This window comes from Paenibacillus sp. RU5M, from assembly GCF_900221055.1.
Lineage (GTDB): Bacteria > Bacillota > Bacilli > Paenibacillales > Paenibacillaceae > Paenibacillus > Paenibacillus marchantiae.
Genome location: NZ_OBQM01000013.1, coordinates 115343 through 166301, shown reverse-complemented (window position 1 = coordinate 166301; position 50959 = coordinate 115343). Strand labels below are relative to the sequence as shown.

At 45.3% G+C, this 50959-nt stretch carries 45 protein-coding genes, 1 rRNA gene and 1 pseudogene (1 of these 47 only partly in view); 17 read left to right on the top strand and 30 right to left on the bottom strand.

Features of this window, described 5'->3' with window-relative positions; genetic code table 11:
* Positions 1–82, bottom strand: a 16S ribosomal RNA gene (locus tag CRO25_RS28270); the annotation flags it as partial.
* Between the two features lie 1145 nt (positions 83–1227).
* Between CRO25_RS28270 and CRO25_RS28265 the strand changes: the two genes are divergently transcribed.
* Positions 1228–2919: a methyl-accepting chemotaxis protein gene (locus CRO25_RS28265; protein ID WP_256863770.1), complete on the top strand. Its 1692-nt coding sequence runs from the start codon at positions 1228–1230 to the stop codon at positions 2917–2919.
* 176 nt (positions 2920–3095) lie between these two features.
* On the opposite strand, the gene CRO25_RS28260 is transcribed toward CRO25_RS28265, so the two are convergent.
* On the bottom strand, positions 3096–3263 hold the full coding sequence (locus CRO25_RS28260; RefSeq protein ID WP_064642109.1) for a DUF3934 family protein: 168 nt from the start codon (positions 3261–3263) through the stop codon (positions 3096–3098).
* A gap of 311 nt (positions 3264–3574) precedes the next feature.
* Between CRO25_RS28260 and licT the strand changes: the two genes are divergently transcribed.
* From licT to CRO25_RS28245, 3 genes are all read left to right on the top strand, one after another.
* Positions 3575–4435 (top strand): BglG family transcription antiterminator LicT, encoded by an 861-nt coding sequence (gene licT, locus CRO25_RS28255; protein WP_063568380.1) that lies wholly within the window; start codon positions 3575–3577, stop codon positions 4433–4435.
* 184 nt (positions 4436–4619) lie between these two features.
* The gene (locus tag CRO25_RS28250; RefSeq protein WP_079697249.1) at positions 4620–6518 is read left to right on the top strand and encodes a beta-glucoside-specific PTS transporter subunit IIABC; all 1899 of its coding nucleotides are present in this window, start codon (positions 4620–4622) and stop codon (positions 6516–6518) included.
* Positions 6519–6571: 53 nt separating this feature from the next.
* Positions 6572–7981, top strand: coding sequence for a glycoside hydrolase family 1 protein (locus CRO25_RS28245; RefSeq protein WP_079697248.1), 1410 nt, complete (start codon positions 6572–6574; stop codon positions 7979–7981).
* A 97-nt stretch (positions 7982–8078) separates the two neighbouring features.
* On the opposite strand, the gene CRO25_RS28240 is transcribed toward CRO25_RS28245, so the two are convergent.
* The 5 genes from CRO25_RS28240 to CRO25_RS28220 all read right to left on the bottom strand — a co-directional run bounded on the left by CRO25_RS28240 (position 8079) and on the right by CRO25_RS28220 (position 13043).
* Entirely contained in the window at positions 8079–9299 is a 1221-nt protein-coding gene (locus CRO25_RS28240) for an MFS transporter (protein ID WP_079697247.1), read from the bottom strand.
* A gap of 33 nt (positions 9300–9332) precedes the next feature.
* Positions 9333–9932: a TetR/AcrR family transcriptional regulator gene (locus CRO25_RS28235; protein ID WP_063567182.1), complete on the bottom strand. Its 600-nt coding sequence runs from the start codon at positions 9930–9932 to the stop codon at positions 9333–9335.
* Between the two features lie 121 nt (positions 9933–10053).
* Positions 10054–11205, bottom strand: coding sequence for a S1C family serine protease (locus CRO25_RS28230; protein WP_063567172.1), 1152 nt, complete (start codon positions 11203–11205; stop codon positions 10054–10056).
* Positions 11206–11219: 14 nt separating this feature from the next.
* Positions 11220–12464: an FxLYD domain-containing protein gene (locus tag CRO25_RS28225; protein WP_079697246.1), complete on the bottom strand. Its 1245-nt coding sequence runs from the start codon at positions 12462–12464 to the stop codon at positions 11220–11222.
* Positions 12465–12623: 159 nt separating this feature from the next.
* Entirely contained in the window at positions 12624–13043 is a 420-nt protein-coding gene (locus CRO25_RS28220) for a VOC family protein (RefSeq protein ID WP_063567181.1), read from the bottom strand.
* A gap of 274 nt (positions 13044–13317) precedes the next feature.
* Here CRO25_RS28220 and CRO25_RS28215 point away from each other — a divergent pair, with 274 nt between their 5' ends.
* Positions 13318–14073: a class I SAM-dependent methyltransferase gene (locus tag CRO25_RS28215; RefSeq protein ID WP_079697245.1), complete on the top strand. Its 756-nt coding sequence runs from the start codon at positions 13318–13320 to the stop codon at positions 14071–14073.
* Positions 14074–14178: 105 nt separating this feature from the next.
* Here the strand turns inward: CRO25_RS28215 and CRO25_RS28210 are convergent, their stop codons facing one another.
* Positions 14179–16269 (bottom strand): penicillin-binding transpeptidase domain-containing protein, encoded by a 2091-nt coding sequence (locus CRO25_RS28210; protein WP_079697244.1) that lies wholly within the window; start codon positions 16267–16269, stop codon positions 14179–14181.
* A 147-nt stretch (positions 16270–16416) separates the two neighbouring features.
* Here CRO25_RS28210 and CRO25_RS28205 point away from each other — a divergent pair, with 147 nt between their 5' ends.
* The 5 genes from CRO25_RS28205 (at position 16417) to CRO25_RS28185 (ending at position 23424) form a co-directional block, all read left to right on the top strand.
* Positions 16417–16821, top strand: a complete 405-nt coding sequence (locus tag CRO25_RS28205; RefSeq protein WP_063567168.1) for a CBS domain-containing protein — start codon at positions 16417–16419, stop codon at positions 16819–16821.
* 388 nt (positions 16822–17209) lie between these two features.
* On the top strand, positions 17210–19489 hold the full coding sequence (locus tag CRO25_RS28200; RefSeq protein WP_090955289.1) for a glycosyltransferase: 2280 nt from the start codon (positions 17210–17212) through the stop codon (positions 19487–19489).
* 17 nt (positions 19490–19506) lie between these two features.
* Positions 19507–20658, top strand: a complete 1152-nt coding sequence (locus CRO25_RS28195) for a hypothetical protein (protein WP_079697243.1) — start codon at positions 19507–19509, stop codon at positions 20656–20658.
* Positions 20659–20776: 118 nt separating this feature from the next.
* Positions 20777–22198 (top strand): MBOAT family protein, encoded by a 1422-nt coding sequence (locus CRO25_RS28190; RefSeq protein WP_079697242.1) that lies wholly within the window; start codon positions 20777–20779, stop codon positions 22196–22198.
* Between the two features lie 14 nt (positions 22199–22212).
* Entirely contained in the window at positions 22213–23424 is a 1212-nt protein-coding gene (locus tag CRO25_RS28185; protein WP_079697241.1) for a hypothetical protein, read from the top strand.
* A 103-nt stretch (positions 23425–23527) separates the two neighbouring features.
* Here CRO25_RS28185 and CRO25_RS28180 read toward each other — a convergent pair whose 3' ends face one another.
* The 3 genes from CRO25_RS28180 to CRO25_RS28170 all read right to left on the bottom strand — a co-directional run bounded on the left by CRO25_RS28180 (position 23528) and on the right by CRO25_RS28170 (position 25676).
* Positions 23528–23974 carry a hypothetical protein gene (locus CRO25_RS28180; protein ID WP_079697240.1) on the bottom strand — a complete coding sequence of 149 codons (447 nt, stop codon included), beginning with the start codon at positions 23972–23974 and terminating at the stop codon, positions 23528–23530.
* Entirely contained in the window at positions 23971–24420 is a 450-nt protein-coding gene (locus CRO25_RS28175; RefSeq protein ID WP_063567163.1) for an SMI1/KNR4 family protein, read from the bottom strand. Before CRO25_RS28175 ends, CRO25_RS28180 begins: the two co-directional genes overlap by 4 nt.
* 107 nt (positions 24421–24527) lie before the next feature.
* Positions 24528–25676 carry an effector binding domain-containing protein gene (locus CRO25_RS28170; RefSeq protein WP_079697239.1) on the bottom strand — a complete coding sequence of 383 codons (1149 nt, stop codon included), beginning with the start codon at positions 25674–25676 and terminating at the stop codon, positions 24528–24530.
* 195 nt (positions 25677–25871) lie between these two features.
* On the opposite strand from CRO25_RS28170, the gene CRO25_RS28165 reads away from it, so the two are divergent.
* The gene (locus CRO25_RS28165) at positions 25872–26435 is read left to right on the top strand and encodes a hypothetical protein (RefSeq protein ID WP_143806609.1); all 564 of its coding nucleotides are present in this window, start codon (positions 25872–25874) and stop codon (positions 26433–26435) included.
* A 127-nt stretch (positions 26436–26562) separates the two neighbouring features.
* Entirely contained in the window at positions 26563–26775 is a 213-nt protein-coding gene (locus CRO25_RS28160; protein ID WP_063567161.1) for a DUF6366 family protein, read from the top strand.
* Between the two features lie 105 nt (positions 26776–26880).
* Here CRO25_RS28160 and CRO25_RS28155 read toward each other — a convergent pair whose 3' ends face one another.
* From CRO25_RS28155 to CRO25_RS28090, 14 genes are all read right to left on the bottom strand, one after another.
* Complete coding sequence (locus tag CRO25_RS28155; protein WP_079697238.1) at positions 26881–27384, bottom strand: MgtC/SapB family protein; 504 nt, start codon at positions 27382–27384, stop codon at positions 26881–26883.
* 33 nt (positions 27385–27417) lie between these two features.
* A complete protein-coding gene (locus CRO25_RS28150) occupies positions 27418–28449 on the bottom strand; it encodes a LacI family DNA-binding transcriptional regulator (RefSeq protein WP_079697237.1) in 1032 nt (343 codons plus the stop codon).
* Between the two features lie 87 nt (positions 28450–28536).
* Positions 28537–29583, bottom strand: coding sequence for an ABC transporter ATP-binding protein (locus CRO25_RS28145; protein WP_063567159.1), 1047 nt, complete (start codon positions 29581–29583; stop codon positions 28537–28539).
* Positions 29583–30623, bottom strand: a complete 1041-nt coding sequence (locus CRO25_RS28140; protein WP_063567158.1) for an ABC transporter ATP-binding protein — start codon at positions 30621–30623, stop codon at positions 29583–29585. The genes CRO25_RS28145 and CRO25_RS28140 overlap by 1 nt, the downstream gene beginning before the upstream one ends.
* 32 nt (positions 30624–30655) lie before the next feature.
* Positions 30656–31804: an ABC transporter permease gene (locus CRO25_RS28135; protein ID WP_256863769.1), complete on the bottom strand. Its 1149-nt coding sequence runs from the start codon at positions 31802–31804 to the stop codon at positions 30656–30658.
* The gene (locus CRO25_RS28130) at positions 31804–32802 is read right to left on the bottom strand and encodes an ABC transporter permease (RefSeq protein WP_063567156.1); all 999 of its coding nucleotides are present in this window, start codon (positions 32800–32802) and stop codon (positions 31804–31806) included. The genes CRO25_RS28135 and CRO25_RS28130 overlap by 1 nt, the downstream gene beginning before the upstream one ends.
* Before the next feature lie 96 nt (positions 32803–32898).
* On the bottom strand, positions 32899–34845 hold the full coding sequence (locus CRO25_RS28125) for an ABC transporter substrate-binding protein (protein WP_244552241.1): 1947 nt from the start codon (positions 34843–34845) through the stop codon (positions 32899–32901).
* 416 nt (positions 34846–35261) lie between these two features.
* The gene (locus CRO25_RS28120) at positions 35262–37376 is read right to left on the bottom strand and encodes a DUF5054 domain-containing protein (RefSeq protein ID WP_072735656.1); all 2115 of its coding nucleotides are present in this window, start codon (positions 37374–37376) and stop codon (positions 35262–35264) included.
* A 107-nt stretch (positions 37377–37483) separates the two neighbouring features.
* Positions 37484–38971, bottom strand: a complete 1488-nt coding sequence (locus tag CRO25_RS28115) for a Vps62-related protein (protein WP_079697235.1) — start codon at positions 38969–38971, stop codon at positions 37484–37486.
* Positions 38972–39360: 389 nt separating this feature from the next.
* Positions 39361–40500 (bottom strand): GntR family transcriptional regulator, encoded by a 1140-nt coding sequence (locus tag CRO25_RS28110; RefSeq protein WP_079697234.1) that lies wholly within the window; start codon positions 40498–40500, stop codon positions 39361–39363.
* A gap of 130 nt (positions 40501–40630) precedes the next feature.
* Positions 40631–41164, bottom strand: a complete 534-nt coding sequence (locus CRO25_RS28105) for an HAD family hydrolase (protein ID WP_072735659.1) — start codon at positions 41162–41164, stop codon at positions 40631–40633.
* Positions 41165–41374: 210 nt separating this feature from the next.
* Positions 41375–42379 (bottom strand): phosphotransferase enzyme family protein, encoded by a 1005-nt coding sequence (locus CRO25_RS28100; RefSeq protein WP_072735660.1) that lies wholly within the window; start codon positions 42377–42379, stop codon positions 41375–41377.
* A gap of 388 nt (positions 42380–42767) precedes the next feature.
* Positions 42768–43355, bottom strand: coding sequence for a hypothetical protein (locus CRO25_RS28095; RefSeq protein ID WP_072735661.1), 588 nt, complete (start codon positions 43353–43355; stop codon positions 42768–42770).
* A gap of 5 nt (positions 43356–43360) precedes the next feature.
* Positions 43361–44944, bottom strand: a complete 1584-nt coding sequence (locus CRO25_RS28090; protein ID WP_079697233.1) for a glycosyltransferase family 39 protein — start codon at positions 44942–44944, stop codon at positions 43361–43363.
* Positions 44945–45127: 183 nt separating this feature from the next.
* On the opposite strand from CRO25_RS28090, the gene CRO25_RS28085 reads away from it, so the two are divergent.
* Together CRO25_RS28085 and CRO25_RS28080 are read left to right on the top strand one after the other, a co-directional pair.
* Positions 45128–45703 (top strand): dihydrofolate reductase family protein, encoded by a 576-nt coding sequence (locus CRO25_RS28085; protein WP_079697232.1) that lies wholly within the window; start codon positions 45128–45130, stop codon positions 45701–45703.
* 147 nt (positions 45704–45850) lie between these two features.
* Positions 45851–46348 carry a GNAT family N-acetyltransferase gene (locus tag CRO25_RS28080; protein ID WP_079697231.1) on the top strand — a complete coding sequence of 166 codons (498 nt, stop codon included), beginning with the start codon at positions 45851–45853 and terminating at the stop codon, positions 46346–46348.
* A gap of 203 nt (positions 46349–46551) precedes the next feature.
* Here the strand turns inward: CRO25_RS28080 and CRO25_RS28075 are convergent, their stop codons facing one another.
* Entirely contained in the window at positions 46552–48198 is a 1647-nt protein-coding gene (locus CRO25_RS28075; protein WP_179132282.1) for an RNA polymerase sigma factor, read from the bottom strand.
* A 46-nt stretch (positions 48199–48244) separates the two neighbouring features.
* Between CRO25_RS28075 and CRO25_RS33115 the strand changes: the two genes are divergently transcribed.
* Positions 48245–48658 carry a hypothetical protein gene (locus CRO25_RS33115; RefSeq protein ID WP_143806608.1) on the top strand — a complete coding sequence of 138 codons (414 nt, stop codon included), beginning with the start codon at positions 48245–48247 and terminating at the stop codon, positions 48656–48658.
* A 207-nt stretch (positions 48659–48865) separates the two neighbouring features.
* On the opposite strand, the pseudogene CRO25_RS28070 reads toward CRO25_RS33115, so the two are convergent.
* Together CRO25_RS28070 and CRO25_RS28065 are read right to left on the bottom strand one after the other, a co-directional pair.
* A pseudogene (locus CRO25_RS28070) lies at positions 48866–49085 on the bottom strand (helix-turn-helix domain-containing protein).
* A 78-nt stretch (positions 49086–49163) separates the two neighbouring features.
* The gene (locus CRO25_RS28065; protein WP_064642162.1) at positions 49164–49379 is read right to left on the bottom strand and encodes a helix-turn-helix transcriptional regulator; all 216 of its coding nucleotides are present in this window, start codon (positions 49377–49379) and stop codon (positions 49164–49166) included.
* Between the two features lie 119 nt (positions 49380–49498).
* Between CRO25_RS28065 and CRO25_RS28060 the strand changes: the two genes are divergently transcribed.
* Together CRO25_RS28060 and CRO25_RS34340 are read left to right on the top strand one after the other, a co-directional pair.
* Positions 49499–49786 (top strand): hypothetical protein, encoded by a 288-nt coding sequence (locus tag CRO25_RS28060; protein WP_079697229.1) that lies wholly within the window; start codon positions 49499–49501, stop codon positions 49784–49786.
* Positions 49787–49882: 96 nt separating this feature from the next.
* Entirely contained in the window at positions 49883–49963 is an 81-nt protein-coding gene (locus CRO25_RS34340) for a putative holin-like toxin (protein ID WP_350338901.1), read from the top strand.
* Between the two features lie 236 nt (positions 49964–50199).
* On the opposite strand, the gene CRO25_RS28055 is transcribed toward CRO25_RS34340, so the two are convergent.
* Positions 50200–50586 (bottom strand): iron chaperone, encoded by a 387-nt coding sequence (locus CRO25_RS28055; protein WP_079697228.1) that lies wholly within the window; start codon positions 50584–50586, stop codon positions 50200–50202.
* A gap of 43 nt (positions 50587–50629) precedes the next feature.
* A protein-coding gene (locus tag CRO25_RS28050) for a M48 family metallopeptidase (protein ID WP_079697227.1) crosses the window boundary here: on the bottom strand, positions 50630–50959 show its 3' portion. 333 nt of this gene lie beyond the right edge of the window; 330 of the gene's 663 nt are visible here — the last part of the coding sequence; its start codon lies off the right edge, out of view — the gene reads right to left on this strand; it ends in the stop codon at positions 50630–50632.

Genomic DNA, 50959 nt, shown 5'->3' with positions numbered 1-50959 from the left:
CTTCTCTTCAAGTCCGCTCGACTTGCATGTATTAGGCATGCCGCCAGCGTTCGTCCTGAGCCAGGATCAAACTCTCCAATAAAGATGAATTTCAGTAGCGTGGTTAAACGCTATGAAAATCATCTCAAGTATTTGAAAAGAGCGATAAGCTCATTTTGAAACTGACGAGATTAAAAATCTCATTTATTTTGCTTTGAAATCATACAGTCTGAAGACGTGTACCGATTTCTCAGCGTCGATCTTGCAAGCAAGATCGTTACTCACTCGTTGTTCAGTTTTCAAAGATCAAACTTGTTTTCGTTGCCGTCGTTGTTCTCTTCAGCAACTCTTATATATTATCACGTCCGAACCAACTTTGCAAGCTCTTTTTTTAAGTTTCTTTCGAAGCTTATTTCATTCGCTTGCCGCACTGTGTTTCTCGTGTTTTCTTGGCCGGATTAATAATATATCATGTTCTAATACTAATTACAACCCATATTATAAATTAATTTTATCTCAATATATTTAGTTGATCTACTTTCCTATTATAAATGTCTCCAGCGGTTGTTAAGTTAACGGAATCTACGGAACCGCTCTATGCGTTCTATGGGATAGCCTATAGCCTATACTGGCTGTAATTCCAACGTTAATACTCTAATGAACAGTTTGTCTTGTAGGGCCATGAAAACTTTTCTTCATTAATGTCACTACTTATTAAGTTATCTTCATCTATATACTGTTGTCTTTCATTACAGTAATAGGATATCGTTCATTGATCTTTTCGTATTCGCCAAGTCTCGTTTAGAGTCATTTTTGCGTATTAATGTATTTCATATATGCGCATATCTTTATTTCAACATAAATCCCTCTCCCCTTTATGTATATACATGTTAAGCACAATTCACTTTTTAAAATGAAGGGACCTTATTCCTTTTGGCATTTAATTTCCCCAATCTTCAAAGAAATTACCGTTATAGATTTGCGCATTTTTTAATAATGAACACAATAATGAAAGAAATGAGGAAAATTCTGAAAACCTTGGTACTAAAGCATCATTTTCATTCAAAAACTAACATTAGTCTAACCCTATTACGATATATCACATGGATACGAAGCACCATACGTAGAGCGAACACGCATCCAGATGGTCACAATTAGAAAAAGGAGTGAACTATGTTGTTAAATAAGATAAGGTGGAGTACTCTTCCCTTCTTTGCTAAAAATCTCGTTATTTCATTCGGCAGCATTATGTTGATTGGGGTTATCCTCATTACTGCGGGATATCAACTGCAAAAGAATATTCTGAGTCAACAATTGTACGAGCAGGCTGAAGTTACAACACAGAAATGGTTTGATGATCTGGATACAGACAAAGTAATTGAAGCAGTAAAAGAGAAAAGTTATTCTGGACCTGTTCAGAAAGAATTAAGAGAATACCTGGATTCCATCCACGAGCTATATCCCAATATTGCACAAGCCTATATCTTCGGCACTGAACTGAAGGAAGGAAATCAGACGTCCATCATCGCGATTCCTACTAATTTGTTGGGGCCTTTTGAAGAAAGCAATATGGCAGCAGGTTCAATGTATCCATTACCACAGAAAAATGTTATAGCTCTTGAAGGTATGAAAAACGACGAGGAGCCCGCATTAAGCAGTTTTTATACGGACGAATACGGTACTTGGACTACGATTATGTACCCTATCAAAAATGCCGAAGGAAAAATGTACGCCGCACTTTACTTCGACGTTGATGCAAACGCAGTTCCAAAAGGACTTCATAAGCTGATTACATACAGTAGTATTTTCCTTATCGGTTTCCTGGTCCTGTTTATGGTACTGCAGTTTATTCTATTAAAGAAAACACTTCAGCCAATCCGTGACCTTATGAAGGGTATTGAGACTGCAAGCGCAGGCAATCTGGATGTAACCATCCAAACCGGACGGGATGATCTGGGAATTATCAATGAAAAATTCAATACGATGATTCAGCGATTCAATGACACGATGTTCAATGTCCAAACGACATCTTATCATCTCTCTGACTCATCCAAGAAATTATTAGATATTTCCGAGAAAAATAACGATAATATCCAGATGATCAGCAGCAATATTCGGGACATCTCTCACGGCCTTCGCTCCCAGGATCAGGCGAGCGTGGAAAGTGCCCGAGCAATGACAGAAATGTCTACCGTTGTGCAGACGATTGCCAGCAGTTCTGCAGATGTAGCGGATGAGGCATTAAGCATGGAACAACGTTCCAATACAGGTCATGAGATTATGCAACAAGTGGTTGAGCAGATGAGACTCATCTCTGGTGCGGTGAAGCACACGTCGGAATCGATACAGTCTTTGGAAAGCCGCTCCAACGAAATTAGCAGCATCGTAAATATGATTACACAGATTGCAGATCAGACTAATTTGCTCGCCCTCAATGCTTCCATTGAGGCGGCTCGTGTCGGTGAGGAAGGAAAAGGGTTCGCGGTTGTCGCAGGGGAAGTCCGCAAACTCGCTGAACAGTCCCAGGATTCTGCCAAACAGATCCGTACCTTAATTGACGGCATTCAGCGCGATATCCTTCAATCTGCCGAAGCCATGCAGCTTGGCTCCCAAGAAGTGGAGAAGGGATCTCAAGTCACTATGGAGACGGGGCAATTTTTTGAAGATATTTTGACAGCTACGAACAAAGTCGCTAACCAAATTCAGGATATCTCCAGTTCTACCGAAGAAATATCCGCCAGCACACAGGAAATGTCCGCTACTGCGGATGAGTTGTCTGCGAGCGTCAGCAAAGCAGCACATAGTAGCAAACAGATTGAGCAATCCATTGCCGAACAGGAATCATCCATGGCCTCCATTGTTGCTGCCTCTGATGAACTTTCGGCTGTATCGGGCCAATTGCAAGAACTGATCTCCTTCTTCAAAGTAAGAGCTAAATAGAGCTGAATACCAAGTAAACAATAAGAACGTTAATTACAAAAAACCAAGATGCTTGAGGATAATTCCTGCGTCTTGGTTTTTTCTATTCGTTTAATATGATGCGCTTGCGACGAAATAAAAAAGAGACCATCCCTGTATTTAGGTCAGATCCCTTCTCTACTCTATCTCGTGCCCATTTACACGGACTTGTCACTTGGCGTTTCGGCATCGGTTTTATTCTTTGTGCCTTTACTTTTATAAGGCTTCGGGGCACTTTTCGCCCGGTTAGCGGCGGCTTGCCAACGGTTCCAGCCTTTTTTGCCAGTACCACGGCCGGTACCGCCTTTTCCTTTTGCTTTGCTCATGTTATCACTCCAATAATCCTGTATATGCTTAAAAATGACCGTCCTCGGTAACTTATTATGCAACCCAGCCCATCTTCTTCACTTCCAGCTTTCTTATTATAACAAAAATTGACGTCTTTACGTTCATTTCCATAAATCATTGTATTGTTATTCTGTTATGAAAGCGGTATAGTGGACATAATTGAAAGAGGAAGCTGTGTCTTCTTCGGGATTGTTACTGGTAAGCAGGCGATACCCAAACAAAAGGCTGTCTAATAAGCCTTTGTTTGGGTTTTTTGTTATTATTACGAGCTATTGAGGTGAACACATACATGATCATCCGACAGATTTTCAACAACAACGTCATTCGTGCAGAGAATCAGGTAGGCCAAGAGTTTGTTGTCATCGGCAACGGTCTAGGTTTCAAGAAGAAAAATGGACAGCCCGTGGATGAGGATAAAATCGAGAAAACCTTTGTGCTGAAATCGGATAAAATACCGCAAAAATTGATTGACCTGATCGGTGAAACATCGGTTGAATATTTAAAATTAGCTGACGAAATTGTAGGCTACGCCAAAAAGGAAATGGGTGATATTTTTAGTGATAATATCTATATATCGTTAATTGATCATATTCAATTCGCCATTACAAGGTACCGCAAATCCGTCGGACTGAAGAATTCCCTTTTGTGGCAAATCAAGAAGTTTTACAAAAAGGAATTTGGGATTGGCATGAATGCAGTAGATCTGATTCAGGAACAATTCGGCATCCAAATGGATGAACATGAGGCCAGCTTTATTGCCATGCATTTTGTCAACGCTCGCCAAGATGGTCAGGGTATGAAACAAACGGTTGAAATTACCGAGGTTATTGATGATATTTTCAACATTGTTACCAATCATTACCACATCGCCCTGGATGAAAATTCATTTAATTATTCCCGGTTTATTACCCATCTGCAATACTTTGTGCAGAGAATGCTGAGTAATGAACAGGAGCAATTTGCATCGGGTGATAACTTCCTGTATGAGCAGGTTAAAGACAAATATGCCAAGGCTTTTCAGTGTACACAACTGATTAATCAATACCTTGAAGAGAAGTTTGAAAGCGCCATGTCCATTGATGAAAAAGTGTATTTGACGATCCATATTCACCGTGTCACTTCCCGTAACGAAATGCTGGACGCTGAATAAAAAAAGCTTGCAAACGATTTCGGCGTCATTTATAGTAGGTCTCACAACTTAACGACAAGGATTGTTACTGGTAAAGCAGGCGATACCTAAATGATTGGCAACGGGTCATCTTTCCGATGATCATAGCCATTCGTTTAGGTATTTTTTTGTTTTCAGGCAATCTTAACAACAAAGGAGAATGAACATGGATCATAAAAAAATGGGGGATGACATCGTTCGTCTCGTCGGCGGAGAAGCCAATATCAATGGTCTTGTCCACTGTGCAACCCGGCTGAGATTCGATCTGAAGGATTCGAAAAAGGCTGAACGCGAAACGCTCGAGAAACACGATGGTATCATTACCGTTGTCGAAAGCGGCGGACAGTTCCAGGTCGTCATTGGCAGCAATGTGGCTCATGTATATGCAGAGATCATGAAGAACAGAGATTTTGGAGGGGATTCTTCCTCATCTGCTGAGTCCACAGGAGAAAAAACATCGGTTTTATCCAAAGTTTTTGAAATTATATCCGGAAGTTTCTCACCTTTAATCCCGGCCATGGCAGGATCAGGTATGTTAAAAGCTTTGTTGACTGTCCTGACCATGCTTGGATGGATGTCTGATACAAGTGACACGTACCTGATTCTATCTGCTGCCGGGAACGCAGTCTTTTATTTCTTGCCTATCTTCCTCGGTATCACACTTGGTATGAAACTGAAAGCCAATCCTTATGTAGCCGGTGTAATTGGTGCCGCTCTGATGGAGCCGAACTTTACCGGACTGATGGATAAAGGCTCGGATGTATCGTTCCTCGGCATACCCGTTGTCATGATGAATTATTCAGCCAGCGTGTTCCCGATCTTCATATCGATCAGCATCTACGCTGTACTCGACAAACTACTGAAGAAAATCATTTTGAAAGATCTGCAATTGTTCCTGGTACCGATGATTGCTCTGATGATTATGGTTCCTTTGTCCGCAATGGCCTTCGGACCATTCGGCACCACGGTAGGTGACTGGATCTCCTCCGGCGTAACTTGGCTTATTGGTGTCAGCGGCATTTTGTCAGGAGTTGTACTGGGTGGATTCATGACCTTCATGGTTGTCTTCGGACTCCACTGGGGTTTCACACCAATCACGATTCAGAATATCGGGGTTGGCGGCGATCCGATTGAAGCCATGGCAGCTGCAGCTGTGTTTGCACAAATCGGTGTAGCATTTGGTATTTTCCTGAAAGCCAAAAAGAACAAAACCCTGCGAACCCTTGCAGGTTCCACCAGCCTTACCGGTTTACTTGCAGGTGTCACTGAACCGATCGTATACGGTCTGATCTTGCGTTATAAACGAGTGATTCCTATCGTTGTCATTGCAGGTGCGATCGGCGGTGCCATTAATGGTCACTTTGGCGTTAAAATGACTGCTTATGTGTTCCACAATATATTTGCCATTCCTGTCTATACACCAACGGTTGTCTACGTGATTGCGATTGCCTTCTCCTTTGCTGTAGCAGCGATATTGACCGTGATGTTCGGATATGAAAGCAAAACCAAAGACACAGCTTCCGAAAAAAATGAATCTGTCTCCAATACATCGACTGAAAGTACACCGGAAGAACTTCCTGTCGTACCTGAGACAAAAACAACTGAAATCAAAAAGGAACAAATTTATAGTCCTCTTACAGGTAAAGCTGTAGCCTTGAGCACCATTAACGACCCTGCTTTCTCAACAGGTGCCATGGGCAAAGGATTGGCGATTGTTCCTGAGATTGGTGAAGTCGTCGCTCCCGTGGATGGCGTTGTAACTTCACTCTTCCCAACTGGACATGCCATTGGATTAACGACCAACGCAGGTACCGAGATTTTGATTCACATTGGTATTAACACGGTGGCGCTGAAGGGAAAACATTTCAATCCTGTCGTTCAGGAAGGCGATATCGTTAGACAAGGCGATCTGTTGATCCAATTTGAAATCGATAAAATTAAAGAGGCCGGATACGAAACCGTGACTCCTGTCATTGTTACTCTCACGCAGCAGGAAGTGGATGTATTCGAAACGACTCAAGAGCATGTACAGAAAAACGATGTCCTGCTGACTTTGGTTGTCTAACTCTTGTCTAACTCAACTTATATCATATGTATTCAATTTAGGAGGAACTAACAATGAAGCATACTCAACTTAAACCATTTCCTAAAGATTTCTTCTGGGGAGGATCAACCTCCGCCTATCAAATTGAGGGAGCCTGGGATGAAGATGGCAAAGGCCCTTCTGTCATCGACATGGGCAATCATGTGGAAGGCGTAACCGACTTCAAGGTAACCAGTGATCACTATCATATGTACAAAGAAGATGTGGCCCTGATGGCCGAAATGGGCTTCAAAGCCTACCGTTTCTCCATCGCCTGGACTCGCATCTATCCGCAAGGAGCAGGTGAAGTAAATCCAAAGGGACTGGCATTTTATGATTCCTTGATTGATGAGTTGATTAAATACGGTATTGAGCCCATTGTGACCATGTATCACTTTGATCTTCCTTATGCGCTTGAAGAAAAAGGGGGCTGGTCCAACCGTGCAACGATAGATGCCTTTGAACAATATGCCAAAACACTTTATGAAAACTACGGTGACCGGGTCAAATATTGGCTGACCATCAATGAACAAAATATGCTAATCCTTCACCCCGGCTCTCTGGGTACCCTGGATACAACACTTGTTGATCCACAAAAAACTCTGTATCAGCAAAATCACCACATGCTGGTCGCTCAAGCCAAAGCCATGGTTCTGTGTCATGAGATGCTGCCTGAAGCCAAAATCGGCCCAGCTCCCAATATCGGTGTTATCTATCCCGCGAGCTCCAAACCGGAAGATACGCTCGCTGCTGATAACTATGCTGCCATTCGCAACTGGCTCTATCTCGATATGGCTGTATATGGACGCTACAATCATATTGCCTGGAGTTATCTCGAAGAAAAAGGATATACCCCTGTCATTGAAGATGGAGACATGGATATCCTGGCTCAAGGAAACCCTGATTTTATCGCTTTTAACTACTATACATCACAGACCGTTGGTGAAAGCCTGAATGATGGCAATGACTTCTCCCATACAGGAGACCAGCATGAAATCGTCGGGGAGCCAGGAGCTTACAGAGGATCTGTAAATCCAAATCTGCAAAAGACTGAATTTGGTTGGGAAATTGATCCTGTTGGTTTCCGCTCAACGCTGCGCCAGATCTATTCCCGTTATCATCTGCCATTGATCGTTACCGAGAATGGTCTGGGTGCATTTGATAAACTGGAGGAAGGCGACGTGGTCAACGACCCTTACCGCATCGAGTTTTTCAATAAACATATCGAACAGATTCAACTGGCTATTACAGACGGTGTAGATGTATTCGGCTTCTGCCCTTGGTCTGCGATTGATCTGGTCAGCACACATCAGGGATCAAGCAAACGTTATGGATTCATCTACGTGGATCGGGAAGAATTCGATATCAAGGAATTAAGACGTATCCGCAAACAGAGCTTCCACTGGTATCAAAAACTGATTGAAACCAATGGAGAAGTCCGTTAATACTGTAAAATAAAAAGCCAGTCGTTTACACATCGTTCATGTGTAGCCGACTGGCTTTTTGTGTTGGTTCACTCACGCATTCAGATTCAAATCAGAATTACATTTCTGCTTTGGCGTTGCCTGTGGAGTTAACTCCTCTTAATACCCGCAGAGATAACAGGAAACAGATTGCCAGAACAACAGCTGCTGAAACGTAAGGATAGTTGATATTCACATCAAACAGTGCTCCCGCTACAATTGGACCTGCGATATTCCCCAAACTTGTGTAGGCTGAGTTCAATCCGGCCACAAAGCCTTGCTGTTCTTCCGCCAGTTTGGACATCTGCGTACTGATTGCCGGACGCAATATATCCATACCAAGGAAGACGATAAACGTTACGACAAGAATCATCCAGTAGGTGTTCACAAACAAGGTCAACAGTACAAATACGGCTACAAAAAGCAAGCAGACCGAAATGACTTTTTTCTCACCAAACCGGTTTAACAGCCAGCCAATCATGGAGACCTGCACCACAGCTCCCGCAATGGAACCAAACGTAATAATGAATGCAATATCCTTGGTGGTGAAGCCAAATTTGTGATCCACAAACAGTGAAAATACCGTCTCATAGTTAGCCAGACCAAACGCCATGACAAATACGATAATCAAACTGAAAAAGTAAGGCTCCCGGTACGAATGCAGCAACTGGGAAACCATGCCCGGGCTTTTGACCTTCGATGCACCCGCAACAGGTTTGGTTTGCTCTCCGGTAATTCTGGTCGATTCCGGCAAAATAATCAATGTAATGATGGATGCCAGCAAACCTGCAATACCTGCGGCATAGAAAGGAATCCGAATGCCAAAGTCCGCGATATATCCGCCGATCCCCGGACCAATAATAAATCCTGTAGTAATTGCCGCATTGATTAATCCCATGCCTCTACCGCGTTCTTCATCTGTCGTAATATCTGCGGTATACGCCATAACTGCCGGGAAGATCATTGCTGCACCGATTCCGCCAAGCATCCGGGCCGCGAAGAGCAGCGATGGTGCATTCACAGCACCAAACATAAACTCCGATACAGCAAAGATTAACATGCCGCCAACAATAATTTTTTTACGTCCCAAGATGTCAGACCAACGGCCCGCAACTGGAGAAAACAGAAACTGCGTGAAGGAGAATGCTGCTACCAGCAAACCAACCGTGAACCCGGTGATATGCAGTAGATCCATGTACGCAGGCATAATAGGTACAACAAGACCTATACCTGTAAAAACGAGAAAAATATTAAACATTAACAGCAGCAATGCGCCCCTGTTCCGTGTAAGTAATGCCATGATTCCATCCTCCGTAGTTGTCAAAATGTTGCCTTAAGCTTTATCTTTTGCTATTCCATATAAGAATACGCTAGCCGCCTGGCGGTATAAGGCAAGAGCCTGTTCTGGCTCCATTCCGCGCGACAGCTGACTAAGTCCAATAATGGTGCTTTCCAGAATGAGCGCAAGATTGTCTGCGTTGTCTGCCTTGAACTCTCCGCTCTCTATCCCCTGTTCCACCAATTGTTTGTTAAATTGAATATGCCGCTCAAACATCAAAGATATTCGTTCTTCAATATCATTTTCTTTCTTTTCCCCGGTAAAAAACTCATCTGCCGCCTTGGTTAGCGGGTGATTCATATCGTCGAGGATTAATTGTTCTGCCAAGCCGTAGATCTTCTCCGTAGAAGTATGATACAGATGCTCCTTGGCCGCCCAATTCTCTTCCCATTCCCGATCCCACTCATCAATCAGATACAGAAAGAGGCCTTCCTTACTTTTAAAATGGTAATAGATATTGCCTTTGCTGCTGCCTGTCGCAGCCACAATATCTTCAATGGAAGTTGCTTTATACCCTTTTTGCACAAAAAGAGCTCTTGAGGCATCCGCAAGTTTCTTCTTGGTCTGCTCGGTTTGAATTTGCTTTTTATTCATACTCATCCATTTCACTCCGCCTCTTGCATACTGAACGTTCGTTCTGTATTTTAACAGAACCATCACACTTAAGCAATCAAAAAGGAGAATCGGCTTGGTGCCCATTCTCCCTACATAACTTTTATTTCACTTTTTTTCCTTGACCATGAAGTATTTTCAGTTGTCCATTTTCATAACCGACTTGATACGTAACTTTATATTTCGTGGTGACCAATTCACTGTCTTTTCGTTCATCCGCTGTAATAACCGCAGTGACCTCTATTTCATCATTTGACTTGTCTGAGGACGAAACTTCGGCAATGGTAACATAACTGGTGTTGATGTAACCTTCACGGAACTTGGCATAACTTATACCGCTCTGCCACTCACTGCCAAGCAAGGCATATGCGGTAACATAGTCATTCAGATTCAGGTTCATATAAAATTCGGTCACCAGACCCTCCGCTTCCAAAGAAGCTGAGTCTGCTCCCGATCCCTGACTGCCACTCGTCTGAACCGCCGTTTTAGACGATGATGGTTTCTCAGACCAGGCCTGGACCTGCTTCAATACACTGGTGATCGGAATGCTGAACCCAATTCCACCTTCCTGCTCCACAACGGCTGAATTAATGCCCAATACTTCACCGGTTTCTGCACTGATCAGTGGGCCACCGCTGTTGCCGTGTGTAATAGGCGCCGAGATTTGATACAGATTACTATAGATATACGGGGCAATTTCGAAGCTGCGGCCAACTCCGCTGATAATGCCTGTAGTTACGGTGTTCTCCAGACCCAGCGGACTACCCAGAGCGAGAATCTCATCACCCGTCTCCGCTTTGGATTTGGCGATAGGTAACGGTTTAACTTTTTTCAGATCAGGCACCCTGACGACAGCAACATCCGTCTCTTCTCCAATCCCGATAACGGTTCCCTTATACTCCTCATGATTCAGGGTTCGAATCGTTACTTCTTTCGACCCCTCCACCACGTGAGCATTAGTTACCACATCCCCCTGATCATTGTAGAGAAAACCGGAACCCAGTCCGCTGCTGCTCTCAATTGTAACCACTTTCTTCTGACTCTCTTCAATAATCTGTTTACGTGTTTTCTTCACGGCTGTCTGGGAGGACGGTTTAGACGCTGTGGTTGCCGTTTCCTTCGTAGTGACAACAGCCAGTCTTGGTCCATCCTGCAGTTGATCTGCTGAATACTGATGAATCCAGAACACCCCTCCTGCTCCCGCTCCAATAATAATTGCACTGGATATAATCGTACTCCATGTTCGTTTGGCCATTCCAACCTGTCCTCCTATTCCAGATACCACGTTGCGTTCACTACAGAAACTTCAGCTTCCTCGTACACACCGTAATAATACGTTTCAAAAAATCCCTGATCCCCTACATCAAGCCAGCTTGGATACACATCCGCATAGGTTTGACCGAGATATGCCCCGTCTGAGCTGTAGATGTCCAGCATAACCGTCACGGAAGAGATAGGACGAGTGGCATTATTCACGATTGAGCCGCTTATATACAGATCGCCATACATATCAAGCGTCGCTTCTACGTCTACAATACTCACCGCTGCTGTGCGGTTTTTCAGGTCTTCTTCTGCCGCTTGTTGCTCAGCAAGTTGAATTCGTTCGGCTTCTGCTTTTTCAAAAGCCTTCTTCTCACTCAGCACCCGTTCGCGATATGCTGTCAATTTGTCATCCTCGGGCGCGTAGGACAGTCCCAAATCAACGGTTTGCAATGCAGCCGTAAAATCCTTTTTCTTCACTTGCTGTTCAGCTTGCTTATAGCTAAGGCCAGCCAGCTTGTCGATGATTTGTTTCTGAACCGCCTCTGCTTCCTTGCCTTTCAATTTCGATACCGTGTCCAATTTCTCAGCAAGTGCCTGTACGGTTGTCAAACTATCGATTTCTTTCTTTACCTTCAGGACAGCCAGTGTCACCTTGTTGTTGTTTAGAGTCGTACGTACCTTGGCAAATACCGGTTCTTCTCGCTCTTTCAACACTTTTGCTACAGCCTGAAGTGTCTTGTCACCTGCAGCAAGTTTTCCCGTTTTCAAACTTGTCGCAGCTTCGTTCAGCTGATTCATTAGATTGAAGGCTTTGGCTGTAATTTGGCGATCCTGCACAAGTCCATCAACATTTGGCCGTTTTGCAAGAGCCGAGTCCAGAAGTTGAAGCGCCTCTTGATATTTTCCGTCCAAGCCCGCCTGCTCCGCCTGTTGATGCAGTGTTTTTACCTCCGCATTGATGCCCATCTCCTGCTTGTAATAATAAGTCAACAAGGCCCCCATCACCGCTGCCAGAAGCAGTGGAATAATCCAGCTAAATGCTCGGCCTTGTGCCGTGTTGCTCTGCTTCAGTGCAGACTGATGCTGTCTGGATAACTGATCTAATGCTTTGCCCGTTCCACTTTCCAGACCAACTGCTGTTTCTGCCCAAATCTGTTCATCTGTAGAGCTTGAATCTTTTAATTTCGTTCTACACTTTCTACATGTGCTGTCCCCTGGATTGCTTTTGGTCCCACATACGTGACAATACACCCTGATCCCTCCATCAAAAAGAACGTATGTATACTATGCTATTTATACATGAATCGACACTTATCATATAGTAAAAAGGTAAATTACACCATATGTTATTGGGATATATGAACGCAAAAAGTGCCTCCCTGTTAATAGGAAGGCACTGACAAATGTATTCTATTCTTGCGTAGGAAAGCTACTTAGATCCATATAGGAAACTTCCCATAGATGATCATCCGGGTCCTGAAAACTCCACCCATACATAAACCCATGATCTTGAGGATCATTATACGGCTTGCCGCCAGCATCCAGGGCAGCTTGTACAATCAGATCGACTTGTTCACGACTCTCCACCGACAAGGCTACGATGACTTCCGCCGTGTCCGCCGCGTTGGATATTTTTTTGGAAATAAAAGATTGAAAACGATCCTCCACCAGCAGCATCGCATAGATGTTGTCTCCAATGATCATGCAAGTCGCAGACTCGTCTGTAAAATTCACATTGAACTCAAACCCTACTTTGGTAAAAAAATCAACGGACCTCTTCAAATCCTTAACGGGCAAATTAACAAAAATCTGCTTAGCGCGAACAGCCACCATCGATCACCTCAATCTAATAGAATGGATTTCACTTCAAATTAACATCTCGCGTATACGCTGTCAATTCATTATAATAACGATATTCCAAACTGTGAGGTGACACGGATGTTATTCCGAATCGTTCGAAGTAATTAGTCGTCGGGCTGGGTCAAAACGCGTACCAGCTAACATGGGGTACGTCTGCCCTTTTGAGCCTGTTCGGCATCTAATCGTAACGATTTGGTACAACATCTGTCTAGAATCAAGAACTCACATTGGAGGAATCATATAAATGAAGAAAAAGATGGACTATACTACTTTTTACGAACGTATTGGGCAATTGAATGGCTGGGACTTCAGCTCCCTGAAAGTGACTTCAGAAGGCATCGAATGGAATTTCTACGAGGAAGTTATACGCTGCACCGAACCGTCTGATCTATTGCTTGATATTGGTACAGGTGGTGGAGAAGCTGTTCTTTCTATCTCGAATGCCGCACTGTTATTGGTTGGAATCGACCTTTCCCGGGGAATGATTGAGACTGCCCAGCGTAATCTTAAGGCATCTGGTTCCAGGTCGAATGTCCGTTTTGTGCATATGAATGCAGAGCAACTGACATTTCCAGATCAATTCTTTAATGTGGTTTCCTCCAGACACTGCGACTTCTGCGCTACAGAAGTATTCAGGGTATTGGCTGATGGCGGTGTATTCCTTACCCAACAAGTCAGTGAACATGATAAATGTAATATCTGCAAGGCTTTTGACCGTGGACAATCGCTGGGCGTTCAGCCTGGCACATTAATGGAACGATACAAACGTGAACTTCGCGAAGCGGGTTTTCGTGACATTGAGGCACACGAATATAATGCAACAGAATATTACGCCACGCCTGATGATCTGCTTTTCCTACTGACCCATGCACCGATCATTTCCGGTTTTGGAGAGAAGGAATCCGACTTAGAGCATTTCCAACAGTTTGTTGAGCAAAATCGCTGCGATAAAGGGATTCGAACGAACTCGGCACGTTTTATGCTGACAGCTCGGAAATAAATCTTATAACATAAAGGCAAAATAAAGCCCATCCACCATTTTAGTAACATGAATGGTGGATGGGCTCTTCAAATACTAAAGATACATCGTAAATCGCAAATCAATTTACTGCGTTACTCCCTTTTTCTCCAGGAAAGGCTTTAATTTATCCAAAACATAATGACTGCCGCCTCGTCCGTTCACTTGTTCAATGACTGCGGCTATAAGGAAGGATGGTGATTCGGTATCAAACACCACAACAAAACCGTTCTCCTGTCCTTTTTCCCCCTTCTTGGCCTTAAGCTCGGCAGTCCCTGTCTTAGCCGCCAGTCCTTCAGGGAGTGAGTTCAAGGAATGAGCCGTTCCTCCCGATCGGGTCACGACCTCGCCCAAGGCATCCTTAACCGTATTTGCGACTTCAGGTGTAATCACAACTTCCGGTTCGGCGGTTTCCTTTTCCTCTATCAGTACAGGCTTCACCATTTTTCCTTCATTAATAAAAGGGGTGAAGGAGGATGCCAGATGGATCGGCGACATCAACATTTCTCCCTGTCCATAGGATGTGTCAGCGAGCAGCACCTCGGATGACAAATCGAGATGTGCCTCGTTTGCATACTGACTTGGTTTCAAATACAGTTCATCCAGTCCAAAGTTGTCTCCAAAACCGAACTTCTGAATGCCATCTATGAACTTGGCGCTGCCCATCTCAACAGCTTCCTTCGCAAAATAAATATTGTCTGAGTAGACCAGCGCATCAACCATGTTCACCGGGGATACACTTTTCACACGTTTCACATAGTAACCGCCCCAGCTCTCATCCTTGCGCCATTGCAGACCAGAGATATCATGCGATTTGTCCGCTGTGGTAACCTTCTCCATCAAACCTGCCGCTGCCGTAATGGCTTTGAAGGTTGAACCTGGTGCATAACGGTTCGTAAACCGATTGATAAAAGGAAGCTTTTCATCTGCTGAATAGGCATCCCACTCTGCCTGTGTCAGTCCCGTAACCATCTTGTTCGGATTATAGGCAGGCGCACTTGCCAGTGCCAGCAGATTACCATCCGTTGGGTTCATCAGCACCATTGCTCCGGCGTCACCACCACTCGATAATGTCTTATACAACTTGCGCTGTTGCTCAGAGCTTATCGTCAGTTGAATATTCTCTCCATCCACTGCATCCTTGCGAATAAGCTCAGAGCGAGTGTTTCCAGATTCATCAGTGATCTCGATCAGGCCACCTCGTTCGCCGCGAAGCTGTTTCTCCAGGGATTGCTCCAGTCCGGCTTTGCCAATCCAATCTTCCGCACGATAGTATCCTTCCGTATCTTTCTCCAAATCTTCCTTGGTGGCCTTGCGTACATAACCGATTAAATGAGCAGCAGCCTCACCAAGAGGATAATATCGTATTTCCTTGGATTGAACTTGCACACCAGCCAGTGCTGTAGGCACCCGGGAGTCCTCTGTTGAAGCAATCGGGACAAAATATTCCGGCTTCACCCATTTCTGTGCAAGTGCGGTGTTAATCATAGCTTCTGTTACTTTGTAATGCTCCGCGATCCGGGCGATCATCGGCTCCGGATTTTCTCCCAGCTTCTCAGGTATGATGCCCCATTCATATATATTTCCCTTTGTTGCGAGGGGCAGCCCTTCACGATCAACAATGTCTCCTCGTTCCGGGAAAAGGGTTTTCACCCGAACTTTGCTTCCCTTGACCATGTCAGTCAGAATCATGGATGGCTTCCAGTTGATCCGCCAGACTTTGCCACCCTCCTCAAGCTCTTCACGCACCAGTTTCAGTGTATGCGTCTCGTCCACTTCCCCGAGGAAGGTCGTTAACTGCAGACTGTAGTCCACTTCGTAGGTATCCGGATTTTGGTTTTGGTTTTTATTTTCATTACCAGTGCCGTCCGATGCCTCTTCGATTACTTTCGGTTTCAATTCTGCTTTAATCGCAGAAACCTCCATACCCGAATAGATTGCATTGTATTTTTCCACAAATTGTTCACGGTTCATGCCGGACTCTGTCAATGAAGCAGGCGTCATCAGGGTATACAGTTGATCAAATTCTTTCTTTTGCAGATGCTCTATGTACTGATTAACGGTTACCTCAGGCTTTACTTCCTCTGTTTTGCTATTCTGCATGTATAAGTACATTCCGATTCCACCGGCAAATAAGATGGGAAGCAGTCCATAAATAATTTTACGTTTCGATTTCATGATCACATCACCTCTAATATACACTATAGATTTCCAGCCTCAATTAAACAATGGAACAAATCTGACGAATTTATCATTAAAAATAGCCGAAAGCTCACATAATATGTTTAAATAAGGAGAGTGAGATTACAGTAAAGGAGCCCGATGATGGAAATCAGCTATTTTTTACTCCCCAAAGCCGACGTGGCCTATATCAAGTCTTCCGCTTCGATGAAAGATGCGATCGAGCAGCTTGAATTGCAGCATTATACCGCCATTCCCGTGATTGACCAGGATGGAAAATATGTTGCCACCCTGTCCGAAGGCGATTTGTTATGGAAAATGCGGAGCACTCCCGGACTGACATTTGAGACGATGGATCAGGTCCAAGTGCATGAGATCGACAACCGTGTATATAATGAATGTGTCTTTATTAAGGCAGAAATGGAGGATATGCTGACGCTGGCAGCAGATCAAAACTTTGTGCCTGTGGTGGATGTGGACCGTGTGTTCCTCGGTATTATCCGTCGCAAGGATATTATTGAGTATTATACGCGCAACATCTCCGACTAAATTTGAAATGAATATATGCCTTTTGCTGATCACATTGGCAGAAGACTGAAGCAGAGATGACGAGTCCTTGGGGCAATATCACTAAGTTACTTAACTTAATGACATTGCACATTGAGCTCGTCATTTTTGTGTTTTCAGATAACATCCAAGCCCCACTTTCATCTTTGCGAAAAAAATAAATAAACATATTGCGCAAATTTCGACAAATAACTACAATAATTATTGTGATACGACAAAATTAACCATCAAAAATTGAACCAATGGCTCTATATTTAACGAGGTCCTATCTCTTTTTTCAGAATTTGTTCAGAATCGTTTAGTACAATGATCACATTCTTTTTATTCCGATAGGCGGCACTACTCAGAAAAATCAGGAAGAGGTATTCACTTGAACTACTTAAGTACACGCAACAAGATACTTGTCACAGCTACTGTGATTATGTCTTGTATTTACGTCATTTGGCGTACATTTTTCACCATTCCTTTTGGACATGGCCCTCTCGCCGTAACCGCAGGTCTTGCCCTCCTCATTGTCGAACTTATAGGTATGTTCGAACTGGCCGTCCATTTTTACAATATGACCCGGCTCGAATATCCCGAACTTCCCGTTGTTGACGAAGCCTTATATCCGGATGTGGATGTATTTATCGCAACTTATAATGAACCCACATCGCTTCTGTTCAAGACGATTAATGGCTGTCTGAACATGGATTATCCTGATCGCTCCAAAGTACATATCCATCTGTGTGATGACTCCAACCGCCCCGAGATGCGGGAACTGGCTGCTCATCTGGGCATTAACTACCTTACGCGAACAGAGCATGTACATGCCAAGGCGGGTAACCTGAACAATGCCATGAAGCATACGTCTTCCCCACTAATCGTCACCTTTGATGCAGACATGATTCCAAAACATGATTTTCTGACGTCGTGCGTTCCCTATTTTCTGACCGGAGAAAAAATTGGTTTTGTGCAAACACCACAGAGTTTCTATAATCCCGATCAGTTCCAGTACAATCTGTACTCCGAGAACCGGATACCGAATGAACAGGACTATTTCTATCGGGACGTACAAGTGGGACGCAACAAATCCAATTCCGTCATCTATGGCGGAACAAATACTGTACTCTCCAGACAGGCACTGGAAGACGTCGGCGGATTCTATACCGGTTCCATTACAGAGGATTTTGCCACTGGTATTGAAATGCAGAGCAAAGGGTATCGCTGCTTTGCTACCAATAAAGTACTGGCCTCCGGACTTGCTCCCGGTGATCTGAAAAGTCTGATCAAACAGCGTCAGCGCTGGGCGCGCGGTTGTATCCAGACAGGTAAAAAAATGAACCTTCTCTTCAAAAAAGGACTTAGTTTTGCGCAAAAACTGAACTACATTTCTTCCATTACCTACTGGTACTCCGGGTTAAAACGACTGCTGTACATCATGTCACCCATACTGTTTGCCGTGTTCGGCGTTCTGGTTGTGAAATGTACCATTCTGGAGATTCTCGTGTTCTGGTTGCCGATGTATCTGTTGACCAACACCTGTCTGCGAATGTTATCCGGCAATATTCGAACCACCAAATGGACCAATGTATATGAGACCATTCTGTTCCCTTCCCTTCTGCCCGCCGTCATTCTGGAAACTCTGGGCATCACGATGAACAAATTCGTCGTTACCCGCAAAGACGGTGCGCAAAATGATGATCGGAACTATCAGATTAAACAGATGATTCCTCATCTGATTCTGGCGGTACTATCCATTATCGGAATCGTGAATTGTATCCACTGGACATTTAGCCAGGGAACAATTGGTTTCCTCGTTGTACTGTATTGGTTATTGATTAATTTCTACAACATCATGATGTCGATCTTCTTTCTGGCTGGACGCAAAGTGTTCCGCAATCACGAGCGCTCAATGGCTGCTGTGGATTGCACGCTCACAACGGAAGGGGAGATCATCTCCTGCATCACTCACGATCTCTCGGAAGGCGGCATTTCCGTCATGCTGGATACACCGAAGTACATTCCAAGTGATCTGGAGATTGGCATTAAACTGGTAAATGACCGGTATTCAAGCGAGTTTACAGGCAAGGTGGCACATGTCGCTTCGATCGGAAACCGTTGGAAATATGCTTTTACCGTTAAGGATATCACGGAACAAGAGCAGCGCCAGCTGCTGCACATCATCTATGATCGCGAACCTACACTGCCTCAGAAGCTGGACAAGGATATCAGTACATTTGAAGATATTCGTCTGAATTTTGTACGTCGGGGTCAGAGTGAGTTCATGTCCAACCGGAAGCTGGCACGAATTGCGCTAAATCGCGAATTGCCAACGGCAGATCATGGAACCGTGACATTGATGGATTTCAACTATGAATTCGTCTTGGTGGAGATGGAGCCTCATGATTTGGTCAATGAGATCCAACTTCCGCTTAGCGAAGACATCTCACTGGAATGCGTGTGGGTGCAGTCCCTGCGTAACAAACGAGGCAATTTGTACCGCGTGACCAATATTCGAGATATTGCTCGCAACCATCAGATGCCAACCTTGGAAGCTCTGCTGAAACAGTGGAATAAGGAACATATCCAGTTGGATAAAACAGGCCCTGCATCCCAGGGCAAGAACAACATCTCTCCAGACGAACTGAACGAGATGGCTTATCTATAGAGGGGAGGCAAGAAAGCATGATCAAGAAGTGGAAACAACTTACACTTGTCGCTAGTCTTGTTGTGTTATGGAACATGTATCCCATCCAGGCTGTTCAGGCAGAGCAGCTTAAGGTGAGTAGGAGTACACTCCATGAATGGAGCAATGGAGCCAAGGTAGACGCCAGCGTTGATAACCAAGGCAGTATTCAGATTAAGACCTCCACGCAGGGGCTCAAAAAAGGATACTATTCGGCCTACGTTTATGAGCTGCAGAATCGAGACTGGTCAGGCTATGGGGCTTTGACCTTCTCCATCCGCAATGAATCGGACCGAAGGTTGCCTCTTAATATCGTACTGACCCGAGGGGATAAAACCTCCCTTACTGTGTCTGATGATCGAAACGTCATCGTAGTCGAGAAATCAACCGGACACGCTGAACTGGTTCGTCCGTTATCTGGCCTGATTGCATTGGAACCGGGATTTGTCGGACAAATCCGCATCCCCTTTTCCAGCCTAATGGTCCAGGACAAGGCCAGCACGGCAGGTCAGGTGAACTTGGGTAAAGTCATTGGCTGGGGCATTACAACCACAACTCCCGAAAACGCCAAGCTGAGCTTCCGCATCGGCAACATCAAGCCATTGTCCAAGAAGCAAGCTGTTGTGGAGAATGGGCTCACCACCTTGCAAATAACTGGTGACGAACGTGTGGTGAAGCCCGTAGCTGGTGAATCCATTGTCCAATACGGTGTTCAATCTTCCTCAGAAGAAACGCCCGATGTAAAATTCCAGCTCAACACCCCCGTTCAGGGAGCATCCATTACACCGGATGGACTGCTGACGCTGCATACCGATGTCGATGCTGAGCAGGCCACCATACGTGCACTTGTAAATGGCAAATGGAATCTGACAAAGACCGTCATGCTGGATCGCTCTTCAGCGATGAATGTTCAGGAGAAAGACGGGACGCCACGTTCTATTCCTGACCCATCTGAAGTTACCAAGGTGCTCAGCCCTGCCGACCCACTGATGAAAACATCGGTGGGATGGTTTATTCGTCTCTTGTTAACAGCTGCCGGAATCCATGGACTCGTCCTCTACTGGATGTGGAGAAGACAACGGAATGCCCAGGGTGCCAGAAAGCGACGTTCCCGCAATGATCGACAAGCACGGCGACCTTTTCGCATGTAAACGAACCTTGCAGACCAACTCGCATCCTAAGATGCGGGTGTCTGTCTATTTTTAATTGAGCATGTTGCATCAATTGATACAACGTGCTCCCTTATATGATCCTCAAGGAGGAAAGGCAGTGCTCTTTTCCAGTGTAATCTTTCTATTTTATTTCCTGCCGCTTGTTCTGGGGCTGTATTACATACTGAGATTCTCGGTTACGGCCAAAAACATGCTGCTGCTGGTTGCCAGCCTGTTCTTCTATGCATGGGGTGAACCGTGGTTTGTCCTCATCATGCTGGCCTCCATCTGTTTCAACTATATCTTCGCCCTGCTTGTGGACAAGTTCAGGGAACGAAGGAATGCCGCGTACACCATCATTACGTTGATGCTTATCGTCAATCTAGGTATGCTGTTCGTCTTTAAATACATGGCTTTTGCACTGCGTATTGTGAATGAGAATACAAGTTTTGGCCTAAACATTCCGAATATTGCTCTACCGCTAGGGATCTCGTTCTTCACCTTCCACGGAATTTCCTACGTCATCGACGTGTATCGCGGACATGGTGCCGTACAAAAGAATCTCTTTTACGTGGCGCTGTATATCTCCTTCTTCCCTCAGCTCGTTGCCGGACCGATTCTGCGCTATAACACGATTGCAGATCAGATGGTTAACCGAAAGGAAAGTTGGGACAAGTTCGCACTGGGCTGCTGCCGTTTCATTGTGGGTCTGGGTAAAAAGGTGCTGTTATCCAACAGCATGGCGATTGTCGCGGATCACATCTTTAGCATGGGGGGCACCTCGGATATTCCGGCAAGTCTGGCATGGCTGGGAGCCATCGCCTATACGTTGCAGATTTATTTTGATTTCTCAGGATACTCCGATATGGCCATTGGTCTCGCCCTCATGTTCGGATTCAAGTTCGAAGAGAACTTCAGATATCCGTATATCTCCCGGTCCATCACTGAATTCTGGCGCCGCTGGCATATCTCGCTGGGCACCTGGTTCAAGGAATATGTCTATTTCCCACTCGGGGGATCACGTGTCACTAACAAGGATAAAATGATTCGCAATCTGCTCATCGTCTGGGGATTGACTGGCGTGTGGCACGGTGCGGAGTGGACATTTGTAGTCTGGGGATTGATTAACTTCGCATTCATTGCATTGGAGAAAATCTCTAACTTTGATAAAGGTACCCGCTTCAACCCGCTGCGGCATCTCTATGCCATGTTTATTGTGGTCATCGGGTGGGTGATCTTCCGTTCACCGGATCTGCTGCAAGCTGGCAACTATCTGGGCAACATGTTCGGACTGTACGGCAATGGATTCTGGAGTGATACAACCTGGATGTTCCTGAAAGAGTACGCACTCTTCTTCATCCTCGGTATTCTGTTCTGCATGCCGATTGCCCCGCGAATGAACAAACTGATGGTCGACGGCGCCCGTTTCAGCAAACCATTGGAACTGGTGTACCCGGTCACGATCATCGTTTTATTCCTGGTCTGTGTATCGTATCTGGTCAAAGGTACATACAATCCGTTTATTTATTTCAATTTCTGAGAGAAGGCACAACCATGCACAACTTTTTTGCCAAAAAGAGAATCACGGCTTTCCTCTTCATTCTCGTGCTCGTGACATTCTCTGTTCTGAACATTATTCAATCCTTCGGGCCGATCCAAAAGACGCTGGCTTCAGCGGACTTCCATTTTTCTGAAGCCAAAGAACTGATTCACGAACTGGATAACGACATTAATGAACATGTCTTCGATAAGTTCGGCTTCGTGGAAGCGTACGGATATATGCAGTCACTCATGTGGAAGAACGAGGAGAACAACTTCGAGGTCGTAAAAGATATGGAGGGCAAGCTGCACTATACCTACTTCGCTACAGGGCCGACGGATACAAAAGATCTGTCGGATCGGGTTGCTGCGCTGGGAGCACATTTGGACCCCAAAACAAAGCTGACCTATGTGATGACACCAGACAAATACGTACGTGGGTATACGCAGTTCCCGGAAGGCATTCCTTACAATTATAACAACGAAACCGCCGATGGCTTTCTGGCCAATCTCAAGCAGGATGGCATTGATACGGTGGATCTGCGCGAAGGGCTGTTGGAAAGTGGCATTCCGGCAAAGGATCTCTTTTTCACCACGGATCACCACTGGAAAATTAAAACCGCGTTCTGGGGCTTCGGCCAGCTCGTGAATCACCTGGACGGCATGTACGACAAGCCGCTGGATCCGGATCATTATTTCACGGACTTAAATAACTATAATGTGGTTCCGTATCAGGACATTTTCATTGGATCACAGGGTCGAAAAGCCGGGAAATACTTTGCTGGTGACGATGACTTTGACCTGATTTATCCGAAGTTCAAAACGGACTATTCCTTTTACTTCAAAACCGGCGAGACGGAAGCCACATTGAACGGCCGCTTTGAGGATGCTCTGCTTACGACCTATCCGCTGAATGTACAAGGAGCTACCTATGATCTAACCGCTGACAAGTACTTTACGTACCTGTACGGAAATCAGGGAATCGTTCATGTGGTGAACAAAGACAAACCGAACGGACTCAAGGTACTGTTCATCAAGGACTCTCTCGCAGTGCCGATGATCTCCTTCCTGTCGACTGTCGTGTCTGAGATTTATCTGATTGATCCACGGTATTATACGGGAGACATCATGGATTTCGCTAGCAAAACCGACCTGGATCACGTCTTTGTGTCCATATCGCCGCAGGATCTCGTAGATGAATTTTTCCCTTACGGATCGAAAGATTAACTTGGTGAAGGATCATTCATCTATATAAATTCGAAAGAAAGGGTACCCCACAGCCAATGATCTGGCAGACAGGGTACCCTTTTCTTTTTGTAATCCAATAGAATCAGTTTCGTTCACGCTTCGCCTTTTGTTCCTTATAATATTGCAAAACGTCACGCGGGCTGCCTTGAAACGCTCTTTCCTTGCCATATGCATACGCCAGATCCAAATTTGCAAAAGCCTCATCATGCTGCTCTAGCCTCATGCAGACTACACCCAGCTCAATCCACGGCCCGGTATTAATATCCGAACCTCGGGTTTGCAGTGCTAATTCAGCCCACGGCTTCGCCAGTGCGTACTGCTCCAAGTCCATATGTGCATTCACGTGACAGGAAGCGATCCAGCTTGCTATTTCCCAGTCGGTCTTCGGCTCGGGCAACATCCCCCAAGCCTGGTCATAATAGATCAGGGCTTGCTCATGCTGCTGGGTTTCATCCAGAACATTGCCTGCTTCTACCGTTTCAATAATTTGTCTCTCCAGTTCGGGATGTTCCGGTGTCAGATCCTTCACTCCGTAACCTCCTCCTCCAGTTCGAAATACCATTCCAGAAAGCTATTGAAGCTCGCCCACTGCGGTGTACTTTCACCGCTCAGGAAACGTTCGATCGACTCACCAAGCTCCACCAGAGCCACATCTCCCGTTTGACGGTTATAAAAGAACCCACCCTCTCCCTCAAAGCTGTCCAGTGGGATGTAGGCTTCTGGCAATCCCAATGTGAGTTGAGCCACCGTCATGTCCTCCACATAAACGGTGTTTTCCATAACCCAGCAGATCTGATAGATTTCCTGATGTCTGCTGTAAAAGGTCGGACCATCATCAGCATGCAAATAAAAATGTGCAAACTCAGATTCAAGATCAATACCCAGTTTACGTAAAGCTTCTTCATACTCTGCTGGCACATCTTCATGCCACCAGCCCTGATTTTGACAATAATCAATCACTTTATTGGATAACATATTAAGCCTCCTAATGAATCGAACATGCTGCAGCCATGATGAGTAAACCCTCTGGTACTAGTATATTTATCTATATAACGATATAACCAGGCCTGTTATTCGTTAAATCACGACAAAGGTTTAACAGGTATCCATACTTGAGGAGGAAGACCCTGACCTCGGTATACCTCAAGTTCCGGAATTCCCGCGTGCTTGTAAGGGGTCGCTCCATACCATTCGCTCATAATATACTTCCACAACCGCTGTATCGCTTCTGGCGCCAATTCATCGGCTTCGAACACCATCCAGTGGGACGCGGGAATCTCTATTGAAAACAAACCCTCAGGCACTTCCCCGGAGTGTGAGGTTGCGATCCAATATTCCATTTGATCGCTGTGTAATTCCCTCTGATCTATACAAATGCCGACCAAACCGGAGACGGCCCCGTTATTAAACTCGTTTAAACGATCTTCTATTCCGTCCGCCAAAGCTTCCTGCCACATCTTTGGAATCTCTCTCAAATTCTCGCCATCCACACAAGAGAACGTTCTTTTAATGCCTACGAAAGTTAGGGACTGCTGTTCAATCAAGTTATCTTTCACATTCATGGAATGGGCTCCTTTCAGATCAAGTGCAGAACGATATGGAGTGTGGTTACCCATCACCCATTCATGAAATAATTGGTGAGCGCTGATGGCATCCGGAGCCATGAAGAGATACGTTCCTTCCACCTCTCGGCGGCTCAGCTTGGAATCAAAAAGCTCCCGATCCTCTTCTTCATTCAAAACAATTCGGTACGTCCCATCTTCCTCTCGGAAACCGATCGCGTGCACATTCGTATTTTGTTTATAATATCCCAGCTGCAAAACGGCTGGTTGTTCTTCTGCCATTTCCCCTGTGGAGATCGGATTAGGAAACTCCTCGTCAAATCTCTCTTCTTCCAGCACGATGCCCTTAAAGAAACCATCAACCACTCTGCCCAGACAATCCACCATGAGATTTGCATATTCATAGGGAAACTGTTGGATCTCGTACACATCCCGATCCGAATGATGCCATTGCAGATGCTCCATGATTTTGGAATACGTGAAGCTAACGGCGCTCGCCATTTCCCGATCCAACGGCTGGTCCGCGGTAAGACGGGTCAATTCCACAATACTATTCACATACTTCCAGAATAACAACTGGTCGATGCGCGCTTCCTCGTGCAACATGTACAAAAAGGTATTCTCCTCCGCACGCGCATTGCGCAGCAGTTCCTGAAGCGATTGTTCCATATACAATATATCCTCCCGGGTTTTACTATAAATACTGTATCAAAAGAGCAAGACGATTGGAAATGGGTTCATGCATAACCAGCCTTAGTTTCCTTATTCTGGTGCAACTTTACCTTCATTCTTTCGTCTAATGATTAACTAACAACGAAGGAGATGACTATGCGAATAAGTTGCAGTCCCGGTTTCCCAGGGAACATGATTGGGTCAATTGATCTTCAACCTACCAAGTTTAATATGGGTGTTTCAAGCAACAGCGAGATTACTCATCACGTTAACGCTGAACTCATTGCCATTCCCTATATGGAAGATCCCGAATTCGGATCATACTTTGATGCGATGAAGATGATGAAGGGAACGTACCAGGAAGAGTTTCACGTAAGTTATGATGTGGAATTTACGATTGATGTGGATAAAAAGGGGTACATCACTCAGTTCGAGCATACCTTTGCACTGAATCGTTACCTTGATCTTGTACGGACACAGTCCTATAAAGTGATTAAGACGAATTGGAAAGCACGTTCCTTCCATGTCATGACCTACAGTTATATGGAGGAAGTGTGTAACCCGAACAACGTAATCTTCAAATGTAACCATGCAGATGATGTTTTCGTTGTAGCCGATCTTGTCCCCTATTCTATCGGTGGTGTTGTGGAACAGCCCCATCATCGCTACCTTCAGCTCCGTGCATTAATCTCGGCGAGAGACGATCTCTACCCGATCGACTATATGTGTGAGCCCAATTTTGATCTTAGCATCTAACCATAAGTCCTACATCATTTGAATACAGCAAAGAGCACAAAGCGTTCCTGACTTATCCGGATCACCTGTGCTCTTTTTGAATATAGGTTCTGTTTACCAAAAAAAATTAAATCTCAGGGGTGGTTACATGGATTTCCGAGAAGATACACGCGAAGAAAAAAGAGAACGTTTGAGACAAGAAGAATTAAAGGGAAACCCCATGGGTACGTTTGGTGATGGCATAAATCGTGCTCAATTTGGAAGCTTCTCAGATTTAGTTGGCGGGTTGGGATGGAAAGGCACTGGAATCCTCATTATATTATTGATGATAGGTTATGTAATTTATAAATTAGTGTTCTAGATAAGGATTGGGATAACTATGCATTCTTCGTTATTTGAATAAAATAAGCGTATTCAAAACTTTCTATCGAATACGCTTATTCATTTGCTGAAAATACTCAACCATTTAAGCACTCAAGTCTTTCTTTTCTTCCTTTGCCACCAGCTTCTTGTGCTCCCACTTCTCAATCCAACCCCCAACCCGGATGAAAAAGAAAGCTACCGCCATCGAAAAGGTCACAATTCCGTAGAAACCGGCGCCCGTGCCAATACCGACCCCACCTGCAAATAGGATCATTGCTGCAGATGTCAAACCTTTCACTTCAAATCCGGCCTTCATAATGAGTCCTGCTCCGAGAAAGCCAAGGCCCGAGACGATTTGAGCCGCCAGACGCATTGGGTCCATCATCGTTCGGTTATGCAGCTGTCCGTACACTTCAACACTCTCAATGGATACGATTGTAATGAGCGCAGAAGCGACAGTGACAAATGTATACGTCTTTACGCCTGCCGGTTTGTTCTTATGGGTTCGATCGAATCCGATTAACAGCCCAAGCACAGCACTGATCAGAATTCGAACATAATATTCAAAAGGTACAGAGTTGCCCATCCAGGATGTAAACGTTATCATATTTAACCTCACGACATCCGAAACTCATTCTTGCTAATTCTTGATCGAGGAACAAGAGTTTCTTTCTATGATTTTGCTAGGCACAATCTTGTTATTCTCGTACGATCCCTCTAGAATACCCAGCTTATGCATGAGCAGCCTTACCGACTGAACACCCAGCTCAGATGGTTGCAGATCCATTCCCGTCAAAGAGGGTCTTACCTGGTGCATCATGGACTGATCACCGCAGATGATAAACAAAGAGATATCTTCCGGCACACGCAGACCCGCGTCGTTGATGGCATTAAGGGCGCTAAATGCAGTACGATCGTCGTCTGCGATAATGGCCGTAACCCTCCCCATGGGATTCTTCACATTATGAAGTGTCTCATCATAGCCGTATTTAATATACTTGTCTGAATGAATACCCGGTTTATAATGAATCATTCCGGGCTGGATCATCACACCATGCTCCTGCAGCACCTGGACGAACTCTTCCGACCGTTCAATGGAAACCGTCATCTGCTCCCCGGCGTTCAGGAACATAATGTTCCGATGACCCAGTCCGAGCAGATAATCGCAAATATCGCGCATAACCTGTTTATTATCGTTATTGACGGTAGAAACACCCTGAAGTCCCTTGTTAATGATTTTGCCGATCGTGACAAACGGAATGTCATGCTGATACAGCAGATTGATCCGGTCATCCTCTTCTGTAGGTCCCAGCACAATGGCCCCGTCAATAGGATAGCTCGCAAGTGAAGGTGTCTTCACCTCTTCGGCAGCAATCATGTCCAGAAGCACCCGATATCCGTAATTGGAAGCTTCCAGAATGACACCATTGATAAACTGATTATGGAACACGCTGAAAAAGAATTTGCCGTGCGGAATCGTAAGCCCGATCGCCATTGTTTTCTTGGTGACCAAGCTTCTTGCAATATGATTCGGCACGTAATTCAATTCCTTCGAGATTTGCAGCACTTTCTCGGTTACCTTTTTGCTCGTTGGCCTTTTCTGGCTGAATACGTTGGATACCGTTCCCTTGGATACACCCGCCAGACGGGCTACATCATCAATCTTTGCCATTAGGAACAACCTCTCCTCAACACTAGTTCGATTTCGTGCTCGCGAGTTCAAAGATGACTGATGGTATCGTCAGGTTCATGTCGTTGGTTAGGATGTCCTGGAGTGCATCTCATCCTCAGTCTCGATTGGAACGCCGCGAAGCTGAAGCTGCTCTGCATAATGACAGGCAGCAAAATGATTATATCCTACTTCACGGAGTTCAGGAACGTGCTGGATGCATTTATCCGTCTTATACGAGCATCGGGGATGAAAATGACAGCCGCTTGGCGGATTGGCCGGATTCGGTACTTCCCCCTCCAGTATAATTCGTTCTTTTTTAAAATCCGGATTCGGTTGGGGCACGGCTGACATTAGCGCCTCCGTATAGGGATGCTGAGGATTCGAGAACAATGATTCCGTTGTCGCCAGTTCCACAATTCTGCCCAGATGCATAACTGCTACCCGGTCGGAAATGTTCTGTACGATGGAAAGATCATGCGAGATGAAGATATATGTGATCTTGAATTGCTCCTGCAAATCTTTGAGCAGGTTGATAATCTGAGCCTGAATCGATACATCCAGCGCAGAGACCGCTTCATCACAGACAATCAGTCTGGGTTGTGTAATCAGCGCACGCGCAATGGCTATCCGCTGCCGCTGTCCTCCCGAAAATGCATGTGGGTAACGTTTCAGGTAACCTACATTCAGACCTGTTTTCTCGGCAATCTCCATCACTTTCGCTTCTACCTCAGCCCTGCTCAGCTTAAAGTTTGCAATCAGCGGTTCGGCGATAATATCGAATACGCTCATCCGGGGGCTGAGTGAGGAATACGGGTCTTGAAAAATCATCTGGATATCCTTGCGATATGCTTTGATCTCTTTGCCCTTCAAGTTTAGGTAATTCACTTCTTTTCCATCTTCCGCATGATAGACTACACTGCCTGAAGAAGCATCCACACCTCTAACGATACAGCGTCCGAGCGTCGTTTTTCCACATCCAGATTCCCCGACAATACTGAGCGTCTCCCCTTCAAGGAGTTCAAATGAAATTTCATTCAAAATATGAATGGGTTTAGGCTTTTTGAACAGGGCTTTTTTGGATTTGACCTGAAAGCTTTTGTTCAGGTTGAGGACTTCAAGAATGGGTTTGGTCATTATGCTTCTCCTTCTCTCTGGTCCGCGTACAAGAAACATCTGACCATATGCTGGTCGGAAATCGCGGTTTTCGGTACAACTTGTTGATTACATACGCCTTCAATTCTGTCCTTGCAGCGATCATAGAATCCGCACATTGGAGGCATGTTAATCGGCATCGGAACGGAACCTTCGATGGAATCCAGCCGTTTGCTTTTATTCCCTCCCAGTCTAGGCATCGATTTAAGTAACCCTTTCGTGTAGGGATGCTTCGGATTGTTGAAGATTTCCCTCATTGGAGCCTGCTCAACAATTCTTCCGAGGTACATCACCGCAACCTCATCACACATCTCGGCGATAATACCCAGATCATGGGTCACCAGCAGAATGGCCATGCCAAACTCCGCCTGCAGGCTTTTCATAAGTTCGAGTACCTGAGCCTGAATGGTCACATCGAGCGCCGTCGTGGGCTCATCCGCAATCAGAATTTCGGGGTTACAGGACAATGCCATGGAGATCATCGCCCGCTGACGCATCCCTCCCGAGAATTCATGCGGATATTGATCGAAACGCTTGGCCTGATCGGAAATCCCGACTTTGCTAAGCATCTCTAACGCGATTCTTTTGGCCTCTTTCTTATTCCTCGTCTGATGAATTCGGATCGCTTCCATGATTTGATTCCCGATGGTATACATCGGTGAGAAGGCCGTCATCGGCTCCTGAAAGATCATCGAGATTTTGCGCCCACGGATGGAGCGGATCTGCTTGCCCGTCGGCTTAAGAGACAAAAGATTCAGACCATGGAGAGTCGATTCAGAGTCGGAATTGTAAGTGATTGTTCCACTCGTTTCACATTCCTTGGGATTGATACTGATGATCGATCGACTTGTCAGGCTTTTGCCGCAGCCGGATTCCCCCACAAGCCCAAGGGTTTTGCCTTTGTATATATTGAAGTCGACTCCATCCACGGCATTCATGACGCCATTTTCCATCTGAATCCGAATCTTCAGGTCTTGAACGGACAGTAAAGGTTGCTCCTTCTCAACAGCTTGAGTTGCCATGCTATCCCCTCGCTTGCCTAGTATTTGGACAATTATTTTTTATACGGATCAGCCGCGTCGCGCAAACCATCGCCGATGAAGTTATAGGTCAATACAGTCAGAATGACAAAAGCGAGTGGAATGAGCTTCCATGGATACAGGGCCACATTTTCAATTTTTTGCGCCTCCTGAAGCAGCACACCCCAACTGGTTGCCGGCGAACGAACGCCCAGACCGAGAAAGCTCATAGCCGTCTCACCCAGAATCATGCTCGGAATCGCCAGGGTTGTCGCCACGACTAAATAACTCATGAAGCCTGGCAGCAGATGTTTGACAATAATCTTTGCGTCTCCTACACCAGCGATCTTTGCAGCTATTACATAATCTTCATTCTTCAACGAAATGAACTTGCCTCTGACCACCCGTGCCAGATCCGTCCAGCCAATAAATGCGAAGATGATCACGATGTATAAATACATGGTCACGACCGGAATACGTGGCGGAATTGCAGCGGATAGTGCCATCCACAACGGCAGCGTCGGAAAGGAACGTATGATTTCGATGATGCGCTGTATCATGGAATCAATCCAGCCGCCAAAATAACCGGAGATGCCTCCAATAATCAAACCCAGAATAAAGCTAATGCCTACGCCGACCAGCGGGATGCTTAGGGAGATTTGACTGCCCAGCACGATCCGGGAGAACAGGTCACGCCCCATACCGTCCGTACCCAGCAGGAATATCCGCCCTGGCTCATCTACAGCGAACAAATGCGTCGACATGGGGATCAGACCAAGAAACTTATATTCTTCTCCCTTTACAAAGAACTTGAAGAAATGCTTTTTTTCGGTATCCGGGACAAACATTTTACGCAATGTTTCGGGGTCACGCTCGCTCTTCAATTCATATACAAACGGCTTGATGTGAAACTTGCCGTCCGCATCAACGAATCGAAGTCCCATTGGCGGGGCATTCACATATTTGCTGTCATAGCTTTGCAGCCCATACGGCGCGATTAACTGTGCGAACAGTGCGATGATGTAAAATGCGCCCAGAATGTACATGCTGATCCGGGCCAACTTGTGTTTCTTGAATTTCTGATATATCAGCCGCCACTGCGAGCTGTATACAGTTTCTTTTGGTGCTGCTGTAACTGGGACTGCCGGCCTTTGACCTTTAAATAACGGTAGTGGTCTCATCATTAGGATCCTCTGAACTCTGTACGTATTTTGGGATCAAGCCAAGCCAGCAAAATATCGGAAATCAATGTTCCGAGAACCGTCAGCAAAGCCATGATCAATAAAAAGGTTCCAGCAAGATACATGTCCTGACCGAGCAATGCATTATGCATAACTGGCCCTTGAATCGGCAGGTTCAATACGATTGCTGTAATGGTAGCGCCGGTAAAGATGGAGGACAGTGACCAGCCAAAGGTACTCACAATAGGATTCAAGGCTGCACGTGTCGGATACTTGAACAGGATTTGCATCTCTGATAAGCCCTTGGCGCGGGCAGTAATAACATTCGGTTTGTTCAACTCATCGAGCATTTGTCCGCGCATGATCCGAATCAGATCCGCAGTACCCGAAAGTCCGATAACAATAACCGGAATCACCATATGCTGCATTAAGTCTTTTACCTTGTCCAGGGACCACGGCGCATTCACGTATTCGTTGGAGAATAAACCGAGCAATGGATTACCGAACCACTTATAGGAAAAGAACATGAGAATAATGGCTAACAAAAAGTTGGGCGTTGCCATTCCGATAAAGCTCAGGCCGGAGAAGAAATAATCGCCCGCAGAATACTGCTTTACCGCCGTGTAGATCCCAACCGGAATCGCGATTATATAATGGAAAGCCATTGTCACCAGCGAGACGACCAGAGTCAGTCCCATATACTGCTGGATCACCGCCATCACCGGTTTGTTGTAGTTGAATGAGAAACCAAAGTCGCCATGCAGGATTATTTTTTTTACCCAGACGAAATATTGTTCATAGATTGGCCTGTCGAGCCCCAGATTCGCCCGCATGTCATCCATCTCAGCCTGGGTCATGATATCGCCCGAAGCGGACATCTTGGCCGAGTAGGAGGATACGTAATCGCCAGGTGGCAATTGAATAATGTAGAAGACGATAAAGGAGATCACAACAACAACAGGAATGGCCAACAGGATTCGTTTTAAAATGTATTCAAACATCTATTCCTCTCCTCTGCACCGTGTGAATGATACAAAAGGAAACAATAGCAAGGATAAATCCCTTCCTCACTATTGTTTACCTGAATGCTTCACCAGCTATTGCTTGATGAAAAATTGTGCCGGATGGCCTTGACCCAGCGAGCGATACTCATCGGACCAGATAAGATCCGTAGGGATGTTATGAATTTTATTCGAGGCTGTAATCAGCACCGGAGTTGGTCCCGCATATCCGATTACCCACTGATTCTTCTGGTGCAGTTTCACGATCTCATTGCTATACTGATTGATTTCATCCAGTGTCTTGCTTGCTTTCACTTTTTCCCAATACTCAAGGATTTTAGCGACATCCCCTTCAGGTTTGACACCTTCCTTGCCGCCAGATTGACTGTATAAGCCGTAATGGCCGAACCATGGTGTGATCACACGGAGCGGAACCATGGTATCCGGTCGGAAGGCTACGTTGACGACAGAAATATTCTCGGTAGTCATCGGAATCTTGTTGGCATATTTCATATCAAAATGTGTGCCTCCGTCAACCACTTTCAGGTTCGTTCGCAGACCCATATCCTCGTAATATTTCTTAAGCAATTCAAGGAATGGTGCTGTATCAGTCGTGCTCTCAATCACCGTAAGCGTCAACTCGGAACCATCAGGGTTCAGACGGAAGTTGTCTTTATCCCGCTTGTTCAAACCTAACTCGTCAAGAATTTGGTTAGCGCGTTCAGGATCGTATTCCGCCCACTGCTGGGCCCACCCTTCCTGATAGCCCATTACGCCTTCCGGTACAGAAGCTTGAATCGGTTCTCCCAGCCCACTGGTCACAATCTCAGACACCTGGTTACGATCCACCCCAATGGAGAGTGCTTCCCTGAACTTGATGTCCTGGAAGAGTTTGCGGAGATTCGGATCTTCCGTAGTCTGGTTTAACTGTACTCCCGCGCTGGACCAAGCTGGTTGTGTCCAAGGGATGATTCGGTAGTCACCTTTTTTCTCATTCTCTTTCAGTACCGTGAAGTCTTTGGAATCAAAGATCACCAGGTTGTAATCGCCGGCAAGCGTTCCAAGTACCTTTTGGCTCGGATCTTGAATCTTAGTCGCTACAATCCGGTCAATATACGGAAGCTGTTTACCTTCTTTATCTGTTTTCCAGTAGTACGGGTTGCGCTCCATGACAAACTGATCGCCATTAGGATCATTGGTTGGAACCCATGCCCGGAGTGTAGGAATCTGGTAGTGCAGCCAATCCGTATACCCGGTTTCCATCAAGAATACTTTGGGATCTTCATAGCCCCATTGCTTCGTAATCTCCAATGTTTTGGCATCCCCTACGAACTCGGGAAGGATGGTTTTGTGAAAGTGTGCAGGAGCGAAGAACCACTTGTTATCGATGGCCACACGTTCCAGGAAGAGCACACTTGGATATTTGTGAGTTACGGTAAACGTGTAGTCATCTACCTTCTTCACTTCAGCCAACGCTCTATCCCCGGTAACAGGGTCAACGGAATAATAAGCGTCATAGATCTTTTTGCCAAAGGTCTCTTTGGTCAACATATGCTCCCAATAAAAGAGAACATCATCCGCTGTGAAAGGAACACCATCGGACCATTTCATGCCTTCCCGCAAATGGATGGTGAACACGGTGGAATCATCATTCACTTCATAGCTCTTGGCTACGTTTGGCTCAACCTTGTTTCCTTCCTTGTTGAAACGAAACAGTGCTTCCTCTGTCGGTTGGCCTATCCCCCACTTATCAGGAACACCAGTCCAAGGCATGTTCCAATCCCCACCATATTGCCCGATTTCCTCGACGACCTCTTCAACCATAATGTCTTTGGAAGCCGGCAGGCGCTCAGCCAGGGCAGGCAATTTACCTTCATCGACAAGCTTTGCCAGCATCGGGGCTTCTTTGGCACTGTTGTCCGTAACAACAGGTTCTTTCACTGTTGATTCCTCATTTTCGTTGTTAGACGAAGATGCAGAGCATCCCCCTAGTAATGTCGTGATTAGGACAAGAACAATTAACAAGTTGCTTTTCCTTTTCAAGCTAAACCCCTCCACGTTTGGATTTGCCATTAACTTGCCTGAATATGCTCTGGTTGGCGCTCACCTCCCTAACGAAATAAACCCTTTATGTACAGATGTAGATACAATTAAACCGGTTTAATTTTTATGCAATAGAGGTTCTCAATCGGGAAAACATCTCATAGAATTAAACCGGTTTAATTGACATATAAGAAAATGTAAACGCTTTATTTGTATATAATACATGGATGACTACGTTCAAGCAATAGGGATTTTACAAAAAAATTCTGTTTTTTCAAATTCATTTCAGAAACAGTTCCGAACAGTTCAGATCTGCTCAAACAGCATCCTCACTCACAAATCCAAGTATAGATTCCAATTGTACTAGGATTATTATCCGATCATCAATTTTTGGTAAAATTCTACATCAACTTCTCTTATTTGCGGTTTGCAGCTGTATTTAGTCGAAAGCGGAATTTGGCATCCTCGCCGTACCACATTGGGAAATTGGTGCCCCAGATATTGTTATGCAGATTAAATTGCCATCCGGATTCAAGCGAAACAAACGAGTTGTCGAATTGCAGCAATCTTCTCTGTCCAGGTGCGACCAAAGCGGAATCCAGTGCTTCAATAGAGGCCTGACCATCTGTGCCCTCATAGAATACTCCCTTGTCTACAGCATGCAGATTGCGGTTGCCGTCTTTTACAACATTCAACGGAGAGATTCGTCCTCCAAGCTTGTCCATCATCCACAGATTGGGGTTATCCACCTTCAGTCCGCATCCAAACCAACTGGCCTCTGGAAGACGATTCGCTTCTTTTCCAAACCATTGCAAGCTAACCTCTACCACTCCTGCCTGTGAAAACGTATATACCAGTTCCAGTTCCTTGGGTGCTCCGTACAATTCATGACTTTCTGTTGGCATGGACAACCGGAACCCATACGTATCGCCATGAGCATTGCCTGACTTGTGCATATCGGTCACGATTGGCAAGTACACCTGATGGCTTGGCAGCGGGCGCACAAATTCAAAGCCAGGTTTGTTGAAGTCGGCATCCGCCCAAGGATGTGTCACAGGCAGGTTCTGCATATAGGTACGGAAATACCTGTCGTAATCCTCCGTCCCGAAGGTTTCATAGGCATAGGCTCCGAACGGATGCTTCGCGTCCACCCAATTCTTTCCCTTCTCGTCCGTCAGCTGAATCAGTGCACCATTGTTATTGAAGGCCAGCCGGTATCCGCCACTGCTATAAACTTGATGACTTACCGCAGATACATTACCGGAAAACACACTTTTAACTGGATTTAGTTGTTCAAAAGCTTGCCGCGCTTCCTTCTGCTTGTCATCACTCAGGCACGCCACAGCCGTGTCCAAATATTCCCGCTGTTCCGCCCAAGAACTCTCTATCATGGAATAGGTACGACGGCTCGACTCCGAAGAGAATAGTCCGCTGGAATGACTGTCGAACTCATCCATGGCGAAGGCACCGATATATTGAAATTTTGCAGGGATATCCTCCACATCGACTTCGTTCATTTCCCGTGCGCGGTTGAAGTCAGGCTTGGCATAATTCCGGAAATCCGGAAGCCATTTCTTCACATCAAGCCCCCACGTATGCTCCACAACCAGCAGCATGGCATCACTCATGCCTTTATATTCTGCGCTTGCCGGATCGATCCGGCCTTCGGTCAGCCACTTGTCTCTTAACCGCTGCAACTGGCGGAATCGGGCTATTTTAAGCGGGTCGGTACCGCCTCCGTGAATCCAAGTATCCCCGAGCTCTTCACGTACAACAGGAAATTGGTCCCGAACCTGATCAAGGTGCACCGCAAATGCATCAAGAGACGACGCCATAATCTCTGCATCGGGGTATCTTTCCTGGATATGCTGGAATTGTTCACGAATCTCTTCTGCGCTTGGCGGTCCGCAATTGTCGCCCGTATGGGCAAACAACAAGATATCATCGATACCTTCTATTTCGACTGCCTCACCATAGGTGTCCGCATAATTGACAATGATCTCACTGCCATCCGCTGCCTGCCATCTGAACAGTTTAGGCACATCCGGGCGCATGGAAGCTGGATTAACCCCAAGATGCATATACCGGATACCCACTTCATTCATCAAAGGCACCATAGACAGGGTATGCCCGGGTACATCCGTCATTTTTGCTGCAATGGTCGTTTTGCCAAATTGTTTATCCAGGTCCAATCCGATGGACAATCCGTAGCGAAATAATGAGGGGTCCATCAGCTCGGTGTGCGTTGTGAACGGTAATCCATGCCATACGATATGACCTTTGCGGATCGCTTGTTCCATGGCCTGTTTGCCCTCTTCGGACGCATGATTCAGATAATGACGGATCATCCAGGAACCCGTGGTCCATATGAACTGCTCTCGTCCTCCCTCTGCTTCCAACTGCGCGGACAAAGCGATAGCTTTGGGTACATACTCTTCCATGTACTGCTTTACGACGTTTTCCGCCAAGTGCGTAAATCCGATATCCAGGTGAGTTTTAAAAACAACATGTACTTTTTTACGGTTAGTCATGGTTGTCTGAGCCTCCGTTGTTAGATTCACAGTTAATACTGTTTATTTGAACAATAAGCATGGAAGACCCGCTTCATGTGAAAGCGAGTCCCCTCGTTAATCATCGCCTAATCTAAAATAACATCATTCGTTAATGCGCCTTTTTCCTGCGGTCCTGTTGGTCCTCCTGCAAGTAGAGGCTGACCAAAGAAGGAGCCTTGGGACGGATTTCCGAATTTATAGACAGATAAGCTGTTCGGATTACTATAATCCCTGTCCAGCCATGATGGCCAAGCATTTCCCAGACCATTGCCTGTTCGAGTATTCGGATAATACTGAAAAGCCTGGATATTGTTCCAGGTATCCCATGCCGTTCCCTGATTCGTCACATCAATCAATTGGGTTACGACGAGTTCCTGATAGACATGATTACCAGGATCTTTCCACATCCCATGGGAACCAAACGCGGAATACGCAACAGGATGTGTATTGTTTACTTTGTCCACTTCACCCCAAGAGTAGGTTGTACCGAAAGAATGCGCGCCATAGTAAACTTGAACCGGCTTCACATAGTTACTGTTCTGATCGGTGAACTTGGCCAATCTGACCGTGACCCGCTCCCAGTCTCCGACATGATCTCCCACTTCCGTACCAAACACCGTTTTCCCAAGATCATAGGGACTGAACTGGAAATATACCAGATCGACGTTGTTATACTCCTTCTCCACCCAAAACGCATAGATCGGCGCATTAGCCAGATCGCCCGTAAAATAAGGTAGTTTCAAGGTATATGGATTCAATTCCGTTTTGGTCTTAAATTCATACAAACCTGAACCTGGATTCACATAGCGATCCACATGCGGCAGGGTATGCTCTACCGAGGACGGGAAATAAACTTCGCCTTGGGCAAACCAGATTTTAGGAGCAAAGGTTTGCAATATTTCACGCTTGGCTGTGTCACTGTAATCGTCACCCGGGACGGCAACCGAGGTGGCATCGAGCGGCGAGATGGCTTCAACCTTCAGGCTCGATACCGAATCATTGATATCTCCGCCAACATAGATCGCATCTGCGGTCAGAACCTTGGAATATCCAGCGAAATTGTAGTCTTTGTACAATGTGACCTTATACCCTGGGGCTACCCGGAGTGCAGAGATGGCATCATTGCCTACTCCAGCCTTCAGTTCATCCACATTATAGCTGCCGATATCAAACTGCTGCTCAAAACCTCCATAAGGCGAATTGGAATATGCGATAACTGGTTTATTGGGGCCTCCAATCTTCTCTACTTTCAGACTGGAGGTCGCGTCGTTAAAATCATCAAGCCATCCCGCATCGCCGGTCAGCGTTTTGGTGTCACCGGAGAAATCCTTGTCACGATACAGGGTCAATCGATATCCCGGAGCTACCTTTACCGAAGATATTTTGTCGTTGCCAACCACGTTAAGCTGATTCACATTGAACTGGCCAATCCCAAACGGTTGGGAGCTGCCTCCAAAATCTCCATCCTGGTAAACCGTTACGGCGTTGTCCTCTTCCGCCTGCGCGGGCTGCGCCAGTGGAAAGAAAAGAGATACTGCCAAGAACGAAGCTGCAAGCAAGGATTTAATTGTCATATTCGGGCTCCTCTTCGAATAATGATTTCGATTATTGCCAACGTTCGTACGTTACATTTCTTTTGGCTCTGCAGGTCATTTCCCAGGATGTATGGTAGCGCTTTCCGGAATATCCTCCCTTCATCCTTGAAAGATATGTGGCATATCTTCACACTAATATATGTCATTGACATATACAATGATATAAATGTAAATTTTTCTCCAAATAAACTTCATATAACTACTATTATTTACATTATATTTGCATAAAACGGTAACAAACATAACAAATTTTGCATTGTTGAGTTTGAATAAGATAGCAAATACGTATATGTCACTGACATATAAAAAACCTTCCTTTTCATTAAAACGAGATAAGGAAGGTTTAAATGGCGGAACCGCTTCAACACTCATTGATTAAGATTACGTACGGAGCTTCGTTCGATGATGGTTGTGTTCACCTTGATGGATAAAGCCCCTTCTCGGGAATTCTCCATACGTTTGCACAGCAAATTCACTGCTGCCTGTCCAAGCTTCTCTGTCGTTTGTCTTGCCGTAGTCAGTGGCACGGGCAGCAGACTCGCCAACTGGATGTCGGAAAAACCAATGATGGACAGTTCCTCAGGTACCTGCTTGTGGATGGATAAGGCCGTGTACAGACCAGAAGTCGCGATATAATCATCCGCACAGACAACGGCTGTCATTGCGGGATTACTTTGAATGAAATCCTTGAGTTGCAGATTCGGCCCATTCAGGTTGAGCATGTAATCCTCTGCACAATCCAGGCAAATATTGCGACCGTTAACAGGCAGTGCGTAGTCCAGCATGGCCTGCACATAACCTTTATAGCGATCCTCCCGGCTCGTCACTCCATCAAACGACATAGAGATATACCCAATTTCCCGATGTCCTCTATCAATCAAATATTCCGTCAAGTTGTAGGCTCCCTGATAATGGTCATGGTACACACAATCAATATTGACCTCACGAAAGATCCGATCGATGATTACCAAAGGGTAATTCAACAGATTAAGCTCCAGCACCTTTTCACTGCAGCGTGTTCGCCCCCTTGGAAACAAAATAATTCCATCGATTCCTTCCTCGTACAACTCTTGTAGGCAGAAGCTCTCATCCTCTTTATCCGTAGTAATCCGAATGAGCAGCTGGCACCCGGATTTACGTGCTTCCTGCTCAACGGATGCTATAATTCTGGCTACGTAATCATCCATATTGGGGAACAGCAGGGCAATTTTTCGCTTTATAAGTTTCTTGTCTGTAGTTACATTCCCCGACAAAAACTCTTTACCCGGGCCGCCCAAATAATCACCCGACACAAATGTCCCCCGCCGCGCCAACCGATAGACAATACCTTGTTTCTCCAAAATTTGCAGCGCAAGCTTGGCCGTCATACGGCTGACAGAATACAGTTTGGCGAGCTCGCCTTCCGATGGCACGGGATCATGTGGCTGCAGTTTCCGGTTACGGATTTCTTCCATCACCAAATCGGCAGTTTGCAAGTACAACAACGGCTTCCGATGTGGTTCCTCCATGTGAACACCTACCCTGTTCCGGATTTTACGATCATTCTATCATTTTCTCATGTAAAAAAGTAAAAATAGCCCTTGAGCAGAAGGTAGAATGACATTCAATCCTTCTGCTCAAGGGCATGCAAGCAAACATTTATTTATTGACTTCGGCATTTAGCCGTTCAATAAGTTCAAGCAGCTCCAACGGTTCACCAACTGTGTGAGTCGGACGTTCTGTTTCATCCACCGGCTCATGGGGATAACGCGGCGTCCAGCTCTGAAAGATGCTGGTGATGCCAAGTGCGTTGGCTCCCTTCATATCACGACTCAGGTTATTGCCAATCATCACTGTTCTTGAAAAATCCCCTTCGGACAAATCAAGGGCACCAATTGCTGCCTTAAACATCCGCGGGCTTGGCTTGCTGGCTTTAATATTCTCCGAAATAATCATTGCGCTAAAATAATCATGAAGTCCATGCTGCTTAAATACGTTCTTGAAGGATTGTGCATCGCCGTCAGCAACCAGGGCCAGCGTGTACCCTTTTTCATGAAGCTTCTGAATCGTAATATCCGCACCCGGAATCAGATCCGCACTCAGAACAATTCCCTCTTCGTCCCGAATCTCGGTCGATTCATCAACAATGGTATCGCCGCTGTCAAAAAAGATAATTAACTTTTTGTCGTCCATGTTCGTTATGACCGTCCTCTTCATTCAATTGGTGAAACGAATTGTCGGTTTCCACTTGACCATGTAATCCAACATTGATGTTCTAATAAAAGGTATAGCGCTTAATCTAATGTTACAATGGAGACGAATAAAAAATCAATCATTATTTCGTTGCACTTATGCAGATGCCAGATTTAAGCTTAATCATCTTGACCGAAAAAGTACTGAGGATCAATTTGCCGGTAGTTGGAGGGGCTGCTGCTGACCAAACTGCTTTGATTTCACTGTCATCTCTTTATCCAGCCTTGCTCTTAATCCACTCATCCACTCCGGCTCATTTGCCCATTGTTCTGCCCCAGATCGAAGCACACGTACATAACCGTACAGATTGGCAAAGCGACGACATGCTGGGAACATCGACTCCATATCATAGGCGTCTCCTGCTTCTTTCCAATACCCTTGCAAGAATATTTGCTTCTTCTGTTCCCATTCATCCGGCTGAATTTCATCCCGTAAACTATCCAGACTCTGCTCCACATCCATTGCGTACCAGTGGTACATGGCGTCATCGAAATCAATGGCGTAACAGGAATGACTCTCCTCGTCATAGAAGACATTATCCAGTTCAAAATCATAATGAATTAACCCGAAGTTCTGCTCTGTAACGGGCCAATTTGCAAAATAATTCCGGAGAACTTCTACCTCATTGAGCGCCGCATTCTCGCCAGGGAACTCCCCCAGAACGTCCTTCATCCAATCCAGTACATCGGTATACGTCCAGCGTTTTGCCTGTTTGGGTGTGTATTCACAAGATAAACGATGCAGCTTACCCAATGCCTCACCCAAGCTGTGCACGATCTGGTCATTTATATCGATACTGCCCATCTGGTTACCAGGAACTCGTTTGAATACAGAGGCATAATACATTCCCCAAGGCGTATGAGCCACTACCAGCTCTTTTCCTGCATGGGAAGGTACTGCTTCCATGGCGCCATATTGATTTAGTTTAAGATAGGACAGGAACTCCAGCTCCGCTGCAAGATTGGTTTGATTTTTCTCATCTACAGGGGCAAAACGAAGCAAGTAAACCTCTCCCTGATCCCTGAACGGATACACAGCATTGGAGGATATACGATAATACTGGAACATGTCCAGTGACTCCGGATCATAACCCCAGTTTTTCAAAATCATCTCGGCGAGATCGTTATTATGGAATAAATATTTAAGTTTTAACATGGGCATATCTCCTTAGTGGTCATTTAATATAGAACGCTTTTAGAGTTCCGAATCCTATTTTTGCGCGCAAAAAGCCGCAGGCTATGCCTGCGGCTTTAAAAATTCTGGATACACGGGTTTACTTGCATAAGCAAATAAACCTCGTGCATACCAGGAAAAATGAGCAGTTATATCCCTATATGTCGGCAGACTTCAGATCGTCACATTAGCAGACTCCAAATGCTTCGCCATGTGTCCGTTGCTCTGCCGGATCTATTCAGTTCGTAATCACCTTAATTGTTGTAGTAACGCTTTGCATCATCTTAGCCCGTCGTTTCATGACGCTCACTCCTTCCGAAAATCAAGTTATTTCCATAATAGTCCATCAAGTAATCATAGGCAATGAAAATCAGGACTGTGTAACCACCATTCGCTCTACGGTCTCGGTGTTCTCCTTATACCAAACCATAACGACATCTCCCTCTTTCAGATCAGACACCTGAATAGATGAATTAGCATTTTGGTTGTTACCTGGGACACCTATGCCCATGCCTTCCGTGATATCCACATCCTCACTGATGTTCAATTTCATTTCAATACCCGTATCTTTCATATCCATGCTTCCGCCTCTGGAGGCGCCTGATTGTCTTCCATTTCCATTAGTCGAGCCTGTGGATGAGTTGTCCTGCACCTCAAGTAACGAGATCGTGACGGTACTCCCTGTGGCAGAGATCACTCTGCCTGTAAGATCGGCATTCATCATCCCCCGCATATTGTCCTGACCGCCTGTTCTGCCATTCATCCCTTGCCCTCCGCCCCTCTGTGCTCCTCCATTCATGCCCGGGCCACCGCCATTCATCATTCCGCCACCGTTTATGCCTTGTGCAGAACCGGTATTCGTAATGTTCTGGGCAGTAATAGCATCGCAAGCAGAGAGCAAAACTGAGCAGGTCAGCAGCAAGAGTATAGCCGATATGAGATAACCATTTTTCCGCATACGGATCACCCTTTTCTCAGGGAAGAACGTTCCCAGCCAAGTTTTCTATGAAACATGAAGTTATACGCATCTTTAAATCCCATGTACGACAATACAACCAGTAGTGGATATACGGGATAGATATACCTCGATTTAATCTCCCACAGAATATAGAACCCGATAAATCCGAGAATAACCAGAATCAAAGAGACTTCGTCATACCGCTTTCCACGAATTCCACCGACCAAGCGAATGAAAATAAAACAGTACATCATGAAATTCATCACATAAACGACCCAAAGCACCCCCGTCCGGTAGACGGAATCTCCCTTGAATAAGTCTGTTACCGCATTGGTATAACTGTAGGAGCCGGCAATTCCGCCACCTCTTCCTCCTCCCATACCCGAGGAGCTTTCATTACCGATGCCATATCGATCCATTTGGTAGGTACCTTCGGTCCAGGTCCAAATGATCTTTTTGTAATACATCTGCGCCAAATCACTTAAGCTGGCTTCCGATAGCTTGCGTTCAATCTCCTGCTTGTACAGTTCTGTACTTTCAGCTTTATTATAGTTGGCTTCTCTTTGATAGATCTGGTAACTCTCCATGTTGTCCCAGAAGCCGAATCGTTCCAGATTAATACCCATGTTCAACCACATATAGACCGGTGCCGAATTTTCCCCAACAGGCTCACTTACAGCACCTGAAGATTTTAATACCGCATTCTGAGTCCATCCTGGGACGTTAAACAACATAGCCAGCACGAAGATGGAGGCAATCACTTTCTTGAATCCAATACTTCGCATATTCAGCAGGATGGTTAACATAGCAGCAATCAGCACAATTACGCCAATGCTTCGGAAGTAGTTGCCAATGGCGAGCAGAATGGCGGCAATAACGATCGTCTGCCAAGACTTTTCACGTATAAACCGAATCAAAAAGTATAAACAAGATGTCAGAAATGCCGTAGCAATAACATCGTTATAGATCAGGTTGTTCAGGAACAGGGATGGCAGATACGTGGCTGCAAAGATCAGAACCCCGTAATCACGTTCCGCGGACTTATGATTTAACTGTTTATAAATGAGATAAATCATTAATGTCGTTACCGTTGCAAACAAAATATTGAACAGCTTGATTACCAGATAATTATCCGGGAACAGGTACAGCAATGTCTTTAGATACAAGACGGTGGAAAAGTTGAACGGGAACATGTGCAGATATCCGCCCGATTCAAACGAAGAATAATCGTGATCGTAAAGCATGTTCATCGCGAGTGAAAGCACGGTCTGTGAATCATCCGTAGGCACTCGTGGAAACACGAAGATAATGATGATTTGAATGGCAAGAGAACATAGCAGCACCACCGGAATGACAACCTTTGGACTGTATTTGTTCAGCTTCAGGCAAAGACGGTATAGCCCGATACCCGATACTAGAAGCAAAGCAATCACCGGGATAAAAATACTCCACTGCTGCGTACCCAGAATCGGATTATCCCCATACAAGGTGTAGTTGTACTGCGCCCGGACAAACAGGGTCGACACGATAAACACGCCGACAAAAACAAGCAGAATGAGATAAAGCGACTTATGGATCACCTTAGACATGCCAAAACTCCTTTTCCAGTACAGGATTCGGGAATAGTATAATGCCTTTACCTGAAAAAAGGCTGAATTCAGATTTGTGCTTAAGAATGCTCATATAGACAACAAGGAATATGAGGATACCTCATCGAATAAGAAAAATATGTTCATAGTTAGATATCCCTCATGCACAAAGGAGAACTGAAAATGAGAAAACTCTTTCTATTTCTTCACGCATCGCTTGACGGTTTTGTAGAAGGGCCGAATGGTGAAATGGACATTGGCTGGGTTGCCTACGATGCTGATTTGGAGAAACACGCGAAAGAAATTCTGAGTACTGCCGACACTGTCATTTGGGGGCGTGGGACTTATCAGATGATGCACAGTTACTGGCCATCTGTGCCTTCGGACCCGTCAGCTTCGCAACATGAACGGGATCATGCTGAGTGGATCGAAAAGACAGCCAAAATCGTTTTTTCCACGACGTTGGAGAAAGTCGAATGGAATAATTCAAGACTCGTGAAAGAAGATATCGAGGAAGAGATCAATAACCTTAAACAGCAGCCAGGCAAAGATATGGTCATCCTCGGCAGTCCTAGGTTCGCACACCACCTTATGCAGCTTGATTTAATTGATGAGTATAAAATTACGGTTTCTCCCGTCCTGATCGGTAAGGGATTGCCATTATTCCAAGGCCTCAAGGAGAAGATCAATCTTAAGCTAATCGAAAATAAGACCTTTGATTCTGGAGCCATTGGTCTCGTTTACCAGACGGTAAGATGACCTTATCACTTAAGGTGATTACGCTAAAAGAAAGCTCAATAAGACCAAGAAAGCAGCTGATCAACGTGATCGGCTGCTTTTATTCAACTAACGGGCAGGTTAGTTGAATAAGATGTATAATATTGGATGTGTATTAAGGGGGATTCGATGTTTATCAGAGAGATAGAACCTGAGGATGCTGAAAGTTTTAATTTGCTTATGAAGGAAGTTGAAACCGAGGCTTATTATATGCTTATGGAACCAGGAGAAAGAAAAGGTTCTTCTGAACAGCAACGTAAATGGCTGGAACGAGTGAAAAAAGTGAGTAATTCAACAGTACTTGTTGCAGAACAAGCTGGAAAGTTAGTAGGATATATAGCAGTCATTGGCGGAGACACAAGAAGAACAAAGCATTCAGCATACCTAGTTATAGGTATTTTAGAAGAGTACACAGGGCGTGGTATAGGAACAAATCTATTTCAAAGGTTAGAAGAATGGGCAAGAGCTCATAATATCTTACGATTAGAACTTACAGTGGTCATTCAAAATGAAGCAGAAGTATCTTTATATAAAAAAATGGGATTTGAGATAGAAGGAATAAAAAGAAACTCTCTATTGATAAATGACAAACTTTTCGACCAGTATTATATGTCTAAATTATTATAGTAGTTTGTTAAGCTAACGTAAAAACATTAACTCAATAGATACAAAGATGGCAGCCGATCATTTAATCGGCTGCCTTTGTTCAACTAACGGGCAGTTTTGCTGAGATCTGCTGAGTAGTGGAGCATCTGGCCTCTCACGGTTGGTTGCGGAAAATTGGCCACCGCCCGGGAACGGCTATTCTTCGTATACATTTCCGAACCGACTTACTTGACCGGCCCCATCCAGGTTGAAATCGTCTTCTGCTGGTGCGGCAACGGCGGTTTCAACTTCCCGTTATCGATCAAATGCTTCAAAATATAAGCGACAAGCCGGCCTCCGCCGGTGTTGCCTCTCACCATGTATGCAAGCTGCGGCTCCAAATGCTTCGGCTGATTTTGCAGGAACAGCTTGAGCATTTTGTCGTAGAGCTTGCCGACAGCAGGCGCATACAGAGCGGACAAATCCGGCATTGCCTTGTTCAACCGATCCAACGTTTGCGGAGAGTCGATCCAAACCGCATTGAACTTGTACCCCTCCTCCGTCTTGCAGATGTACCCCTTCTCCAGCAGGAACGAATATTGCTCGGCGTTCTCTTCGTTGTCGGGCAGTTCCCCTTGTTGGAACGCATGACAAATCTCGACATTCCGGTATTCCAGGAAACGCCAATCCATCTGGCGGTCGCTCCAGTACGTATTGAATTGCCACAAGTATAAGGGAGTGTCTTCGACGTAGCGGAGCGACGGACCGAAGGTGACGTAACTACTCAAATCAAAACCCGGATCGGCATTGTGGCTCCGGTTTAACGCCGCATAGGCAATATACTGACCTCCGTCCTTTCGCATTGGTGCGACCGCATCGAAGTTTTCGCCCGCCGGCATGCTCCGCCAAGATTGCTCCTCGACGTTCTTGGGCAGCAAGGTCCAGAGCAGGAAGTTATAGTCGCCGTCCGGAACGTACACTCCGCTATCCTCGACTTGCCGGCGAACTTCCATTAACGCGTCAAAATGAACATCGGCCACTTCGGCGGCGCAATCTTGCCAGAATTGATGACCGGCTACGGCCAACTCGAAGAGGTCCCAGACGATGGTATTGCTTTGATATTTGCCGGGAGAGGTTTGGATGAGGAAATTGTAATCGGCCAGGTGCCGGACTTCGCCTTCCAGCAAAGACGGCGGCATTCCGAGCTCCTCCGCGATTTGATGTACGGTACGCGCCTTGTGATAAGCCGCGTAAACGATATTTTGCGCCAAGGCGCGTCCAAGAAAATCGTTGGTTTCGCCCAGTCTGCCGGCCGAACCGGAATGGCCCATTTCCCCCATGCTGACCGGATTGACACTTAAAGTTCCTGTTGCACGCATACGTTTCATCCCTTTCCGTAACTTCTTTTTAGCCTCGCTCAAATGCCACTTCACCGTGCCTACAGGAATGTTCAGAGCAATCGCGATATCGCCGATTTTAAGCTCGTCGTAGTAATGCATGACCACGATCCGGCGATGGATGTCGGACAGAAACGCGACTTCTCGGCGGAGCTCGCGGTAAGCTTCGGTTACCAGCAGCCGGTCAAGAGGCTCCCGGGAAGGGGCGGCAGACAGTTCGGACATGCCGTTGATTTCGAACGCTTGGGGAGCGTGCGCACGCTTTTTCAACCAATTCACCCAAGTGTATCGGGCAACCGTCCAGACGTAAGCGTCAAGGCTTCTAATGTCCCGGACCCCAGAGAAGGATTTCAACAACTGCAGCATAATCTCCTGAGCCAGATCCTCCGCCTCGGCCCGCTGCTTGACCCGGTTTAACGCAAAACCGAAAATCGGTTTGACATAGCTCCGAATCGCTTCCGCCGCTTCTTTTCCGTTTTTACCAATTGAATCCATCTTTTGCCTCCATAGTTGCATCTGTAATTCCTGACAATTATATAGTGTGCCAGGCGAAATAAAGGTTGGGATTATTTCAAAAAAATTTGGGCGTCCTACCGGATTCCATCATACATGTATAATTACAAACATCAGAGGAACTATTAATTTACGAAATGCTGAATACACGGAAGGACAAATAAAGGTCGGGTATGAAGTGAATGGATTCAGTTTGAAAGAGTATAATGTTTCTTGTAAGCTTTATAATGACGGAAATTTAATTTCATCTTCTGGCTCGACAGATGGAGGCTTAATAGAATTAGACGAACAGCATTATTACTTTGTCGGATTTGAGAATATAGATCAAGTTAATCTGCCTGACTCTATAAATCTAACTGTGGAAATTACAGTGATACCAAATGATTCTGGACAAAAACCTTTAACAGCATCATTCAATGTGGATCTTGATAAAGAAATGTAAATAGAATCAAATATCATAATAGTTTTTCGTTTAATTTCCTTCTACACTAGTTGGTCTCCGTAGTTAAAACATCCAACTAACGGGAAACGATAGCTCAATAAACCGCCTTTTCACAAAGGCGGTTTTCTTATGGTCACAAATCAACATTAGATTTTAACATAGCCATTTTTTTAAAAGAGTATAGGGCTTTAAGCTAATCGTTGAAGATCACTTTTCGTCCTTAATAAACTCAATAATATCCTGGATCTCACAATCCAAAGCCTCGCATATTCGATTCAGCGTATCAAACTTCACGCCATCTGTTTCCTCATTATATAATTTGGCAATCCCATTTCTATGTAGTCCGGTTAGTCGGGATAAATCGGGATAAATCGGCAATGTTAATTCGTTTCTCTCCCATAATGCGAGATAAATGAATCTTAATCATACATGTTCTCCTCCAAACAAACAGGTATAACCCCATGATTGTAAAAGTGCACCTCAGCCTAATATTGCCTGTTAAACATCACTTCTCGTCAATATACTTGATTAAGTCGCCTGGCTGACATTCCAGTGCTACACAAATTTTCTCAAGGGTTTCGATTGTGATCGATTTGACTTCAAAACCGCTATCCGTTACCCATTGTCCAATGGTATTCGGACGAACTCCTGTTTTTTTAGCCAAAGCATACATAGACATACCCTTATCCTTCAGAACTTGTTCGAGAGTGAATTTGATCATCTGAAAACATCCCTTAACATAAAATATAGTAACTCTTGACGTTAATAACTAATTAAGTCATCATAACTCTATGAGTTATTAAATCTCTATAGTTCAATTCATAGAAAGTAGGAGAATGCATGATAGAATCTCTGGAATCTTTGGCAGAACCGTTAATCCGAACGCGCTTAGAGTTATTATACAACAATTTGTCTCACACGCAGCCTGATTATACCCAACTATCTGAAGAATCTGATCATTATTTTCATACCATCCGTCAAGCTTTACCTGAATATCTGAATCAGACCATTTTTTTATATGAAGATACTCAACTTTCTATGCAAACACTTCTGGAAAGAGAGATTTATTTACAAGGGTTTCGGGATGCCCTGCAACTAATGAGCGAGTTACATATACAAAGATTCTGACGCCATAGCTTCTTACAAAATATGCTATAATCACAAAGTAATAGAATAGGCTTAAAGGGTCGGTCGGCTACCTCGCCATGAAGGGAGGGATGCCCTGTGACAGTTTTTGAAGCAATCATGTTGATGCTTACCTTCGGTACGCTCATCGTTGCCATTCTGTCCGATAAACGCAAATAGACCGCCCCCATAGCAAAGGATCGCGGTCTATTTCATCGTGCCCTTATGTTACCGAAGCCCACCGCCCTTAAAAGCGGCTATTGCTCAGAGGAGTCGTGTTACCAGCACGGCTCTCTTTGCATTTTACGTCTAATCTGCTCTAATTATACCATACTCAAATCTTTGAAGTCACACATAAACCGTGTTAATCATCGTACATTTCCTTATATTCATGCATATATTTACGGTACCACCCACTACTTCTTTCGCTTCTTTTCCCGAGCCTTTTCCACATTCGCTTGCACCCGAAATTCCACGATCCGGCGGATCAATTCTTCTGGCAATGGTTGATCTAATGGAAATTGAACCGATCCTTTGGCTCCTTTATACCGTGAGAGTTCTTCCTTAAACGCTTCGATCCCACTGGAACCCGGGTAAAATCCAATATGCTTGGAGTACGCTGCAAAATGAACCAAGTTCCCGTGCTCTGCATACGTTGGCATCTTGTAACTGATCTTCTCCATGGCATTGGGAGCGGAATCGCGAATAATCTGTCTTAATGATTGTAATTTAACCTGTACATCTGAAGGAAATTGCGAGATATATTCATCTACCAACACATCAAAAGAGGTACTCTCTGACATCTTGAACTCCTTCCACCACGTCCATTCGTGGTATGGGCATTTTTCACAACGTCATGGCTCGGCCATTTCGCATCAGATAATCCTCCTTGGCTTTGTAGTCGGGCATAATACTGCCCACACGGCGCCAGAACGAACGATCATGATTCATATGATGGATGTGGCATAACTCATGGATGATTACGTAATCAATCACCTCTAGTGGAGCCATCGCTAAACGGTAGTTAAACGTCAGCTTTTTATCCCAACTGCAGCTTCCCCACTTGGTCGCCGATTCTACGATATCCACAGACTTCGGCTTCACCTTCAACTCCTGCTGGTAACGGCCGATGCGCTCACCGATCATTCTTTTACACTCGGCAAAATAAAACTTCTT

Bases quoted from the DNA above. Each gene is read 5' to 3' on its own strand.
- CRO25_RS28165 (WP_143806609.1), top strand. From the start codon at position 25,872: ATGATTGGGTCAATTGATCTTCAACCTACCAAGTTTAATATGGGTGTT.
- CRO25_RS28115 (WP_079697235.1), bottom strand. From the start codon at position 38,971: ATGACAATTAAATCCTTGCTTGCAGCTTCGTTCTTGGCAGTATCTCTT.
- CRO25_RS28140 (WP_063567158.1), bottom strand. From the start codon at position 30,623: ATGGCAACTCAAGCTGTTGAGAAGGAGCAACCTTTACTGTCCGTTCAA.
- CRO25_RS28245 (WP_079697248.1), top strand. From the start codon at position 6,572: ATGAAGCATACTCAACTTAAACCATTTCCTAAAGATTTCTTCTGGGGA.
- CRO25_RS28095 (WP_072735661.1), bottom strand. From the start codon at position 43,355: ATGCGGAAAAATGGTTATCTCATATCGGCTATACTCTTGCTGCTGACC.
- CRO25_RS28195 (WP_079697243.1), top strand. From the start codon at position 19,507: ATGATCAAGAAGTGGAAACAACTTACACTTGTCGCTAGTCTTGTTGTG.
- CRO25_RS28265 (WP_256863770.1), top strand. From the start codon at position 1,228: ATGTTGATTGGGGTTATCCTCATTACTGCGGGATATCAACTGCAAAAG.
- CRO25_RS28060 (WP_079697229.1), top strand. From the start codon at position 49,499: ATGATAGAATCTCTGGAATCTTTGGCAGAACCGTTAATCCGAACGCGC.
- CRO25_RS28085 (WP_079697232.1), top strand. From the start codon at position 45,128: ATGAGAAAACTCTTTCTATTTCTTCACGCATCGCTTGACGGTTTTGTA.
- licT (WP_063568380.1), top strand. From the start codon at position 3,575: ATGATCATCCGACAGATTTTCAACAACAACGTCATTCGTGCAGAGAAT.
- CRO25_RS28170 (WP_079697239.1), bottom strand. From the start codon at position 25,676: ATGGAACAATCGCTTCAGGAACTGCTGCGCAATGCGCGTGCGGAGGAG.
- CRO25_RS28110 (WP_079697234.1), bottom strand. From the start codon at position 40,500: ATGGAGGAACCACATCGGAAGCCGTTGTTGTACTTGCAAACTGCCGAT.
- CRO25_RS28230 (WP_063567172.1), bottom strand. From the start codon at position 11,205: ATGGCCAAACGAACATGGAGTACGATTATATCCAGTGCAATTATTATT.
- CRO25_RS28260 (WP_064642109.1), bottom strand. From the start codon at position 3,263: ATGAGCAAAGCAAAAGGAAAAGGCGGTACCGGCCGTGGTACTGGCAAA.
- CRO25_RS28135 (WP_256863769.1), bottom strand. From the start codon at position 31,804: ATGATGAGACCACTACCGTTATTTAAAGGTCAAAGGCCGGCAGTCCCA.
- CRO25_RS28075 (WP_179132282.1), bottom strand. From the start codon at position 48,198: ATGGATTCAATTGGTAAAAACGGAAAAGAAGCGGCGGAAGCGATTCGG.
- CRO25_RS28130 (WP_063567156.1), bottom strand. From the start codon at position 32,802: ATGTTTGAATACATTTTAAAACGAATCCTGTTGGCCATTCCTGTTGTT.
- CRO25_RS28105 (WP_072735659.1), bottom strand. From the start codon at position 41,164: ATGGACGACAAAAAGTTAATTATCTTTTTTGACAGCGGCGATACCATT.
- CRO25_RS28215 (WP_079697245.1), top strand. From the start codon at position 13,318: ATGAAGAAAAAGATGGACTATACTACTTTTTACGAACGTATTGGGCAA.
- CRO25_RS28120 (WP_072735656.1), bottom strand. From the start codon at position 37,376: ATGACTAACCGTAAAAAAGTACATGTTGTTTTTAAAACTCACCTGGAT.
- CRO25_RS28175 (WP_063567163.1), bottom strand. From the start codon at position 24,420: ATGTTATCCAATAAAGTGATTGATTATTGTCAAAATCAGGGCTGGTGG.
- CRO25_RS28145 (WP_063567159.1), bottom strand. From the start codon at position 29,583: ATGACCAAACCCATTCTTGAAGTCCTCAACCTGAACAAAAGCTTTCAG.
- CRO25_RS28250 (WP_079697249.1), top strand. From the start codon at position 4,620: ATGGATCATAAAAAAATGGGGGATGACATCGTTCGTCTCGTCGGCGGA.
- CRO25_RS28210 (WP_079697244.1), bottom strand. From the start codon at position 16,269: ATGAAATCGAAACGTAAAATTATTTATGGACTGCTTCCCATCTTATTT.
- CRO25_RS28155 (WP_079697238.1), bottom strand. From the start codon at position 27,384: ATGATAACGTTTACATCCTGGATGGGCAACTCTGTACCTTTTGAATAT.
- CRO25_RS28240 (WP_079697247.1), bottom strand. From the start codon at position 9,299: ATGGCATTACTTACACGGAACAGGGGCGCATTGCTGCTGTTAATGTTT.
- CRO25_RS28160 (WP_063567161.1), top strand. From the start codon at position 26,563: ATGGATTTCCGAGAAGATACACGCGAAGAAAAAAGAGAACGTTTGAGA.
- CRO25_RS28150 (WP_079697237.1), bottom strand. From the start codon at position 28,449: ATGGCAAAGATTGATGATGTAGCCCGTCTGGCGGGTGTATCCAAGGGA.
- CRO25_RS28235 (WP_063567182.1), bottom strand. From the start codon at position 9,932: ATGAATAAAAAGCAAATTCAAACCGAGCAGACCAAGAAGAAACTTGCG.
- CRO25_RS28065 (WP_064642162.1), bottom strand. From the start codon at position 49,379: ATGATCAAATTCACTCTCGAACAAGTTCTGAAGGATAAGGGTATGTCT.
- CRO25_RS28185 (WP_079697241.1), top strand. From the start codon at position 22,213: ATGCACAACTTTTTTGCCAAAAAGAGAATCACGGCTTTCCTCTTCATT.
- CRO25_RS28055 (WP_079697228.1), bottom strand. From the start codon at position 50,586: ATGTCAGAGAGTACCTCTTTTGATGTGTTGGTAGATGAATATATCTCG.
- CRO25_RS28100 (WP_072735660.1), bottom strand. From the start codon at position 42,379: ATGTTAAAACTTAAATATTTATTCCATAATAACGATCTCGCCGAGATG.
- CRO25_RS28205 (WP_063567168.1), top strand. From the start codon at position 16,417: ATGGAAATCAGCTATTTTTTACTCCCCAAAGCCGACGTGGCCTATATC.
- CRO25_RS28090 (WP_079697233.1), bottom strand. From the start codon at position 44,944: ATGTCTAAGGTGATCCATAAGTCGCTTTATCTCATTCTGCTTGTTTTT.
- CRO25_RS28080 (WP_079697231.1), top strand. From the start codon at position 45,851: ATGTTTATCAGAGAGATAGAACCTGAGGATGCTGAAAGTTTTAATTTG.